This window comes from Ekhidna sp. ABH4_415, assembly GCF_056161305.1.
Window position 1 is genome coordinate 230,686 of record NZ_JBSWYW010000004.1, and the last position, 57,671, is coordinate 288,356.

At 40.8% G+C, this 57,671-nt stretch carries 59 protein-coding genes and 1 pseudogene (2 of these 60 only partly in view); 34 read left to right on the plus strand and 26 right to left on the minus strand.

Annotated features, from left to right (window positions below):
* Together ACXAH9_RS08330 and ACXAH9_RS08335 are read left to right on the plus strand one after the other, a co-directional pair.
* Window positions 1–436 carry the 3' portion of an ATP-binding cassette domain-containing protein gene (locus tag ACXAH9_RS08330; protein ID WP_474894403.1) on the plus strand. Its footprint begins 2,756 nt before the window's first position, so the window shows 436 of its 3,192 coding nt (coding positions 2,757–3,192); its start codon lies beyond the left edge, outside the window; its stop codon occupies window positions 434–436.
* A complete protein-coding gene (locus tag ACXAH9_RS08335; protein ID WP_474894404.1) occupies window positions 433–813 on the plus strand; it encodes a DoxX family protein in 381 nt (126 codons plus the stop codon). The genes ACXAH9_RS08330 and ACXAH9_RS08335 overlap by 4 nt, the downstream gene beginning before the upstream one ends.
* On the opposite strand, the gene ACXAH9_RS08340 is transcribed toward ACXAH9_RS08335, so the two are convergent.
* Genes ACXAH9_RS08340 through ACXAH9_RS08350 form a run of 3 tightly spaced genes read right to left on the minus strand, consistent with a single transcriptional unit; the run spans window position 799 to window position 2,481 of the window.
* On the minus strand, window positions 799–1,392 hold the full coding sequence (locus ACXAH9_RS08340; RefSeq protein ID WP_474894405.1) for a pseudouridine synthase: 594 nt from the start codon (window positions 1,390–1,392) through the stop codon (window positions 799–801). The two genes, ACXAH9_RS08335 and ACXAH9_RS08340, sit on opposite strands and share 15 nt — an antisense overlap.
* Window positions 1,385–1,747 (minus strand): VanZ family protein, encoded by a 363-nt coding sequence (locus ACXAH9_RS08345; protein WP_474894406.1) that lies wholly within the window; start codon window positions 1,745–1,747, stop codon window positions 1,385–1,387. Before ACXAH9_RS08345 ends, ACXAH9_RS08340 begins: the two co-directional genes overlap by 8 nt.
* Window positions 1,748–1,749: 2 nt before the next feature.
* Window positions 1,750–2,481, minus strand: a complete 732-nt coding sequence (locus ACXAH9_RS08350) for an MBL fold metallo-hydrolase (protein ID WP_474894407.1) — start codon at window positions 2,479–2,481, stop codon at window positions 1,750–1,752.
* Window positions 2,482–2,522: 41 nt separating this feature from the next.
* On the opposite strand from ACXAH9_RS08350, the gene ACXAH9_RS08355 reads away from it, so the two are divergent.
* Window positions 2,523–3,182, plus strand: a complete 660-nt coding sequence (locus ACXAH9_RS08355; RefSeq protein WP_474894408.1) for an alpha/beta hydrolase family protein — start codon at window positions 2,523–2,525, stop codon at window positions 3,180–3,182.
* Here ACXAH9_RS08355 and ACXAH9_RS08360 read toward each other — a convergent pair.
* The 6 genes from ACXAH9_RS08360 to rimK all read right to left on the minus strand — a co-directional run bounded on the left by ACXAH9_RS08360 (window position 3,179) and on the right by rimK (window position 8,207).
* A complete protein-coding gene (locus ACXAH9_RS08360; RefSeq protein WP_474894409.1) occupies window positions 3,179–4,543 on the minus strand; it encodes a hypothetical protein in 1,365 nt (454 codons plus the stop codon). The two genes, ACXAH9_RS08355 and ACXAH9_RS08360, sit on opposite strands and share 4 nt — an antisense overlap.
* A complete protein-coding gene (locus tag ACXAH9_RS08365) occupies window positions 4,536–5,279 on the minus strand; it encodes a TIGR04283 family arsenosugar biosynthesis glycosyltransferase (protein ID WP_474894410.1) in 744 nt (247 codons plus the stop codon). The genes ACXAH9_RS08360 and ACXAH9_RS08365 overlap by 8 nt, the downstream gene beginning before the upstream one ends.
* A gap of 61 nt (window positions 5,280–5,340) precedes the next feature.
* Window positions 5,341–5,709, minus strand: coding sequence for a hypothetical protein (locus tag ACXAH9_RS08370; protein ID WP_474894411.1), 369 nt, complete (start codon window positions 5,707–5,709; stop codon window positions 5,341–5,343).
* Window positions 5,706–6,314 (minus strand): tetratricopeptide repeat protein, encoded by a 609-nt coding sequence (locus ACXAH9_RS08375; RefSeq protein WP_474894412.1) that lies wholly within the window; start codon window positions 6,312–6,314, stop codon window positions 5,706–5,708. Before ACXAH9_RS08375 ends, ACXAH9_RS08370 begins: the two co-directional genes overlap by 4 nt.
* Before the next feature lie 2 nt (window positions 6,315–6,316).
* Window positions 6,317–7,162, minus strand: a complete 846-nt coding sequence (ku, locus tag ACXAH9_RS08380) for a non-homologous end joining protein Ku (protein ID WP_474894413.1) — start codon at window positions 7,160–7,162, stop codon at window positions 6,317–6,319.
* Window positions 7,163–7,322: 160 nt separating this feature from the next.
* On the minus strand, window positions 7,323–8,207 hold the full coding sequence (rimK, locus tag ACXAH9_RS08385) for a 30S ribosomal protein S6--L-glutamate ligase (protein WP_474894572.1): 885 nt from the start codon (window positions 8,205–8,207) through the stop codon (window positions 7,323–7,325).
* Window positions 8,208–8,384: 177 nt separating this feature from the next.
* On the opposite strand from rimK, the gene tyrS reads away from it, so the two are divergent.
* The 4 genes from tyrS (at window position 8,385) to ACXAH9_RS08405 (ending at window position 12,506) form a co-directional block, all read left to right on the plus strand.
* A complete protein-coding gene (tyrS, locus tag ACXAH9_RS08390; protein WP_474894414.1) occupies window positions 8,385–9,662 on the plus strand; it encodes a tyrosine--tRNA ligase in 1,278 nt (425 codons plus the stop codon).
* Window positions 9,663–9,837: 175 nt separating this feature from the next.
* Window positions 9,838–10,200, plus strand: coding sequence for a hypothetical protein (locus ACXAH9_RS08395; RefSeq protein ID WP_474894415.1), 363 nt, complete (start codon window positions 9,838–9,840; stop codon window positions 10,198–10,200).
* Window positions 10,201–10,499: 299 nt separating this feature from the next.
* A complete protein-coding gene (locus ACXAH9_RS08400) occupies window positions 10,500–11,708 on the plus strand; it encodes a PKD domain-containing protein (protein ID WP_474894416.1) in 1,209 nt (402 codons plus the stop codon).
* A 234-nt stretch (window positions 11,709–11,942) separates the two neighbouring features.
* Complete coding sequence (locus ACXAH9_RS08405) at window positions 11,943–12,506, plus strand: hypothetical protein (protein WP_474894417.1); 564 nt, start codon at window positions 11,943–11,945, stop codon at window positions 12,504–12,506.
* Window positions 12,507–12,667: 161 nt separating this feature from the next.
* Here ACXAH9_RS08405 and ACXAH9_RS08410 read toward each other — a convergent pair whose 3' ends face one another.
* Window positions 12,668–13,747, minus strand: coding sequence for an AI-2E family transporter (locus ACXAH9_RS08410; RefSeq protein ID WP_474894418.1), 1,080 nt, complete (start codon window positions 13,745–13,747; stop codon window positions 12,668–12,670).
* A gap of 65 nt (window positions 13,748–13,812) precedes the next feature.
* Between ACXAH9_RS08410 and ACXAH9_RS08415 the strand changes: the two genes are divergently transcribed.
* On the plus strand, window positions 13,813–14,388 hold the full coding sequence (locus tag ACXAH9_RS08415) for a hypothetical protein (RefSeq protein ID WP_474894419.1): 576 nt from the start codon (window positions 13,813–13,815) through the stop codon (window positions 14,386–14,388).
* Here ACXAH9_RS08415 and ACXAH9_RS08420 read toward each other — a convergent pair whose 3' ends face one another.
* A complete protein-coding gene (locus tag ACXAH9_RS08420) occupies window positions 14,389–14,802 on the minus strand; it encodes an OmpA family protein (protein WP_474894420.1) in 414 nt (137 codons plus the stop codon).
* 141 nt (window positions 14,803–14,943) lie between these two features.
* On the opposite strand from ACXAH9_RS08420, the gene ACXAH9_RS08425 reads away from it, so the two are divergent.
* The 4 genes from ACXAH9_RS08425 (at window position 14,944) to ACXAH9_RS08440 (ending at window position 22,843) form a co-directional block, all read left to right on the plus strand.
* The gene (locus tag ACXAH9_RS08425; protein WP_474894421.1) at window positions 14,944–18,177 is read left to right on the plus strand and encodes a WD40/YVTN/BNR-like repeat-containing protein; all 3,234 of its coding nucleotides are present in this window, start codon (window positions 14,944–14,946) and stop codon (window positions 18,175–18,177) included.
* 57 nt (window positions 18,178–18,234) lie between these two features.
* Window positions 18,235–20,595 (plus strand): penicillin acylase family protein, encoded by a 2,361-nt coding sequence (locus ACXAH9_RS08430; protein ID WP_474894422.1) that lies wholly within the window; start codon window positions 18,235–18,237, stop codon window positions 20,593–20,595.
* Window positions 20,596–20,661: 66 nt separating this feature from the next.
* Complete coding sequence (locus tag ACXAH9_RS08435; protein WP_474894423.1) at window positions 20,662–21,486, plus strand: prohibitin family protein; 825 nt, start codon at window positions 20,662–20,664, stop codon at window positions 21,484–21,486.
* 70 nt (window positions 21,487–21,556) lie between these two features.
* Entirely contained in the window at window positions 21,557–22,843 is a 1,287-nt protein-coding gene (locus ACXAH9_RS08440; protein ID WP_474894424.1) for a citrate synthase, read from the plus strand.
* A 330-nt stretch (window positions 22,844–23,173) separates the two neighbouring features.
* On the opposite strand, the gene ACXAH9_RS08445 is transcribed toward ACXAH9_RS08440, so the two are convergent.
* Window positions 23,174–23,674 carry a nuclear transport factor 2 family protein gene (locus tag ACXAH9_RS08445; protein WP_474894425.1) on the minus strand — a complete coding sequence of 167 codons (501 nt, stop codon included), beginning with the start codon at window positions 23,672–23,674 and terminating at the stop codon, window positions 23,174–23,176.
* Between the two features lie 91 nt (window positions 23,675–23,765).
* Here ACXAH9_RS08445 and ACXAH9_RS08450 point away from each other — a divergent pair, with 91 nt between their 5' ends.
* Complete coding sequence (locus tag ACXAH9_RS08450) at window positions 23,766–24,155, plus strand: cytidine deaminase (protein ID WP_474894426.1); 390 nt, start codon at window positions 23,766–23,768, stop codon at window positions 24,153–24,155.
* On the opposite strand, the gene ACXAH9_RS08455 is transcribed toward ACXAH9_RS08450, so the two are convergent.
* Entirely contained in the window at window positions 24,152–24,661 is a 510-nt protein-coding gene (locus ACXAH9_RS08455; protein WP_474894427.1) for a hypothetical protein, read from the minus strand. The genes ACXAH9_RS08450 and ACXAH9_RS08455 overlap by 4 nt on opposite strands.
* Before the next feature lie 48 nt (window positions 24,662–24,709).
* Window positions 24,710–25,078, minus strand: coding sequence for a response regulator (locus ACXAH9_RS08460; protein WP_474894428.1), 369 nt, complete (start codon window positions 25,076–25,078; stop codon window positions 24,710–24,712).
* 298 nt (window positions 25,079–25,376) lie between these two features.
* Between ACXAH9_RS08460 and smc the strand changes: the two genes are divergently transcribed.
* The 3 genes from smc to ACXAH9_RS08475 all read left to right on the plus strand — a co-directional run bounded on the left by smc (window position 25,377) and on the right by ACXAH9_RS08475 (window position 30,505).
* The gene (gene smc / locus ACXAH9_RS08465; RefSeq protein WP_474894429.1) at window positions 25,377–28,898 is read left to right on the plus strand and encodes a chromosome segregation protein SMC; all 3,522 of its coding nucleotides are present in this window, start codon (window positions 25,377–25,379) and stop codon (window positions 28,896–28,898) included.
* A 12-nt stretch (window positions 28,899–28,910) separates the two neighbouring features.
* On the plus strand, window positions 28,911–29,837 hold the full coding sequence (locus ACXAH9_RS08470) for a hypothetical protein (protein WP_474894430.1): 927 nt from the start codon (window positions 28,911–28,913) through the stop codon (window positions 29,835–29,837).
* A gap of 68 nt (window positions 29,838–29,905) precedes the next feature.
* Complete coding sequence (locus ACXAH9_RS08475) at window positions 29,906–30,505, plus strand: DinB family protein (RefSeq protein WP_474894431.1); 600 nt, start codon at window positions 29,906–29,908, stop codon at window positions 30,503–30,505.
* Between the two features lie 125 nt (window positions 30,506–30,630).
* On the opposite strand, the gene ACXAH9_RS08480 is transcribed toward ACXAH9_RS08475, so the two are convergent.
* From ACXAH9_RS08480 to ACXAH9_RS08505, 6 genes are all read right to left on the minus strand, one after another.
* Window positions 30,631–30,774 (minus strand): hypothetical protein, encoded by a 144-nt coding sequence (locus tag ACXAH9_RS08480; RefSeq protein WP_474894432.1) that lies wholly within the window; start codon window positions 30,772–30,774, stop codon window positions 30,631–30,633.
* A 16-nt stretch (window positions 30,775–30,790) separates the two neighbouring features.
* On the minus strand, window positions 30,791–31,360 hold the full coding sequence (locus ACXAH9_RS08485; protein WP_474894433.1) for a uracil-DNA glycosylase family protein: 570 nt from the start codon (window positions 31,358–31,360) through the stop codon (window positions 30,791–30,793).
* Between the two features lie 3 nt (window positions 31,361–31,363).
* Complete coding sequence (locus tag ACXAH9_RS08490) at window positions 31,364–32,467, minus strand: fatty acid desaturase family protein (RefSeq protein WP_474894434.1); 1,104 nt, start codon at window positions 32,465–32,467, stop codon at window positions 31,364–31,366.
* Window positions 32,468–32,545: 78 nt separating this feature from the next.
* Entirely contained in the window at window positions 32,546–33,304 is a 759-nt protein-coding gene (locus ACXAH9_RS08495; protein ID WP_474894435.1) for a LytR/AlgR family response regulator transcription factor, read from the minus strand.
* Window positions 33,301–34,347: a sensor histidine kinase gene (locus ACXAH9_RS08500; RefSeq protein ID WP_474894436.1), complete on the minus strand. Its 1,047-nt coding sequence runs from the start codon at window positions 34,345–34,347 to the stop codon at window positions 33,301–33,303. Before ACXAH9_RS08500 ends, ACXAH9_RS08495 begins: the two co-directional genes overlap by 4 nt.
* On the minus strand, window positions 34,344–34,760 hold the full coding sequence (locus tag ACXAH9_RS08505; protein WP_474894437.1) for a DUF2141 domain-containing protein: 417 nt from the start codon (window positions 34,758–34,760) through the stop codon (window positions 34,344–34,346). Before ACXAH9_RS08505 ends, ACXAH9_RS08500 begins: the two co-directional genes overlap by 4 nt.
* A gap of 228 nt (window positions 34,761–34,988) precedes the next feature.
* Between ACXAH9_RS08505 and ACXAH9_RS08510 the strand changes: the two genes are divergently transcribed.
* The 3 genes from ACXAH9_RS08510 to ACXAH9_RS08520 all read left to right on the plus strand — a co-directional run bounded on the left by ACXAH9_RS08510 (window position 34,989) and on the right by ACXAH9_RS08520 (window position 39,814).
* Complete coding sequence (locus ACXAH9_RS08510; RefSeq protein ID WP_474894438.1) at window positions 34,989–36,797, plus strand: acyl-CoA dehydrogenase family protein; 1,809 nt, start codon at window positions 34,989–34,991, stop codon at window positions 36,795–36,797.
* Window positions 36,798–36,910: 113 nt separating this feature from the next.
* A complete protein-coding gene (locus ACXAH9_RS08515; protein ID WP_474894439.1) occupies window positions 36,911–38,344 on the plus strand; it encodes a TonB-dependent receptor in 1,434 nt (477 codons plus the stop codon).
* Window positions 38,345–38,422: 78 nt separating this feature from the next.
* Window positions 38,423–39,814 (plus strand): sodium-dependent transporter, encoded by a 1,392-nt coding sequence (locus ACXAH9_RS08520; RefSeq protein ID WP_474894440.1) that lies wholly within the window; start codon window positions 38,423–38,425, stop codon window positions 39,812–39,814.
* 2 nt (window positions 39,815–39,816) lie between these two features.
* Here ACXAH9_RS08520 and ACXAH9_RS08525 read toward each other — a convergent pair whose 3' ends face one another.
* Complete coding sequence (locus tag ACXAH9_RS08525; RefSeq protein ID WP_474894441.1) at window positions 39,817–40,626, minus strand: hypothetical protein; 810 nt, start codon at window positions 40,624–40,626, stop codon at window positions 39,817–39,819.
* Between the two features lie 170 nt (window positions 40,627–40,796).
* Between ACXAH9_RS08525 and ACXAH9_RS08530 the strand changes: the two genes are divergently transcribed.
* Genes ACXAH9_RS08530 through ACXAH9_RS08540 form a run of 3 tightly spaced genes read left to right on the plus strand, consistent with a single transcriptional unit; the run spans window position 40,797 to window position 43,017 of the window.
* Window positions 40,797–41,009 (plus strand): hypothetical protein, encoded by a 213-nt coding sequence (locus tag ACXAH9_RS08530; RefSeq protein WP_474894442.1) that lies wholly within the window; start codon window positions 40,797–40,799, stop codon window positions 41,007–41,009.
* Window positions 41,010–41,037: 28 nt separating this feature from the next.
* Complete coding sequence (locus ACXAH9_RS08535) at window positions 41,038–41,580, plus strand: DUF4136 domain-containing protein (protein WP_474894443.1); 543 nt, start codon at window positions 41,038–41,040, stop codon at window positions 41,578–41,580.
* An 18-nt stretch (window positions 41,581–41,598) separates the two neighbouring features.
* Window positions 41,599–43,017 carry a Na+/H+ antiporter NhaC family protein gene (locus ACXAH9_RS08540; RefSeq protein WP_474894444.1) on the plus strand — a complete coding sequence of 473 codons (1,419 nt, stop codon included), beginning with the start codon at window positions 41,599–41,601 and terminating at the stop codon, window positions 43,015–43,017.
* 8 nt (window positions 43,018–43,025) lie between these two features.
* Here the strand turns inward: ACXAH9_RS08540 and ACXAH9_RS08545 are convergent, their stop codons facing one another.
* From ACXAH9_RS08545 to ACXAH9_RS08555, 3 genes are read right to left on the minus strand one after another with little or no spacing between them, the layout of a single operon-like run.
* Complete coding sequence (locus tag ACXAH9_RS08545) at window positions 43,026–43,616, minus strand: tetratricopeptide repeat protein (protein ID WP_474894445.1); 591 nt, start codon at window positions 43,614–43,616, stop codon at window positions 43,026–43,028.
* 33 nt (window positions 43,617–43,649) lie between these two features.
* Window positions 43,650–44,438 carry a DUF3108 domain-containing protein gene (locus ACXAH9_RS08550; RefSeq protein ID WP_474894446.1) on the minus strand — a complete coding sequence of 263 codons (789 nt, stop codon included), beginning with the start codon at window positions 44,436–44,438 and terminating at the stop codon, window positions 43,650–43,652.
* Between the two features lie 49 nt (window positions 44,439–44,487).
* Window positions 44,488–45,300: a 2,3,4,5-tetrahydropyridine-2,6-dicarboxylate N-succinyltransferase gene (locus ACXAH9_RS08555; protein ID WP_474894447.1), complete on the minus strand. Its 813-nt coding sequence runs from the start codon at window positions 45,298–45,300 to the stop codon at window positions 44,488–44,490.
* A 24-nt stretch (window positions 45,301–45,324) separates the two neighbouring features.
* On the opposite strand from ACXAH9_RS08555, the gene ACXAH9_RS08560 reads away from it, so the two are divergent.
* The 8 genes and pseudogenes from ACXAH9_RS08560 (at window position 45,325) to ACXAH9_RS08595 (ending at window position 51,791) form a co-directional block, all read left to right on the plus strand.
* Window positions 45,325–46,428, plus strand: coding sequence for a glycosyltransferase (locus ACXAH9_RS08560; protein WP_474894448.1), 1,104 nt, complete (start codon window positions 45,325–45,327; stop codon window positions 46,426–46,428).
* 91 nt (window positions 46,429–46,519) lie between these two features.
* Entirely contained in the window at window positions 46,520–47,197 is a 678-nt protein-coding gene (locus ACXAH9_RS08565; RefSeq protein ID WP_349567275.1) for a metal-dependent transcriptional regulator, read from the plus strand.
* Entirely contained in the window at window positions 47,194–48,108 is a 915-nt protein-coding gene (locus tag ACXAH9_RS08570; protein ID WP_474894449.1) for a metal ABC transporter solute-binding protein, Zn/Mn family, read from the plus strand. Before ACXAH9_RS08565 ends, ACXAH9_RS08570 begins: the two co-directional genes overlap by 4 nt.
* Complete coding sequence (locus ACXAH9_RS08575; RefSeq protein WP_474894450.1) at window positions 48,105–48,896, plus strand: metal ABC transporter ATP-binding protein; 792 nt, start codon at window positions 48,105–48,107, stop codon at window positions 48,894–48,896. The genes ACXAH9_RS08570 and ACXAH9_RS08575 overlap by 4 nt, the downstream gene beginning before the upstream one ends.
* The gene (locus ACXAH9_RS08580; RefSeq protein ID WP_474894451.1) at window positions 48,896–50,188 is read left to right on the plus strand and encodes a metal ABC transporter permease; all 1,293 of its coding nucleotides are present in this window, start codon (window positions 48,896–48,898) and stop codon (window positions 50,186–50,188) included. Before ACXAH9_RS08575 ends, ACXAH9_RS08580 begins: the two co-directional genes overlap by 1 nt.
* 23 nt (window positions 50,189–50,211) lie before the next feature.
* Window positions 50,212–50,540, plus strand: a pseudogene (locus ACXAH9_RS08585) (four helix bundle protein).
* Between the two features lie 43 nt (window positions 50,541–50,583).
* Window positions 50,584–51,423 carry a metal ABC transporter permease gene (locus ACXAH9_RS08590; RefSeq protein WP_474894452.1) on the plus strand — a complete coding sequence of 280 codons (840 nt, stop codon included), beginning with the start codon at window positions 50,584–50,586 and terminating at the stop codon, window positions 51,421–51,423.
* Window positions 51,420–51,791 carry a hypothetical protein gene (locus tag ACXAH9_RS08595; protein WP_474894453.1) on the plus strand — a complete coding sequence of 124 codons (372 nt, stop codon included), beginning with the start codon at window positions 51,420–51,422 and terminating at the stop codon, window positions 51,789–51,791. The genes ACXAH9_RS08590 and ACXAH9_RS08595 overlap by 4 nt, the downstream gene beginning before the upstream one ends.
* On the opposite strand, the gene ACXAH9_RS08600 is transcribed toward ACXAH9_RS08595, so the two are convergent.
* Window positions 51,785–52,315: an adenine phosphoribosyltransferase gene (locus ACXAH9_RS08600; protein WP_474894454.1), complete on the minus strand. Its 531-nt coding sequence runs from the start codon at window positions 52,313–52,315 to the stop codon at window positions 51,785–51,787. The two genes, ACXAH9_RS08595 and ACXAH9_RS08600, sit on opposite strands and share 7 nt — an antisense overlap.
* A gap of 73 nt (window positions 52,316–52,388) precedes the next feature.
* On the opposite strand from ACXAH9_RS08600, the gene ACXAH9_RS08605 reads away from it, so the two are divergent.
* From ACXAH9_RS08605 to ACXAH9_RS08615, 3 genes are all read left to right on the plus strand, one after another.
* Window positions 52,389–52,772, plus strand: coding sequence for a hypothetical protein (locus ACXAH9_RS08605; RefSeq protein ID WP_474894455.1), 384 nt, complete (start codon window positions 52,389–52,391; stop codon window positions 52,770–52,772).
* A gap of 48 nt (window positions 52,773–52,820) precedes the next feature.
* The gene (locus ACXAH9_RS08610; protein WP_474894456.1) at window positions 52,821–54,470 is read left to right on the plus strand and encodes a hypothetical protein; all 1,650 of its coding nucleotides are present in this window, start codon (window positions 52,821–52,823) and stop codon (window positions 54,468–54,470) included.
* 95 nt (window positions 54,471–54,565) lie between these two features.
* Window positions 54,566–55,798 (plus strand): pyridoxal phosphate-dependent decarboxylase family protein, encoded by a 1,233-nt coding sequence (locus tag ACXAH9_RS08615; protein ID WP_474894457.1) that lies wholly within the window; start codon window positions 54,566–54,568, stop codon window positions 55,796–55,798.
* 1 nt (window position 55,799) lies between these two features.
* On the opposite strand, the gene ACXAH9_RS08620 is transcribed toward ACXAH9_RS08615, so the two are convergent.
* The gene (locus ACXAH9_RS08620) at window positions 55,800–57,038 is read right to left on the minus strand and encodes an ABC transporter permease (RefSeq protein WP_474894458.1); all 1,239 of its coding nucleotides are present in this window, start codon (window positions 57,036–57,038) and stop codon (window positions 55,800–55,802) included.
* 60 nt (window positions 57,039–57,098) lie between these two features.
* Between ACXAH9_RS08620 and ACXAH9_RS08625 the strand changes: the two genes are divergently transcribed.
* Window positions 57,099–57,671 carry the beginning of an asparagine synthetase B gene (locus ACXAH9_RS08625; RefSeq protein ID WP_474894459.1) on the plus strand. 684 nt of this gene lie beyond the right edge of the window, so the window shows 573 of its 1,257 coding nt (coding positions 1–573); its start codon is at window positions 57,099–57,101; the stop codon falls past the right edge of the window.

The window sequence follows — 57,671 nt, forward strand, 5'->3', positions numbered from 1 at the left end:
TAAGGATGGATTCATTGAACTGGAAGAAAAATATCACAATGAATTTTTAGCAGCCTTATTAATGAATAGGACTCATTTTGATAAAGTTTATATCGGTGAGGATCAGCTAATTCAAAAAAAGGATCCAATATACATGCGTCCATACTCCAACATTGGTCGGGCTCATTTTTATGCACCTATGAAGGTCTTGGCAGGGTATGATATACCTACCTTCTATTTCAATATATGCTTCATCTGGTTTATGACTATCTTACTCTATTTGAGTCTGTTGGATAATACTTTGAAGAAAATTATCAAATTTTTCGAGTCGAAAGAGAAAGATGAAAGCAAACCCAGTAACTGGGTACGATTTTGGGATACATTTTTAATTATTATTAGCTCTCCAAAAGTCTATCACAGAGCTAGAAAAATCAAAAAAGCTGCAGATACAACATGATATACACGAATTTCGCATCTCTGATTTTAAGATTAAGTTTTAGTGGAATGCTACTTACCCATGGCTGGGGCAAGTTCAACCGGTTAATTTCCGGGAATCTTTCATTTAGTGATCCTATTGGAATCGGTGAAGCTCCAAGCTTAGTGCTGGCAGTTATCGGTGAATTCGTTTGTCCCATCCTATTGATCGTTGGGTTTAAATCCAGAATCAATGCAATTCCACCTGCAATCACCATGCTGGTTGCAGCCCTAATTGTTCATGCCGATGATCCGTGGAGAAAAATGGAATTCCCACTACTCTATTTTTTCGGATTTCTCGTAATATTTCTACTAGGAAGTGGGAAATACTCGCTGGATTGGAAATTAAAGAAGGTTTAGTTTCTTATAGATTACCTTCTCGCTTATCTGTGTTATTTCCCCAGACTGTAAAGGTTCTAGTCGGAGATCTTCGATTCCTACTCTGATTAATCGAAGTGTGGGATGTCCCACTTTAGCGGTCATTCGACGTACCTGTCTGTTTTTGCCTTCAGTCAATTGGATTTCCAACCAGCTTCTCTCTGGATGTTTTTGATAGTTAACCGGAGGATTTCTTTCAGCTATCTCGGGGTTTATAAGTTTGATTCGTGCCGGTTTCGTTCGATGTGTTTTCCCGCTCACATTAATATCCACTCCTTTTCTAAGATTGTTCAAGGCGTTGTTATCCGGCACCCCTTCCACTTCAACCCAATAGGTTCTTGAGTGACCATGTTTGGGATTTAGCAGTCTGTTGTTTAAGGACTTGTCATTCGTGAGAATAAGTAACCCCTCACTATCCAGATCTAATCTCCCTACCGGGTATACGTCTTTTGGTAGATCTTTGTAAACCTCACCAAGGCCAATGTTATTTCCTTCATTGGAAAACTGACTAAGCACCTTGAATGGCTTATGAATGATGAAATAAAGCTTCTTCTTAGCCACGATCAAATAGTTTGAAAACGACAAATCCAATAAGAACACCCAGCACATTAGCTGCAGCATCGACCCACTCAAAAAAGCGTTGCGAAAAGAAGATATATTGAACCAACTCCAGCACTAAACCATACAGTGACGCAAGAAACAAAAGCCAGTATGACCATTTTTTTGAGAGTTTTTCAGCCTTCTTGAAGGCAATTAAAAAACTGAGAACTAGAACAAAGTAGGCGAAACAGTGCTCAATCTTATCTACATAACTCACTCCTTCGATCTGGATAGGAATGGCCAGGAAAGTGGAGAGTAGGAAAATCCCAAATGCAACAGCAATTGCAGGAATAAACCATATGGTTGTTTTATTCAAAATCAAATAGTGATTTTTAAGCCGTCAGAGAGTTTGTTAAAAGACGTATCTGAGTATTCAATCACCTCATCAGCCATGTGGGTCAGCCACATCTGTTTGGTATTGAAAAGAGTTTGCTTATCTAAAAGTTCAGAATACCCTAAATGACCAAAACTTACCTTGTCAAGAAAATTGCACTCACATATAAACAAATCTGAACCGTCAGCCAATGGAATGAGATTATCTGTCCAGGAAGTATCTCCTGAAAAAGCGACAACCTTGCCATTCCACTCCATTCTGACACAATGAGGAATAGATGGAGGGCTGTGCTCAGATTTCCACGTATTGATCGTTTTGTCACCAAGTATCAAAGGTTCACCTTCTTTGTATTCATGGTAGGTTAGATCCATCTCCAGTGTCTTAGCAGCTGTACCTGCATACATGGCTTCCTGAAGATCATACACGCGTTTTGCCACTCCCTCCGGTCCTACAATTGTTAGTGGTTTTTTTCGTGGATTTTCAAACATGCTGCTTATAAGAAAAAACGGAATGCCACCGAAATGGTCGCCATGAAAATGAGTTATGATAATCGTGGAGATCGATTCCAGGTCGATCTTCTCATGTTTCAATCGAATCAGTGTAGTCGTTCCACAATCAAGTAACACTCGCTCATCTCCCTCTGAAATTAGGAATGAAGTATTATTTCTTCCCCCGTTACCAAAGGCATCACCGCAACCTAAGACAGTCAATTCCATAAAAATTCGATTCTTTTTTATGTGCCTTGTAAATTTACCCTATGGAGTTATTCTTGAATGATAAACTAGGAAAAATCACAGCTGAAGTAGATGAGGCAGCCAGACCACAGGCTGTACTAATCATAGCCCATGGAGCCGGAGCAGGCATGCACCATCCGTTTATGAGCACGTTAGCAAGAGGAGTTGCTGATGAAGACATTCATGCGGTTCGTTTCAATTTTCCTTACATGGAACAAGGAAGAAAGTCTCCCGGATCTCCCAAAGTAAATATTGAAACATGGCGGTTGATTGTAGAGCACATTGCCACCATATATGAAGGGTTGGACATCTTCATTTCCGGTAAGTCATATGGCGGACGTATGGCCTCTCACCTAATGGCAGAAGATCCAAGAGAAGATGTGAAAGGAATAATCTATTACGGATTTCCGCTTCATGCACCTGGCAGGGATTCAAAAGATCGCGCTGATCACCTTTCTGATGTTAAAGTGCCACAACTCTTTTTACAGGGGTCAAATGACAAGCTGGCCAATCTTGTGTTAATCAAAGAGGTGATAAATGAGTTATCGGAAGTAACACTGGACGTGATTGATGATGGAGATCACTCATTCAACGTTCCTAAGAAAAGTGGTAAGACAAAAGAGGAAGTAATGGAATTTTTGATCAAGAAATCAGCCGATTGGATCAAGTCTCAATTGGGTTAGTTTGGATTATACCAAAAGGGTACACTTACAAAGGGCGTCACGTCATCGACACCTGTAGAATCAATTCTCACCTTTTTAACATCCAGTTTGTTCTCTCCTATCACAAAATTATCAGTGGGAATAGTCGCTAATATTCCTTTCTGTTGTTTAGACGGATGAATATAAAAATGATAGCTTGGAGCGTCGTATACTGAATCATTGATACTGATTTGATAGATGGACTTTTGGCAGTCAAGAAGTCTCTCAAAATCTTCAGATGAATAATCCTGACCTGTAATTACAAAGTTTCCTCCAGTTCGTTCAATTCTCAACTTCCAGTTTAATCCATCATCTTTAATCGGCTCGAAATCGGGACAATTATTCCTCAGTAATTCATTATCCGCAGTGTTGTATCTTATGAAAATCTGAAAATGAGGTTTATCAATGAAGTTGGATGGAATGCTAATGGTATTAATGTTCTCGCCGATTGGACGTTTATCATCATAAGCATTAGTAGGCGCGAAATATTCGTTTTTCTCATCTTCCGGAAAAAATTGATATTGATCAAATGAAAAGAGAATTGTACCAAGAATAATAATCCCCACCAGGGAATATACAATCCTAATTCGCTTTTTGGAGAACTTACTAATCAAATAATAATAGATACTTCTACTCAAGCCGGAAAGCGTGATGACGTTGTAAAACTGATAGAATGGATAGTAGACTTTTGAAAACCACTTGATCTTTTTGAAAAAACCCAGAGTGAAATAATCGATCATGTAGATTAAGCCGGAGATTACAAGAACGAAGAAAATAATCGCCGCAAAAATCACCATTATCGTAACCCAGGTACCTGACAGGACTTTGATTACAGCACTTAGCCCCACCCCTGTTACTCCAAGTACAATCAAATACATTCCGAAAGCGATGAGGATCGAAATAACCAAAAAGGAGAAGGCGAAGATGACACTGCAAATTTCATCAAGCCGGATAACCAGTTTATCTAAACTAACTACCCGTTTTTTGAGCTTTTCAGTAAAAAAAGAGTTGTAATTAAGCTTTGCAAAATCAATGGTTGATTGTACTGATCTTAAGCCTATGGTTCCAATCCAAAAGCCCCTGAGCGTCAGGTGAATAATGAGACTGATAGTAAGTGCCATTATTGACCGCTGTATAAGCACAAGAAAGACATAAATGATTGAAATTGCAGAGTTGTTGAAGTTGTACTGATACAACAAATCCTTCAAGAAAATTTTGAACTCGGCATTTGCACCGATCAACAAAAAAATCGTGAAAGCGGAAACAAGCAATTCCAATTGCCAGCTTTCTCGCTCAAGTTTCTTAAGCCAGCCTTCTACTTGATCTTCCGGAATGTCACTCATGAGGTTTTAGGTTGCCTAAAAATAACTGATCCTGCTTATACTTTCCATTGAGCGCATTGCAATAATAATCCCTGATAACTATTGGATCATAACCTCTTTTATACATTTTCATGGCTTTTAGATTAACCAACTGCACTTTGAGGTAAGAATTCTCGTCGTATTTTCGGGAAGAGACTTTGATGCTTTTAGGAATGACTTTGAAAGAAATATTTTGCTTCGCCAACCGATCAAGGATGTTATAATCTTCCATGATGACAAATCGCTCATCAAATCCACCGACCTTATCAAAGACATCTTTGACTATGAATAGGGTTTGGTCTCCACCCCTACACCATTTGAAGGGAAATCGAGTAAAAAAACCATTGATATATAAAAGTGGATTACTGGGTTTGTGAAATTTATAGCGGTAGCATCCGCTTTGAATTCCATCACTGACTTGAGACTGAATATCGCTGTAAAAGGAATCAACCAGGATGGTGTCGGCATGAACAAAGTAAAGTACTTCACCTTTTGCTTTGCTTGCTCCGGCGTTCATCTGATGGGCTCTGGAGACCTTTTCTGATTTTAATACAAGGACCTCATATGAATTAGCAATCCGCAATGTATGGTCAATGCTTCCACCATCTACTAAAATGACCTCAAACATTTCCTTTTCCGGATGTTCGTAAAGCTGCTGAAGCAATCGACCCAGATATTCTTCCTCATTAAGTGTTGGTATAATAATGCTGATAAACACGGATCAGGTTTTCAGCTAGTTACGAAAAAAATCGGGAAGGTGTATTTCGAAAGAATGAAAATTACATCGCCTGACGATCCTGATTGTCTTGCTTCTTGCCTCCTTTTGCTTTTTCCATCGGTTTTTTGGCTTTCATGATCATGAACTTAGCTGCCAGATTCAAAAGTTCAGGCTGTCCGGAATAGCTATATCCAAGCTGCTGTAGTTCCTCAATGATTTTACTATATTCTTCTGCTTTGGATAAGGAGAAATTGTCTCCGTTTTGTAAGTAAACTGCCTCTATAACCCCAAGTGAATGTTTCAACATCCGAAATAGTTTTTGGTTTTTCGTCTCACGTTCTTCCCTGAAGTGCTTGGCATACACATCTGGCATGAGTTCCTTCAACCGTTCGAAATGCTCGCTGAGTACTGGATGTTTGTCTTTGGTCATTTGGCTATGGCGTTTAAGGTTTTAATTATTTCATTAGCTGTCTGATGCTCCGAGCTCGGAGCTAATTCTACGAATTTATTGATGCTTTGGATGGCTTCTTTGTATTTTTTTAGAGAAATCAATACCAATCCAAGGTTATAATAACTGTTTGGATACTCTGGTTCAATCTGGGCAGAGAGCTCATAATGCACTTTAGCTAGTTCCAGATTACCCAGATCAGAATAAACATTCCCCAGGTTATAATGAGCTTCAAAGTGCCTTGGATTCCTTTTCAGGCATTGCGTGAGATAATCAATCGCTTTGCTCAAATCTCCCTGGCCTGATTTAAGAATACCTAGATTACAGTAAGCGTCTTCAACTGACTGATCATTTTCGATCGCCAACAAATAATACTTCTCCGCTTCTTCCTTTCCCTCCTCATCCAGAGTCAATGCTTCTTCAAAGAAAGACCCTGCTTTTGGTAGTGAAACGATCGGTGCATCAGGTAACTGGTCAAAAATGTTAAGCTGCCCATAATCCTCCAGGTTAGGCCGCCTTCTTCTGCGAGCCTTCTTAGGCCCCAGTTTCTGCGGGGGATTAACCGGAAATTGAACAACTTTTGCCATTACTAGCTAGCTTTTCTCTTAACCTTTTTCTCTTCTTCTTGTGCTTTCTTATCCGCCTTTTTCATCGGCTTCTTGGTCTCTTTGGCCTGCTCAATGCTTGCTTTTAAAGCGGTCATAATATCTACCACTTCTGGTTCTTCCTCTACATAAGAGACAACCTCGTTTCCTTTGATCTTGTTATCGATCATATCACGCAAAGCATCATTGTATTTGTCTTCAAGCTCAATCTTTTTGAACTTCTTTGTCATCGACTTGATCAACATATTGGCAAGCTTCAATTGTTCCTCATCTGCTTCCTCTTCTATTCGAACGTTAGGAACATCTTTGATGCTTCTCACTTCGTTCGGATAACGAAGCTTGTGGATCATGATGCCACGCTCATGAGGTGTAAGTAGCACCGCACTTTCACGATCTCTCAACACCACTTTCCCAACGCCCACCTTGCCTGACTCTCTCAGTGCCTGACTCAACAAAGCATACGTCTTACTAGCTACATCTCCGTCAGGGCCAGCAAAATAGGGAGAATCATAAAGCATCTCGTGCACTTCGCCCGCATCTACAAATCCTTCGATTTCGATGACTTTCGTGCTTTTGAGCTTCACCTTTTCAAAGTCCTCCGGTTCAACGATGACAAACTGACCGGGCTCATACTGGTAGCCTTTGACAATATCTTCCTGACGAAGTACATCACCCGTAACCTTGTCCCGCTTCTCATACTTGACCGGATTATTGGTATCTTTTGAAAGGAGATTGAATTGTACCTTCTGTGCCGTATCAATGGCGTTGTAAATCCTGATTGGGATGGTGACCATTGAGAATCGAATATGTCCTTTCCAGATTGCCCGCATAAGTATGAATTTACTGATTTAGGCAGAAAATTAAAAATCTTTAACTTTTAATCAAAGTAAAGTATCTTAACTTATTGATAATTAATTATTTATATTAAATAGAATGAACTTAATGTAAAGTTTACATATCCATACAACTAATTAAATATCAAACACTTAACTAATCTTCATAATCTGCATTCCGTTCAATATATTTAATGATCTCGCCTGCAATGTCCTTTTCAGTAGCTGCTTCTATACCTTCTAAGCCCGGAGAGGAATTGACTTCCAGGATCAATGGACCTCTGCTGGATTGAAGCATATCCACTCCTGCTACTCCTAATCCCATGGCTTTTGCGGCTTTTAAAGCTGCTCGTTCTTCAGCATCAGTTAGCTTGATAATCTCCGCTGACCCACCTCGATGTAGGTTAGACCTAAACTCACCTTCTTTGCCCTGACGTTTCATTGCTCCTACTACCTGGTCTCCAATGACAAATACACGAATATCAGCACCGCCAGCTTCCTTAATAAATTCCTGCACAATCACACGCGCTTTCAACCCATTAAATGCCTCAAGCACCGATTCGGCTGCCTTCGTCGTTTCGGCCAAAACCACTCCCAGGCCCTGAGTGCCTTCCAGCAATTTGATAACACAAGGCGCACCTCCAACTGCGCTAATGGGCATTTCTACATCCTTTGAATAATTGGTAAAGACTGTCTTTGGAAGTCCAAGACCTGCTCGAGATAGAATCTGCAAACTTCTAAGTTTATCCCGCGAACGCACAAGGGCGACTGACTCTGTGGTGGAAAAAACACCCATCATTTCGAACTGACGAACAACAGCTGTTCCAAAAAATGTCACTGAGGCGCCAATCCGTGGAATGATCGCGTGAACATCTTGTATTTGTTCTCCTTTGAAATATACCTTCGGTTTTTTCTTCTCAATCTCAATGTTGCATCTTGAATGATCGACAACAAGCATTTCGTGACCTTTTTGTTCACCTGCTTCTACGAGTCTCTTTGTAGAGTATAGATTAGGATTTCGAGATAATACTGCAATTCGCATACTGTCGTTTTTTAGGGTTCTTAATTGGTCCATGACAAATATATGGGGTCATACAAATCAAACCCCTATGATTGATGTCAACTTTAAGTTAAAGCATTTAAAATGGATATAAAGGACCATTTAGTTGATGCAAACAAACAAGCCTCCTATTTTTGCGCCCTTATTTAAACCAAATCAATGAAGGACTTTGTAGAAGAGCTAAAATGGAGAGGCATGGTACACGATATCATGCCAGGTACACAGGAAGAACTGAATAAGGGCATGACTGCAGCTTATATCGGTTTTGATCCAACTGCCGATTCACTTCATATTGGTAACATGGTGCAAATCATGACCCTTGTGCATTTTCAAAAGTGCGGTCATAAACCCATTGCATTAGTCGGTGGAGCTACAGGCATGGTGGGTGATCCTTCAGGAAAATCATCGGAGCGTAACTTACTTGATGAAGACACACTTAATCACAACCTATCCTGCGTTAAACAACAGCTTGAGAACTTCCTTGATTTCGAAGGCGAGAATGCCGCAGAGGTTGTAAATAACTACGATTGGTTTAAAGACTTTAACTTCCTTGACTTCATTCGTGATGTAGGTAAACACATCACGGTCAACTATATGATGGCCAAGGATTCTGTTAAGTCACGACTGGAAACGGGACTTTCCTTCACAGAATTCTCCTATCAATTGGTACAGGGCTATGATTTCTACTATTTGTGGAAGAACAAAAACGCGAAACTTCAACTTGGCGGTTCGGATCAATGGGGAAACATTGTTACGGGTACCGAGCTTATTCGAAGGAAAGAACAAGGTGAGGCATTTGCCATGACTACTCCACTAATCACCAAGGCAGATGGATCCAAATTTGGTAAATCTGAAGGTGGCAATATTTGGTTGGACGCTGAAAAGACGTCACCTTACCAATTCTACCAATACTGGATCAATTCTTCCGATGCAGATGTCGAGAACTACATCAAGATTTTTAGTTTGAAAGGTCGAGAGGAAATTGAATCATTGATTGCTGAACATAGAGAAGCTCCGCACCAACGTTTGCTTCAGCGGACACTGGCTGAAGAGCTCACAGAAAGAGTCCACTCGAAAGAAGACCTGGATACCGCCATCAAAGCCAGCTCAATCTTGTTTGGAAAGTCTACTACTGAAGACCTGGAAAGCTTGAATGAAAGGACATTACTTCAGGTGTTTGAAGGCGTGCCGCAAACAGAAGTCAGTAAAGGTGAGCTGGCAGGAAATGATGTGACAACATTCTTGAGTGAAACAACTCAGAATATCATTTTCAAATCCAAAGGGGAAGCAAGAAAGATGATCCAGGGTGGTGGTGTCAGCATCAACAAAATAAAAATCACTGCTCCTGATCAGTCAGTAGATTTTAGTTTGCTGCAGGATAAGTATTTACTGGCTCAGCGAGGGAAGAAAAATTATTACCTGATCAAGGTGGTGTAAAAGGAAACTCATACCCATGCTCATCTTATAGAAAACATGAATCGTTAAAGCGATTAGAAGATTCCTGTTAGCATCCCTATTTGGAAATAACCGCGCACTTTGCGTTATTTGAAAGGTTAATAACAGGAATATTCCTGTTATTAAGATGTTACCCACAATACTCTTCTGATCGCATATGAACGTTGAACATCGAGATTATTCATTTGCCGAATGGAACGGGCTAACTTTCGAACAACAGCGTGACATTGCCAACAACTACTGGAATCCATACGAACCGGAACTAGGAAGACCAACTCGTGAAGCAATTTTGAGCGCATTTCGTAACTCTCTGATCGCAGAACTTGAATACTGTGAACATAGATATTTCGGATTTTATGCTGAAGCTATCTTCGCTATTCCGCACGAACCAACTACCAGACTGCCAACAAAATTTGCCGGACTAACTGTCAACAGAGGACGCAAACTCGAACGCCTTGAAAATGGTGAATGGAAAATCAAGTGGGAACTCTCTGGAACTGAAAATCTGAAACTAGATTAAACTGTGGGTAACAAGCGCTAGCCCGCAGATGTCAAAGTGCTGCTAGCACCTTTCCTGCGGTTGTCCCGCTCCCTGTCCCTTCTGTACTTTTCATCTCACTGCTGAACGTCTCAGCTTCTGGCGAATGTCTTGTGTAACGCAGTGTTTCATAGCTAGCGTTGTGGGTGTGGGTCAGGTTCGCTACTTTTAATCTCAAAGAGCTAGATGTGGACATCCGCACGCTAGCTGAACGTTGTGCTTCATTTGGTGCCGTAAATATCTAGATTTCTTATCTTTAGATTAACCAAAACTTCAAGCCCATGAAAAAGATCAAGATAATATCACTAACCCTAATTCTCATTGGCTGTGGAATAATAGGAGATGATAGTGATGATGGAGGATTTGAAGCTATTGATATTGGAGCTCAATTCAGAATTTCTGAGAATCTAATTGTTGTTGGAGACACGGTTTACTTTGAAAATAACACCGATGAAGGTGAAACATTTCTTTGGGACTTTGGAGATGGTTCCACATCCTCAGAAATATCACCAACTCATCAATATAATGAGCGAGGTAGATTTAAAGTACTTCTTACAGCAATGAAGGATGGGTTGTCTGACACCTCAAGTAACTTTGTAGAAGTATTTGATTTTGTTCACATTAGTTTAGAACAATCAATACAAAAGGATTTCGGCGATCCAGGAGAGGTTCTAGGACCCGTGGTAGTTAAGGTAGCCAACCTTAGTGGCATTGGTGTTTCAGGAATTCTTGTCAATTTTGGCATTCCGGAAGATGTGGACGCAGATTATGGTACTATTTCAGAAAATCAAGTACTAACTGACGACCAGGGATTAGCTAAAGCAAGTTGGACTCTTGGATCTCATTACGACATTCAACGAATTTATGTGTCTATAGACCCTATTGATGAATTAAATCAAGATTTTTACTTTTTGACCGACTCAAGTTTAACAAATTTCGAGTTCGAGTCACAATTGCGTTTCTTTATGAGTGCTCAAATTAACGACGAAGAAGTTCTTTATGACAATTCCACACAAGATGTTTCCGAATTAATTTTTAGAGCTTTTCAAGATGAGTTGACATCTCAGATCACCATATCTGCAAGTTTTCCATGCCCTGAAATTCCCACATACAATGCAATAACATGGACTTTTGAATCAATGGATGTAGGTTGTGATCAATATTCGCTCGTAGAGGGTGAATATACATTTGTCGACGATGATCCGGATGCATGTGCTTTTAATCAAGTTATTGAAGGATTACGTTCTACTGTAAGCCTTCGAACAGATTGCATGGTAAGTACTGGATCTCGACCGCCCGGACCTGAGGGTTCAGTAATCATAACAAAAGTTCACTCTAGGTATTTAGAAGGTACTTTCGTATATCGGGATATACAATGTGTTGGGAATTTCGCTGGCCAAACGTGTCTGGAAGATCAGATTACCTATGAATTAAATAATGGAACCTTTAGAATACCCTTCTGTGATGATTGGTTTGGCAATTGTTATTAACGAAGCACAACAGGCGATATAGCGAATGGCCAACTGAGTCATTTGCTGACTTTGGAGCTAGCTTCACCGTTTCATCCCGTCCCCTGAATCTGCTGAGTTATCTGCTGGCCATTCTGCTGGGTTGAAGCAGAGACTTTCTAAGTGTAGGTACTTGCAAGCCTTGTGAGATATGACGGGATTTCACTACCTTTCTGCTTTTAGATAGGATATGGCCACTCGCCATATCTGATCGTTATGGACAATACCAGCATGCTAGCAAGGATACTTATTCTAACTCTTTTGACTTTTATTCAACTCAATTTGTACGCATGCCATTGCGGTTTTATTGAGAACTTACAACAAGCGCAACAAGAGGATTTTGAGAACTCAGAATTAGTCTTTGTTGCAGAAGTTATCAAGGTTTACGAAAGCGAAGAATATTCCAATGAAGGCTGGTTTAACAATGTAGTATATGAGCTTAAGGTCACGGAGAATTTTAAAGGAACCAAGGTTGATAAAATCATTAAGGGGAACGCACTAACAAGCTGTGATATTTATCCTAACGAGAACGAAACTTGGCTCGTTTACGCTAACACGGGAAAGAAAGGAATTATTTCTATTTCAGAGTGCGGTTTGTCAAGGTCTGTTCATGAACCTCAACGAATTATGTATCCGAAATATACACCCGAACCACCTCCAAAAGATTATGAACAGGATTCGGATTTCATGTTCAACATTGGAATTAGACTTGCTGAAATAAGACTTCAAGCGGCGAAGGATTTGAAGGAAGAAATTCAATGGCTAAGAACTAAAAAATAAAGTCCATAACAGTTGCTAGCACGAATGCGCCAGAGTGCTTTCTGCCAGTTTCAGTGCAACTCGACCGCTTCACTGCCCATTCTGCTACATTCATTTCCCCAAATCATCCTCGTTTGCAACGAGGACAACTAAACTGTAGCATTTTCAATGCATAGAAGATTTTAACCGCCCCCATTCAGCTTCTTTTTCTCCATTAGTCTCACTACTACTCCAGCATCTGACATATTTTCCAGGATGACTTTGAAGAGGAAGGTTAATGGTACCGCCAGCAGCATCCCGGCTGTCCCCCACAGGAAAGCCCAGAAGACAAAACCAAAGAGTACAGACACGGTATTCATCGAGAAGGAATCTCCCATGAGTTTTGGCTCAATTACATTTCCCATGATTAGCTGTACCCCCTCCAGACACACAAAAATCACCAGCACCTGAGAGACAGAGCTGGAATCGATGATACCCAAAACCAGCGGAGGAATAATGGCAATAAGCGATCCGATATACGGAATGTAGTTCAAAACGAAAGCCAGGAACCCCCAAAGCAATGCATAGTCAATCCCAAAAAACCAGCAAATTAGCCCAATTGCTATTCCGGTTAGAATACTTACTAACGTCTTTACCTTGATATAAGACCCAACTGAGTCTTTGATCCTTTTGAAGACTTGGAGTGACTTTTCTTTATTCTTGTTGTCGCTTCCTACAATGTAGGATACCGTCTGATCATATTGAGTAATTGCGCCTAGTAGCCCGGCAAAATAAAGGATGGTCATGAGCAATTCGGCTGCCATTCCACTTATGCTATTAATAAAAGAACCCGAAGCAGACCAGAACTGACCGGTTTGGATCATTTCCACTACCAAATCTCTCAGCTCTCCCTTCTTAAATGTAATCCCAAGATAAACCGTGTAATCATTAATGAATGGCCTCAGGTCATTGGAAATACTGTCAAGAATTACCTCACTATTATCAATCAAGGCTTGAATGACATTGAAAATCCCAAATCCTATGAAAAAGAATATGGTCATTGTGAAAAGAGTGGTCAATCCAATACTGACCGAAACCGGGAAAAACCTCTCCAGAAATTGCACCAACGGTTGAAACAGAACGGCAAAGAACAAAGCAAAGAACAAAGGCACCAGGAGATTGGATAATTCTCGCATCAGATAAAGGGTAGCTATACCCAAAAAAATCATTAGTATAACTTTGATATGCCTTAAAGAACGTTCCATTTCCGTTTGTGAACTCATAGCTGCAAAATAATTGAATTCAATCAGGAAACTTTTATCTTTAATCAGATTCAAACATATCAGTCATGAAAAACCTCACTTCACTAACCTCACTTTTTTTCATTTTACTTAGTTGCACCGGTCAGGAAATTCCTGATAAAGACTACCAGCTAGAAACGGCTGTGCTGGCTGCCCCTGAACATCAGCGAGCAGAGGCCACTGTAATGGGATTTAATAAGGATGGTGAGCTGGTCAAGCTAAAAGAAGGAACAAACGAATTCATTTGCATTGCTGATGATCCAAACAAGGAAGGGTTCAGTGTGGCAGCCTATCACAAAAGTCTGGAGCCCTTTATGGCCAGAGGAAGACAGTTAAAAGCTGAAGGACTTAGTTTCAAAGAAGTATTTGATAAGAGAGAAGAAGAAGTGAAAGCGGGAACACTGGAGATGCCAGATAAGGCTACTCTTTACGTAACAACAGGTGATCCCAATGAAGATACAGGTGATATAGACAATCTATATACCCGTTATGTAATCTATATTCCATACGCGACAGAAGAAACCACTGGCATGCCGCTTAGTCCTCCTGCTCCGGGTGCACCATGGATCATGGATCCGGGTACGCATCGTGCTCATATCATGATCAATCCACCGAAGAAATAGCTACATCACAACCGGCCAGAAAATGATATCTACCCTCCTGTTTTTACGTCTACCCTCCCAGGTATTGTTGTCGTAGACAGGATTGAACTGACCAAAATCTCGTTTCTCTATCTGGTTGGATTTAAACTCCAGGTTTAGCAGCTTCTGTATCACTGCATCGCCACGCATTTGCGATAACCATTCATTGTAGGCAGCACCTCCGATATTATCTGTATGGCTATGAATAGTAATGGTATAATCACGAATATCTTTAACCGAATCAACCAGGTGCATTAATTCTTCATACTGATATTCTTCTACGTAGTAGCTTCCTCCGCCAAAATAGATGCTCTTTAGAATATAAGCTTCTGGTTCATCCTGAGAGAAAGAAAACAGCGTTGATAACGCAAACAATATATAGGCTAAAGCGCGCACGATATTAAGTAAACGATCATCGCCATTCCTTGTTTCGTGGTTTTATATGACAAATCTGCCATTCATCATTTTAGCTCTTTGCTTCTCCCTGATCCTTTTTAAATTACTCTTAAACTCTTTTAACAGAAACCTAATAAAGATATGAAGTACAAATTACTCACAATGCTTCTGGCATTCAGTACGGTGGCACTCGCTCAGAAGCTGGATATGGAAGCTTTCAAAAACATGGCACCAAGAAACATTGGCCCTGCGGGAATGTCTGGTCGAGTTACAGCCATTGACGTAGTGACTGACGAACCTGACGTAATGTACGTGGGATCAGCCTCTGGTGGTGTCTGGAAATCAACCAGTGGCGGCATTGACTGGGAGCCAATCTTCAATGATCAAACGACAGCATCTATTGGAGCAGTCGCCATTCAACAGTCCAACCCATCAGTAGTATGGGTGGGTACCGGTGAAGGAAACCCAAGAAATTCTCTGAATGGCGGTGATGGTATTTACCGAACCCTTGACGGTGGTAAGACCTGGAAAAAAATGGGTCTTGAAAAAACGCGTCACATACACCGAATCATTATACACCCGGATGATCCGAATACCGTTTATGTTGGCGCAATTGGTTCGCCATGGGGTGAGCATGAAGAACGAGGGGTTTATAAAACCACCGATGGAGGCAAAACCTGGGATCGAATCCTGTTTACCAATATCCGGTCAGGTGCAGCAGAGCTGGTCATGGATCCCTCAAACCCAAACAAGCTCATTGCTGCCATGTGGGAGCACAAAAGAGATCCGTGGTTTTTCAAATCAGGAGGTCCGGGCTCAGGCATCTATGTAACTCATGATGGTGGAGAGACCTGGGAGCAGCGAACTGATGAGGACGGTCTTCCAAAAGGAGAGTTAGGAAGAATTGGACTGGCCATCGCTCCTTCCCGACCGAATGTCGTGTATGCCTTGGTGGAATCTAAAAAGAATGCACTTTACCGATCAGATGATGGAGGATTCAAGTGGAAAAAGATCAATGACAATAGTGATATTGGCAACAGACCTTTCTATTATCATGAAATCTATGTTGACCCAATTAATGAGAATCGCGTCTACAGCATTTTCACCTACGTAAATGTGTCAGTAGATGGAGGTAAGTCCTTTACTCAATTAATGGGCGCTTACGGGGTTGATAATGGCGTTCACCCGGATCACCACGCCTGGTACATCCACCCGAAAGATCCAAATTTTATGATGGATGGAAATGATGGTGGACTAAACATCACCAGAGACAGAGGAGAGACCTGGCGGTTTGTTGAAAATCTTCCAGTAGGTCAATTCTACCACATTGCCGTGGATAATGAAACTCCATACAATGTGTATGGCGGTATGCAAGACAATGGCTCATGGGCCGGACCTGCTTACGTATGGAAAGCGCAAGGAATTAGAAACCACTATTGGCAGGAAGTTTCATTCGGTGATGGATTTGATGTATTACCTGACCCAAGGAATAGCAGATATGGAATTTCTACGGCGCAGCAAGGTTACGCTGCAATCTATGATCGAAAAACCGGTTATAATGAGACCGTAAGACCTACGTATCCGGATGGTGATGTTGAATTAAGGTTCAACTGGAACGTAGGGATGGCAAGAGATCCTCAGAACCCATCCACTGTCTATTTCGGAAGCCAGTTTGTACATAAAAGCACAGACAATGGTCAAAACTGGGAGATCATCTCCCCTGACCTGACCACCAATGACCCTGAAAAACAAAAGCAGGGAGAAAGTGGTGGATTGACCATGGATGCAACGGGTGCTGAAAACTACTGTACCGTAATAGTTATTGAGCCATCTCCTCTTAACTCTGAACTGCTCTGGGTGGGCACGGATGATGGCAATGTGCAGATCACCCGAAATGGTGGTGACACCTGGACAAACGTGGGAGATCGTCTCCCCGGTTTACCAAAAGGAACATGGGTTACTCAGATCAAAGCATCCAACAAAAACGAAGGAGAAGCACTTCTTGTCGCCAATGATTACCGAAGGTTCAATTATACCCCTTACGCTTACCGTACGAGAGACTATGGTCAGACCTGGGAGCGAATCGTGGACAGTAACGACGTAGTAAGCTACACGCTTTCCATTGTTGAAGATCCTGAAGAATCCAGATTGCTTTTCCTCGGTTCAGACGATGGACTTTACGTTTCAATAGACGCAGGTGCCAACTGGACCAAGTGGGATTCTGAAGGTTTCCCAACAACCAATGCCTACGATATGGTAATTCACCCTGAAGAACATGATTTGGTTATCGGTACATTCGGAAGAGCTATATGGGTGATGGATGACATTCGCCCACTGCGGGAGATCGCTAAAAGTGGAAAATCCACTCTGGACAAAACACTGAATGTATACGATCCACCAGTAGCCTACGTGGCTTCCAATCAGCAACCTAAAGGATCTCGTTTTGGTGGTGATGCACTCTACAATGGAGAAAACAGACCTTATGGTGCTATGCTGACTTATTCCATCAATCGCCCGGAAGCAGAGAAAGAGGAGCCGAAAGAGGATAAGAAAGGAAAGAGTAAAAAGAAGAAAAACGAGCCAGAAGCAGAGGAAAAGAATGAGGAAGAAAAAGTCTCTTATGACTCACTTACAATTGAGATTTTTAACGGAGATGAGGTGATTAGAACGTTGAAATCTAAAGCGCCTGAGGAGAATGGCATCCACAGAACATTCTGGTACATGGATGAAAAAGGTGAAGGATTTATGAGTCGAAGAGAAAGAAGAGGAAATCGTGAGCCAGGAGGTGTCACAGTTCTTCCTGGATCCTACAAGGTACGATTCACATATGGTGATCAAATGGACTCTACCATTGTAGAGGTTCGTTACGATCCTCGAATTGAAATGTCCGATGCGGCAATCAGGGCACAATACAATGCATTAAAAGATTTAGAAAGCAAATATGCATTGGGCATCAAAGCGGTAGATCGCCTGAAAGAAAGCATTGACATTGCCAAAAGTATCCAGAGCGACCTGAAGGAGAAAGACAAAGAGGGGTACAAAGAGCAAGTTGAACTTTGCAAAACGACGATTGATACATTGAATAGCATGCTTGATGTATTCCTTGGTGAAGAAGACGATCGTCAGGGTATTACCCGAGGCACACCAAACAGTGTCAACAATTCATACTTCTCAGCAAGAAGGTACACTTCGAATGCCCTGCATGCCCCTGGTGAAACAGAGCAAAAGCTGATTGATAAATTCGAGAAGGATCTGGCGGAAGCGATAGATATGGTCAACGGCTATTACAATGAAAAATGGCCGGAGTTCAGGTCCCAGGTTGAGGGACTGGATACCTCACCCTTCAAAGACTATGAAGAAATAAAAGAAGAGTAACAACAAAAGCCGTCTCAAATTGGGACGGCTTTTTTATTTTGCTTCAAATTGACTCAAATGAAATTATTAAAGATCCTTGGCCTGCTTTTACTCCTGATCGTTCTGGGTGTGGCTGGTTATATTTTTTATCTCAAATCAACACTTACCCCCTCCTACTCAGGTACACGAGAGGTCTCAGGATTATCAGCAGATGTTGATATCTACTTCACTGATCATGGCATTCCGCACATTTATGGAGCGACGGAGGAGGATACATACAAGGCATTGGGATATATACACGCGATGGAGCGGTTGTGGCAAATGGATTTGCTCAGACATGTGGGAAGCGGAAGATTATCAGAACTGTTTGGTCCTGATATGATCAAAAATGATATGTTCCTTCGAACGATGGGCATCAGCGAGTATGCCCGTGAATCAGCTGCTGCATATGAGCAAAGAAAACATAAAAGTTTACCGTTAGTCAGGGCCTACATTGACGGTATCAACGAATACATCAATAATAATCCAAAGCCTCTGGAACATACCCTGCTTGGGTTGGAAGTGGAACCATTCGAACTTCAAAATGCATTTGAGATTCTTACCTACATGGCGTTCAGTTTCTCCAACGCCCACATCACAGACCCGGTGCTGACTGAGCTCTCAGATAAGCTTGATTCCACCTATTTAGAAGACCTCAATATTTATCAATATAAAGGTGAATCTATGCTTCGTTCATTCGATGATCGATATAGCGTGCAGGCAAAAGAAACAATAGCTGTTTTAGCGTCGCTAGGCGTTCCGGAATTCATCGGGAGTAATAGTTGGGTTCTCTCACCTGAAAAAACAGCCACTGGTCAAGTATTACTTTCTAACGACCCCCACATTGCCTTTTCACAACCTGCCGTATGGTATGAATCACATCTTTTTTCACCCACGCGTGAATATTACGGCTATCATGTTCCGGGAGCCCCATTCCCATTATTAATGCATTCTGAAGCCTATGCCACTGGCATTACCATGTTTGAGAACGATGACATGGACTTTTATGTCGAAGAGATTCATCCGGAAGACTCAAACAAATACATGCACCGTGGTGAGTGGAAAGACATTTCAACTTACGAAGAGATGATCAATGTTAAAGGAGAAAAGCCGGTAATGTTCAATATTCGAAAGACCGTTCACGGCCCAATCGTCTCAGACATTTTAAAAGAAGAACCACTTGAAGATATCGTGAGCATGTATTGGGTCACGACCAGTTTCCCAAGCTTCATGATGGAGGCAGTTTATGGCCTCTCCTATGCTGAAAATATGGAGGAAGTTGAGCGAGCAGCTTCGCTCATACATGGACCAGGACTGAACATTATGTACGGAGATTCTTCAGGAAATGTGGCCTGGTGGGCAGTCGGTAAACTCATCAAGCGTAGAGATGAGCGAACCAGCAAAACGTTTTATGATGGTTCCACAGGTCTTGATGATCCTGACAGCACGTATGCCTTCAGCAAAAATCCACATGCCATCAATCCACCCTGGGGTTATGTACACAGCGCAAATAATCAACCAGATACCGTGAATGGAGTATTGTACTCTGGATATTACCTGCCGGATGACCGGGGCGAACGGATCACTCAATTGCTGGACCCTGCCTCTTCATTAAAGGTAGACGATATGAAATCCATGCTTTTAGATGATAATTCTCTTATGATGAAAGCGGTAAAAGACATCATGCTAATCGCTATTGAAGAACCTGAAAGCAGTGATTTATTACAAGACCTGAGTCAATGGAATGGCGATTTCGATAGATCAGACTTTAAGCCACTGATATTCCAAAAATGGATCCACGAAACATTGAAAGCTGCTCAGCAAGACGAGATTGGCGAGGAGCTTTGGCCGATGTATAAGCGTTCACACACGTATAAGGTGGCCACCGAGCACTTGTTAAAAAACGAGAACTCCGCATGGTGGGATAATAACACTACCGAGGCTATTGAAACGAGAGATGATATCATCAGACAAGCCTTTGAAACTTCCATCTCAGATTTGAAAAACCACTGGGGAGATGATTACACCCTCTGGAGCTGGGGAGATGCACATGCATTAAGACACAATCATGCCATGGGTGAAGTAATCAGCTTTTTGAATGTGGGTGATTTTCCGGTTTCCGGAGGAAATGAGGTGCTCAATAATATTGGCTACACGTACAGTGAAGGCAAGAATCAAACGATCAGGTTTGGGCCTTCCACAAGAAGAATCGTTGATTTCTCCGATATCAGGAATAACAGCTGGAGTATCCTCCCTACCGGACAATCAGGAAATTACTTTAGTCCTTTTTATGCTGATCAGGCAGAAATGTTTGTGGAAGGAGAATTTCGGAAAATGATCATGGATCATGATTTGATTAAGCAATCAAATAATAAAATCACATTGACCACCAAAGACTGAACCGGAGGTATCAATGACATGTTACCTTTGTGTCACAACTAAATGTGACAATCTTAATCTAAACATATGGACAACAGAAAGTATTTACCGTTTGTAATTATTCTATTGGTAGGAATAATCATTTTGTTCTCAGCCGCGAGTAGCATCTTTTATAGAATTGAAGCTTCAGAACGAGCAGTCATCTTCAAGACCTTAAGTGGAAAGCTTGAAAAAGAAAATATTATTGGCCCAGGGTGGCATATTAAAGCTCCATGGAATGAGAAATATGTATACAATGTAGCAGAACAAAGTATAGATGAAACGATGAACGTTCTAGATAAGAACGGACTAAAAATTGACGTGGATGTTACAGTGAGATTTCATCCTAGGTATGATAAAATTGGAATAATACAAGAAAAATTTCAAGGTCAATACATTCCAATTTTGGTAATTCCAGAGGTAAGATCCACTGTTAGAAGAGTAATGGGAAGGTATACAGCAGAGGAAATATATTCTACTAAAAGAAACGAGGTTGAAGCAGCAATTAAGGATGAAACTGCTGATATTTTAGGTGCCCCAGGAAATGAAGTTGAAATGATTAGTATGCCAATTCGATCAATTAACCTACCAGAGCAAATCAAAACATCAATCGAAAACAAGCAAAAACAGGAACAAGAAGCACAAGCATATCAATATCGGCTGGAGAAAGAAAAAAGTGAGGCAGAGAGAAAGCGAATTGCCGCAGAAGGTGAAGCTGCCGCTAATAAAATTATAAACAGTAGTTTGACTCCTGAGTTATTAAGAATGCGGGGAATTGAAGCAACCATGGATATTGCCAATTCTCCTAACTCGAAAGTGATTGTAATTGGAGGTGGTGACGATGGATTGCCGCTGATATTGAATGGGAACTAACCCTTCAAAATCTGGATTAAAATCGTTAATTTCGTGGAAATTTTTAAATCAGCAAATAAGAGTAAATAATATGTCAAAAACCGCCCAAATAACCATTGATGGACAAACATATGAACTCCCAGTGACAGTTGGGAGTGAAAATGAACATGCCATTGATATTAGCTCATTCAGAGGTCAGTCTGGTGTAATCACACTGGACAGAGGATTTAAAAATACAGGCTCTTGTGAAAGTGCCATCACCTTTCTGGATGGAGAAAAAGGAATTCTTCGTTACAGAGGCTATCCGATTGAGCAGCTGGCGGATCAATCAACATTCCTGGAAGTTGCCTACTTGCTGATCCATGGTGAGCTTCCAAATAAGCAAACCTTTGACAAATTTGCTGGTGATATCACGCACCACACATTAGTGAATGAAGATATCAAAAAGATATTGGATGGATTTCCATCTGCGGCACACCCAATGGGCGTGTTGTCTTCTTTGATCACAGCACAAACGGCCTTCTACCCTAGCAGTCTGGATCCAAACAGATCTAAGGAAGAAACAGAGCTAAGCATCATCCGACTGCTTGCTAAAATGCCAACGTTTGCTGCATGGGCATACAAAAAGAAAGTAGGTCATCCGGTGATCTATCCAAACAACAAAATGGATTACTGTGGCAACTTCCTCAATATGATGTTTGCCCTTCCTGCAGAGGAGTATGAAGTAGATCCGGTTGTTGCGAAAGCACTTGACAAGTTACTTATTCTTCATGCTGACCATGAGCAAAACTGCTCAGCTTCAACTGTGAGAATCGTAGGTTCTTCTCAAGCTAGTCTTTGGGCTTCTATCTCTGCCGGTATCAATGCGCTTTGGGGTCCGCTGCATGGTGGTGCTAACCAGGCTGTAATTGAAATGTTGGAGAATATCAAAGCAGATGGTGGAGACACTAAGAAGTGGATGGCGAAAGCGAAAGACAAGGATGATCCGTTTAGACTGATGGGCTTTGGTCACAGAGTATATAAAAACTTTGATCCTAGAGCGAAGATCATTAAGAAAGCTGCTGATGACGTGCTTGAAAAATTAGGCGTTCATGATCCGGTATTGGATATTGCCAAAGGTCTTGAGGAAGAGGCTTTAAAAGATCAATACTTCGTTGATAGAAAGCTTTATCCTAACGTAGACTTCTATTCAGGAATTATCTACCGAGCTCTTGGAATCCCTACTGATATGTTCACAGTAATGTTCGCATTAGGCAGACTTCCGGGGTGGATCGCTCAGTGGAAAGAAATGAGAGAGATGGGTGAGCCAATTGGACGACCAAGACAAGTTTACACAGGAGAAAACGAGCGTGATTACGTCGATCTTTCTAAAAGATAAGCGGTAACATTCACACAAAAGTGATAAAAAACCCTGGCCATTTCCGGTCAGGGTTTTTTCGTTCATTCAATGGATCATACCATTCGTCCTCTCAAACATACTGCTCATTCATTGAGTGAGGATTTCTATCGTTTGCTCCCAATTTGCACGTATCATTGTACTGCTATTAAGGAAAGTGAAGATGTTTCTCACTTAATCACTCTGGTCTTCTCATTATTCTTTACATAGCTCGCTTGCTCTGACATAGCTGTGTCAGAGCTTTTTTAATCCCCTTGCGCGACGAAAGAGCGAGACTCGGAGATCTCAAAACCTATCTAAAGGATTCTGATACTAGTTACTTTGTTCTTCTTCGGCTCCTGCCATAGGAAAGGTCTCTTCTTTCACACCACTCACATGGCTGTTGATTGCCTTCCATGCTCCTCCCACTTTTATAAGGACATTGCTTGATTGGTATTTTGTGATGTAAGCTTCAGATCCATTCACTCCTTTCATGGTCCCGGTTCCAGATACCACGGCAGTTCCATTGTCAAATATGTCAAGCCTCGTGATTTCGAAATTAAACTCATCGTAACTCGTTCCATATTCCGTTATATAAGCCAGTTCGTCTTCTTTGGAGTATTTATCTCCATTATCATCTATTAGCTGAAAATCTTCATGCAATAGCTGATTCAGCAGGGCTGTATCTTGTTCGGCGTAAGCTTTTGGCCAAAGCACCTTTTTAAATTCTCTTAGCGTCTCTTCGTCTTCATCGGTAATAACCACCGGGTTTGTTGCCGGAGTAGTACACCCAATTAATAGTGTTGTAATGATTAAGGTCAGTAAGTATTTCATAATTGTAAATTAGTATTCGTTGTAAACTACAAAAAATACCTCGCTCATTATAAATTGAACATATTAATTAAGATTTCATTAACATTGACGTATGTCTGAACATGAACTCAAAGAAAAGGCTATCGAGGCAGCCTCTAAGGCATATGCACCATACAGCAACTTCAAAGTAGGCTCAGCCCTTCTCACCAAATCTGGCAATGTCTACACTGGGTGCAACGTGGAAAATGCCTCTTATGGCCTTACCGTATGTGCAGAAAGAAATGCAATCGCTAATGCAATCATAGCAGAAGGAACAATAGAAATCGAGAAGCTAGTGGTTTACACCCCAACTCCTAAACCAACCCCTCCTTGTGGGGCATGTCGCCAGGTCATTCATGAATTTGGAAATCCGGAAGTTAAAAGTTTCTGTGAAGGAGAAGAATCAAACACCCATCAGTCAGATGACTTACTTCCCTATGCTTTTGAATTGAAGAAAGACTAATACTTTCGATTAAGTATTTCGCTATAGATGATCGCTTTTTTTGCCTCTGAAGAATTGAGCCCGTCTCGTATTTCATCAGCTATCGTCCATTCCTCTTCCTCTGCAGCAGATCCTCCTTTAAACAGTCTTGGCTGTCGGTAATGCTCATCCGGATTAAACTCCAGGTCAGCACCTTCTGCCATCTTGATGGATTCTTCGTACACACGTTTACTTTCATCATCTGCAAACGCTCTTCGCTCACCCTCCAAACGAGCAGTGTCCTCCATTTCCTGCCTTTCATTCTTCTTCTCCTGAACCAAAACAGGCTCTTGCTCGATGGTTGGTTCTTCTTCCTGCCTCCCTTCGGTAATTTCTCTTAATAGATCTTCAAATGATTTGGGTTGATTTTGAGGTGGTCTGTTTTCTGAACCCGGACGTGAGTTTGGCTGCTCCTTTTTCTTCTTACCCCTGGTAAGAAAATATATAACTGCTGCTATGATATACCACCAAAAACTAAAATCGTCCATGAAGCTAAGTTAGAGAAAGTATGGAGAATTGGAGCTTAAAAGCTACAGTTAATCGTTGATGGTAGACTTGAGCGTTGTAATAATATTTTCCTTGTCGAAAGGCTTACTAAAATATCCTACGATCAGGTTCTGATCGATGGCATCAACCACCTCCTGCGCTCCCCCATATCCTGTAAGTAAGAAGCAAGGTAAATCAGATTTTGTTTCCTTTACCTTACCGATAAATTCGATACCGTCCATTTCAGGCATTCTAACATCGCTCACTATAGCCTTGATTTCATCGTGCTGCTTTATCAACTGAAGCGCCTCTGAACCAGAAGTAGCATTTAGAATTTCAAACTCATTTTTAAAGTTAAATTCGAACAGGGTGATGTTAAACTGATCATCATCTACATACAGAATGGTCGGTTTCTCCATATTTTGCTTTTCCTTGCTGTCTGGTCAAATAAAAATAAGTGACTTTTATCAAAAAGTTAAGTTAATAGCTGATTTGCTTTTCAGATGTTACAATAATGCAACTAAGATTTTAATTTCCCTCCTATCATTCGATTAAACTTTCAAATAATTACATGAATAATTCATCTATAGGATGATAATACGAAACTGGGGAAAAATGGTGGATAAATCACACAAACAATTTAACATTCCTTTCCACTACTTGCAGTTGAATCTTATATTTTTGTCCGCTTCACCTTTTTAGCCTATTGATTATTACATGCAGTTAACCAAGTTAGAGATAAAGGGTTTTAAGAGTTTTGCTGACCGGGTGGTTATCAATTTTGATGATGGAATCACAGGTATTGTGGGACCTAATGGTTGTGGTAAGTCCAACGTGGTTGATTCTATCAGGTGGGTTCTTGGCGAGCAAAAGTCGCGTGTGCTTCGATCAGATAAGATGGAGAATGTAATTTTCAATGGCACAAAAGCACGAAAACCAACACAGCTTGCAGAGGTCTCTCTTACTTTCAACAATACCAAAAACCTTATTCCTACTGAGTACTCGCAGGTTACAATTACTCGACGATATTATCGGTCAGGCGAAAGTGAGTATTTGCTTAATGGAGTGACATGCAGACTAAAGGACATTACCAACCTCTTTTTGGACACAGGAATAGCCTCCAATAGCTATGCGATCATCGAACTTAAAATGGTCGATGATATCCTAAATGATAAGGATAACTCCCGTAGAGCACTTTTTGAAGAAGCTGCCGGCATTTCCAAGTTCAAGATCAGAAAGAAAGAAACGCTTAAAAAGCTGAGTGATACAGATGCAGATCTGGAACGTGTGGAGGACTTGCTTTTCGAGATTGAAAAGAATCTCAAGTCTTTGGAGCGGCAGGCAACTCAGGCAAAAAAGTACTATGAGCTAAAAGATGAGTATAAAAACTCAAGCATTGCATTGGCTAAAAAGGCAATGAACAATCAGCAAGAGCACTTTGACAGCATTCAGCAATCCATTCAGGAGGAGAATGACAAGAAGCTTGCACTAAATTCCCTGGTAAATGAAAAAGAAGCTGCCATTGAAAAAGCAAAGGCTGACCTGATTAATAAAGAAAAATTGCTTTCCTCAAGACAGAAAACACTCAACGAACATGTGAGTAAGATCCGTCAATATGAAAGCGACAAAAAAATTAAGAATGAGCGTCAGAAGTTCTTAAATGACAAAATAGAGACGCTTAAAGAACAAATCAGTCATGATAAGCAAAGCAGTGAACGTGCTGCTGTATCTCTGGAGGGATTGAGAAATGAGGCGCGAGAAGTAGAAAAAGATGTGACGGCTATCCTATCCAGGGTAGAGAGCCTGAAAAGTGAGTATGAATCTCAAAAGACCCTTACCACTGAAGCACAGGAAAAGCTCAATTCATTAAACACTTATTATTCTGAAAAGAAGGATCGACAGTTTCAGATAAACAAGGAAATCGAAATCAAGGACATTCAGTTGAAGTCCATGATGAGTGAGCTCAGCAAAACCAGTGAAGATACCAGTGAGAAAAGTGCCAATATCGAAGAATTCAAGAATCGGCTGAATGAAATTGTGCAGGAGAAAAGCACTAAGCAGAAAGTTTATGATGAACTGAAGCTGAGTGAAGAAACACTGAAAGAGCAGATCGCTGACACTGAAGAAAAGATTGCTAAGCACAAGGAAGAACTCACTAAAATCAACCGTACGCTTGATGCCAGACAAAACGAATTTAGTCTGACAAAGTCTCTGGTGGATAATCTGGAAGGTTTCCCAGAGGCAATAAAGTTTCTGAAAAAGAATCCACAATGGAAAGATGCCCCTCTCCTCTCCGATGTATTGAGTTGTCCGGAGGAATATCGAGTGGCAATTGAAAACTTCCTTGAGCCTTTCATGAACTATTACATCGTAGAGACCAGGGATGATGCATTGAAGGCTGTTAACTTACTTAGTGAGTCAACACAAGGAAAAGCCAATTTTTTCATTCTGGAAAACCTGGCTGAGTACACCTCGGAAAAAGTAGAAGCTCCTACAGGAAGTAAATCAGCATTAGAACTGATCGATTTTGATAAGAAGTACGAGAACCTTATCAAACATCTTCTATGGAACGTGTACATCACTTCCAATCCTAAACATCCTGGAAATGACAATGTAGTGCTTCTTGACAAAGAGGGTAAGGTCACCTTCCGCCGATTCAGTATCTCAGGAGGATCAATCGGCCTGTTTGAAGGAAAACGTATTGGTAGAGCTAAAAACCTCGAGAAGCTTGAAGTTGAAATCAAAGACCTCAGAAAAAAGCAAACGGAGGTTGAAGGCGCTGTTACCAAGCAGCAGGCCATACTCGATGAACTACGACAGTCTTCCAAAGCTTCGCAACTGGAGGAAGTAAAAGAAGAGCTTGCACAGATCAAAGAGGTAGAGGTATCTGTCCAAACCAAGCAGGAACAGTTTCTCGAATTACTAACCTCTAATAAGAATCGAAGAGAGGATATCCAGCAGCAAATTGTAGACCTGGAGAAATCGCTGGAAGCCCTGAGACCACAGGCAGAGAAAGAACAGCAGGAACTTGAGGAACTTGAAAAGAGTGTTGAAGCTAAAAAAGAAGAAGCATTAACTCTTCAGGAAGCGTTAGACTTGAAATCCTCTGCGTTTAATGAGGAAAATGTAATATTCCATCAGCGACAAAACAAACTAAACAGCATTCTGCAGGAGATTTCATTCAAAGAGGAATCTTATGAAGCTTCACTGGAAAGAATAGAAAAGAACCGTGAAGAGTTGGAAAGTGCAACAGCCAATCTGAATGAGCTTGTAAAAAAGAGTACAGCCAGTGATGACGAGCTTGTATCGATGTATGATGAAAAAGAAGCATTAGAGACAGGCGTAAACGAAGCAGAAAAGGAATACTACGAAGCTCGCAGCATCATTGATGAGGAGGAAAAAAATCTCAGAGAAACCCAGAGAAAGCGTGAAGGAATCGATCATGCACTTATGGAATGGCAAAACAAGCTCAATGATGCCAAGATGGGACTTAACTCCGTCAAGGATCGGCTATCTGTTGAGTTTAATATTGATTTGGAGAAAATCAAGGATGAGGATATCACAGACTATAAAAAATTCACAGAAGAAGATCTTAGAAACAAAGTAGATAAGCTAAGAAACAGGTTGGACAATATGGGGCCAATCAACCCGATGGCAATGGAGGCGTTTGAGGAGATCCAGGAGCGTCACACCTTCATCATTGAGCAAAAAGAGGATCTGATTAACGCCAAAGAGACACTTTTAAAAACAATCAGTGAGATCGATGAAGTAGCCAAAGAAACATTCATGGAAGCTTTCCATCAGATCAAGGACAATTTCATTAAGGTCTTTAGAACGCTCTTCACTGAAGAAGATGATTGCGATCTCACATTAACAGACCCTGACTCGCCATTAGACAGCTCCATCGACATCATTGCGAAACCAAAAGGCAAACGTCCGCTAACTATCAATCAGCTTTCTGGAGGAGAAAAAACGCTTACAGCAACCTCACTTCTCTTTTCAATCTATTTACTAAAACCTGCACCATTTTGTATCTTTGATGAGGTAGATGCACCATTGGATGATGCCAACATTGACAAATTCAATGAGATCATCCGAAAGTTTTCTAAGGAGTCACAATTTATAATTGTTACTCATAATAAACGAACAATGGCAAGCACTGATGTTATTTACGGTGTAACTATGCAGGAACAGGGAGTTTCTAAAGTAGTTCCTGTAGATTTACGAGAGTTAGCTTAACCCAACTAAAAAATGAAGCTATTCATAAAAGTTTGTTTCATCTTTTTGATCCTTCTGATCTCTTGTGGTGTGAAAAAATCTTCGAAAGAAGAGACGAAACCCAGACCACCCAAAGAGCAACCTGTACTTCAAAGGCATTCCTTTGATTATCAACCTCGGATACCAGAAAATGGAGAACTGAAAGCCGTTATTGAGCTTGGATCCCTTGGTCTAAATTACTTCGTCATTGAAATTGATGATGATAGGTGCTGGCAATTAGAAAGATCTTCGTTTAGACGAAGTAATTTTATATATGGAGTCAATACCAACGCAGAGATCATTGACAATATCAAGGAGTTCAAAAATGAAATTTTGAACTATGGGGTTAAACCTCAAAATATTCATTTAATCGCAAGCTCCAGCGTTGTTAAGTCTGAAGACATTTCATCTTTGAATAGCCAATTGGCAGACGCCTCTCTTAAAATAAAAAGCATCGATGCTGCAGATGAAGCTCGATATGCGTTACTTGCTACTATTCCTAAGGAATTCATTAATGAATCGTTTATAGTGGATATCGGATCAGGCAACACGAAATTGGCTTGGGTGGAGCAAGATGACACATTAAGTATAGAAATTCATGGATCTAAATATTTTCTGAGCGAAGTTCAGGATACCACTGTTTTCAGAGAAGTCAGAGATGCATTATTACAAGTGCCAGAAAAAAACAGAAATCTGTGTTTTATGTTAGGAGGAATGATCTTTGAGTTCGTTAAGGAAGAAGTTGAAGGAAGTGATAAACGGTACTTTATTCTTGATCCTCCAAGTGAATACCCCATTGATAATGAAAAGCTAAAAGCTGCGAATGTTATTTATAATGCGCTTTATCTCGAACCTACCTTTTCATACATATTTGATTCCGATTCCAATTTTTCCATAGGATTTCTAGTCAGTCAGCAATAATTAATTAAGGCTGTCCATAATGTCATTCTTTTTTCGTCATAGATCTGGTATTAAAAACAACTACAACTATGAAAAAAGTATTATCTATTTCAGTATTTACACTACTCCTCTTTACTGTGTGCGCTCAGGCCATTTCAGATCAGGAGAGAAAAAGAGCATTGAGTCATCTAAAGCAAACAAATGACGAGCTCTCAGAACTGGTGAAAGGATTAAGTGATGAGCAGGTTAGTTACAGACCTGGTGATGGCCAATGGTCAATCGCTGAATGCCTGGAACATATTGCAATTTCCGAGCAAAACTTGATGGGAATGATCCAAAATAGTCTTCAAACTGATCCTAATCCATCTAAAAGATCTGAAGTAGCAATGGATGATGATCAATTACTTGGTCTGATCACTAGCCGTGAACAAAAGGTAAAAACCAGAAAGGAGTTTGAGCCTACAAACAGTTTTGGAGATTTTACAGCCACTTTGAAAACATTCAAGCAGCGAAGGAAATCGACCATGAAGTTCGTAAAGTCTACTGATCTCAACCTTAGAAACTACTACATGCAATTTCCATTCGGTCTCATCGATTCTTATCAGGGTGTCTTGTTTTTATCCGGGCACACTAAGCGTCATACAGATCAAATTAAGGAGATTATGCAAAGTGCATCCTACCCTCAGTAAATAACAAAGGCCTGAAATTCGGGCCTTTTTTTTATTATGATGCGAGTTTTCTTTTCAGTTTTTCAACTCCCTCTCGGGAGATCAAATGGCTCGTTTCCGGTGAGTTTAAATGGTTCTCCGCAAGCTCAAGCAGGGTTTTTCTGATCTTTGTAAGACCAGTTGCTTTTCTGTTTTCCATCCTTCCGTATGTAGATATTATTGATACGTTCATATTCATTGAAATTAGATATGCTAATCTCCGTGCTTCGATCACAAAAATCAATACCCATTTTATGGTAATTTTTCCTATATGATTTTACGTACTCTCCTCTTAAGTTCAGGCATCAGGTCGCTTTCGAACCATGAGTTTTTCTTCATCCAAATACGATTTCTGGGAGATGGATGAGGTAGTGGGAAATAATGAGGAAGATAGTCGGTGTATGACTTTACTGTTTCTGTGAGGTTGGATTTTACATTTCTCTTTAAATAATATTTCTGTGCATACTGACCAATCAATAGCGTAAGCTGAACAGATTCACAGGCTTGTAATAGTCTCTCATGCCACAAAGGTGCACATTCCGGTCTGGGAGGCAGATCACCCGACTTTCCGGACCCGGGATAGCAAAACCCCATTGGAACCAGTGCTACCCGTTCTTCATCATAAAAGACATCATCTGAAAGCCCCAGCCAGTCTCGTAGATTTTTTCCGCTTGCATCGTCCCACGGGATTCCGGATTCATGTACCCTCCTGCCAGGTGCCTGCCCAATGATTAGCAACTTCGCTGATCTGGACGCTTTAACAACAGGCCTGGGACTATGAACAAAAAAGGAGCTACACACCGTGCAGCTCCCAATTTCATTCAAAAGTTCTTTCATTGTTTACCGACCCAGCGAGTAAAGCATTTTTCCGTGGGAAACCAATGCTGACATGAAGGTAGGGTAAGATCGATATGGCACGTTGTATTCCTCTGCCGTCTTCCTGACGATCTTTGCTATTTTTCTGTAATGCACATGACAAATATTAGGGAAAAGATGATGCTCAATTTGATAGTTGAGCCCGCCAACAAACCATGATAATGCCCAATTCTTCTGTGCGAAATTACAAGTCGTTTTCAATTGATGTACGGCCCAATTCTCCTCTACTACATCTGTATTTTCTACATTTTCGAACGTATGATCCTCCATTACATGTGCAGGCTGGAAAATGATTGCCAGGGTGAAACCGGCAACATAGTGCATTAGGAAGAACCCTAAAACAATGTGATACCAGGCAATGGAAGTTAATAGTATTGGTAAAGCAAGGATGTACGTATAGTAAAACACCTTGGTAATAACCAACCAAACCCATGCTCTGGAAATACTCTTAGTTTGCTTTTTTAGCATTCCGTCCCTGGTGTACTGAGCAAGCTGAACAATATCTTTTACAATAATCCAGCTCATTGTCATGAGTCCATACAGGAACCATGCGTAAATATGTTGCCACTTATGATGCTTCTTTATTGGAGTATTTGGGTCAAATCGAAGAATTCCCCCTTTTGGAGCAATGTCTTCATCCATTCCAGTGACATTGGTGTATGTGTGGTGTTTCACATTGTGCTGAATTTTCCAATTTGTAGCATTTCCACCTACGATATTTAAAGAATAACCTACCAGATTATTCACCCATTTCTTTCTTGAATATGCACCATGATTGGCATCATGCATAACAGATAGTCCAATTCCTGCCTTTCCTAATCCCATTAAAAACATCATCAGGTAATACACCCAGACACTTTGAACGAAACCAAGTAAGAATAAGAAATACGGTACGAAATAAAGTAAAAACATGAATATGGTCTTGGTTACCATTTCCATATTGGCATACCTGCCATATTTAGAGTTTTTGAAATAGTGATTCACCCTCTGGTTAAGGGTTTTGTTAAACTCCTCGTGTAAATTGTTTTTAAATCTTACAACTCTTTGACTCATAGTTGTTACTGACATATAATATAATTATGGTATTATTCCAAAGTTAAGTAACAAACGTTGGAATTACGGAAATAATTTGACCAATGGCCATATTTATCTGTCGAGCCAGGATTTGAAGTCACCAACACGTTCCCTGGCCACTATGATTTGATCTTCATCAAAATGATCAATCATGATTTCCAGTCTGGAATTGGTGAATGCGATGATATCTTTGATGTAGTTGATATTCACAATAAATTTTCGGGATATCCTAAAAAACTGGTCTGTATTGACCAGTTCCTCCACTTTGTCCAGAGTATAATCAACTAAGAATCGTTTGCCCGCATTGGTAAAAAGATAGGTCCCCTTGTCTTGACTGTAAATCAACTGAACGTACGGGGTTTCTACAGTTTTCAGGTGCTCCCCTACCTTCACCACAAACCGTTCTTTTCCACTGGGTTGAAGTGCTTTCATCAGCTTCTCCAGATCTGTATCAGCAACAGGAGCAGGTTTCTGCTTATCAAAATTTTGTTCGAACTTCTTAATAGCATTAGCAAGTTCCTCATCTGCAATGGGTTTTAGCAGGTAATCAACACTATTGGTTTTGAAAGCTTTAAGAGCGAATTCATCATAGGCCGTGGTAAAGATGATGGGCTTCTGAATTTGAATCTGGTCGAAAATATCAAATGACAACCCATCTGCTAGCTGAATATCCATGAATAAAAGGTCATAACTCAACGCAGGCAATGAAATCGAGGCAGACTCCACAGAGTCAAACTTGGCTACAAACTCATAGTCAGGCCGAATGCTCTCTATCAATGACCTCAGCCTTTTGGCTGCCAGTTGCTCATCTTCGATAATTATATATCTCATTTATCAAGTGTTAATAAAGGTAATTTCACTTCGAAATAATCCTCACCTTTGTTTACTTCTACTTTCTTATCCGTCAGGTATTGATACCGTTCAACTAGATTGTTCAGCCCGATTCCGGTAGAATCTTTGACTTTCTTCTCTTTGAGATTATTCCAAATCGTACAGGTTTCTTCTTCAAAATCAACCTTTACTGTAAGAGGATCTTTTTCACTAACTACATTGTGTTTAATCGCATTTTCAACCAGAACCTGAATCGCTAACGGAGGGACATATCTGCTACTTTTCACATCATCTATTTCCATCCGAAGGTTTTCACCAAATCGGATTTTCTGAAGAAAAGCAAAATTCCTTACGAATTCCATTTCCTCTTGAACAGGCACAACCTCTTCATCTTTGCTTTCCAGTACATATCGGTACACCTGAGATAGTTTTCGAATGAATTCAACTGCCTTATCTTGATCGTCATAGACCAGCGAACTAAGTACATTTAGAGAATTGAAAAGGAAATGGGGGTTAACCTGATTCTTTAAACTATTGTATTGGGAGGCTACCTGCTCTGTTTTCAGTCGCTCATTATCGATGGCAGCCTGACGCCATGCAATCAGGAATCCTCTGCCATGCATAAAAACGTTGATTCCTAAAGTAATCCATAAAGTATCCCAATAAGGAGCCCCCGTTTCTACAATTGTCTCTGTCCATGTTTTTCCTAAAACAATCAGATCGAAAAACAGATCAAGGCCCCAGACTATTAGGTAAACCAATATTACGATAGAAATAAGGCTAGCCAAAAATCGTTTGATAGGTGCTTTGACCCACGGAATGTAAAAATCCCAAAAATCAACCAGCAGTTCACTGCCTTTCCAGAAAAAAGCCCAGGCTAATCCACTGTATGAAAAACTAAGCCAAAAGTTGAACGAAAAAAGGAAAGGCTCTTCCAAACAGTTGTTACAGAAAACAACCATATTCATAGCACCTCCAAAAGGAAAGATCAAAATAGCTCCTACAAGATGCTTTTTCCAGTGTTTCTTCCAGTATGCTCTCACAGTGATATGACTATTTCCTGAGCTCCTACTTTTACTTCAAATTGACAGTCTTGGAAAGATGGTGGACCAAACATACCTCTGGCATTGTTGGAAAAGGCATAGGGTTCAGAAGGGATCCCCATGAAATTAGCGTCCAATTCACCATTATCATTTTCGTCCTGGTAAATAGAGACAGCATATACTCCCTGACCTAATCCCTTAAATGAAAACTCCATCGAATGAGCATCGATGGGTCTACCATCACTCATCACCTCTTTGGATAAAAAATGATCTTCATGATTGTAGATGGCTACCTTCAGTGAGCCTTTTACTTCTTTGATGTTTTCAACTTTCACAATCAGTTCGCACTGTTCCTGAGAAAAAGCTGAAAGGGATCCTAAAAAAAATACGGAGATCAAGAATAGTTTTTTCATTTTTCTTTTTTCTTCAAAGCTGCCACTCACCCATCCCAACATCAATTTATTATTACTCAATTGTCAAATAATGAAGTTGAATTGTAATCTCGTTTCAGAAAGGCAATATTAGCAAAAGCAGACCGCAAATATTTTGATAAAAATGTTATGCATGCAGAGTAAATTATTTATATTTGTTATGCATGCAGAGTATTTTAACTCAACAATGAAAATAGATATTAGAATAAAATGGAAGCAGCAGTAGAAAAAACCGCATTAAAAGGTGGTGAATTCCTTATCAAAGAGACACAAGCACAGGATGTCTTTATTCCAGAGGAGTTTTCCGAAGAACAAAAAATGATGGCAGCAGCCACATTGGATTTCATAGACAAAGAGATCAATCCCAATACAGAAAGAATTGAAAACATGGAAGAAGGACTTATGCCTTCTTTGATGGATAAAGCCGGTGAGCTTGGATTATTAGGAGTTACCATCCCGGAAGATTACGGTGGATTGGGCATGAGCTTCAATACGGGTATGTTAATTGCCGACATGATGGCATCTGCAGGATCATTCTCTACAGCATATGGCGCTCATACAGGAATTGGTACACTTCCCATTCTATACTACGGCACGGAAGATCAAAAAAAGAAATATCTACCGAAATTGGCTTCTGGCGAGTGGAAAGCTTGCTATTGTCTAACAGAGCCGGATGCAGGATCAGATGCTAATTCAGGTAAAACAAAAGCAGTGCTTTCTGATGATGGTAAGCACTATGTGATCAACGGACAGAAAATGTGGATCTCGAACGCTGGGTTCGCTGATCTGCTTATCATCTTCGCTAAAATCGATGACGATAAAAAATTATCTGCTTTCATCGCTGAAAGAACATGGGATGGCATTACCATGAATGATGAGGAGAAAAAATTAGGCATCAAAGGGTCTTCGACTCGCCAGGTTTTTTTCAATGACCTAAAAGTACCTGTTGAGAATTTGCTTTCAGAAAGGGAAAACGGTTTCAAAATAGCTGTTAATGTTCTCAATGTTGGACGTATAAAATTAGGAGCAGGATGTATAAATGGCTGCAAAGATGTAGCTACCAAATCCACGCAATATGCCAATGAAAGAAAGCAGTTTGGTGTATCCATTTCCAGCTTTGGAGCCATAAAGCAAAAGTTGGCAAAAATGGCAACCAAAACTTATGCTACAGAATCCGCTTCTTATCGTGCTGGACAGAATATTGAAGACTTAATAGCGAAATTGGAATCGGACGGACTCTCTCCAACAGAAGCTAAACTTAAAGGTGTGGAACAATATGCTATTGAATGTGCCATGATCAAAATTCACGGTTCAGAAGTTCTGGATTATTGTGTAGACGAAGGTGTTCAGGTATATGGTGGTATGGGATTCTCAGAAGAAGCGCCTATGGCCAGAGCTTACCGAGACGCCAGAATTACACGTATTTATGAAGGCACCAATGAAATCAACCGCATGTTGATTGTGGGAATGATGCTGAAAAAAGCCATGAAAGGTGAGATAGACCTACTTGGACCTGCCATGGAAGTAGGCAAAGAATTGACCGGTGTTCCTTCATTTGAAACACCTGACCTTTCGGTTCCATTGGCCAAAGAGAAGGAAGTAGTTAAGAATTTGAAGAAAGCGGTATTGATGGCGGCTGGTAAAGCTGCAGAAAAATTTGGGCCGAAGCTGGATCAGGAGCAGGAAGTATTAATGGGTCTTGCTGACATGCTGATCGAGGTTTACGTGGCTGAGTCTACCCTGCTAAGAACAGAGAAGCTTATGGAGAAATATGGTGAAGAGGGAAGTACATTATACCAAAACATGGCCAGGCTTTACCTACACGAAGCAGTTACTAAGATCAAAAACTCAGGTGATGAAACTGTAGCGTGCTTTGCAGAAGGTGATGAGCTTCGCGTAATGCTCATGGGAATGAAACGATTTACAAAGATGGATCCGATCAATACCAAAGTGCTGAGACATGCTGTTGCGGATGTAATGATTAAGGATAATAAATACCCTTATTCTTTATATAACTAAGAAGACTCAATTACGTAACTAAGAAAACCGGCCGTTGGTCGGTTTTTTTGTTTACAGGTTTGTTTTAGACACATTTCAAAATAGCTTTGTGTCAAAGGCAACAGCACCCCGGAATGATGGAAGAGTTTGATAAGAAGTTAACCACGAAAGAAAAAGCTTTACAGCTAAATCTAGACACAAGGATTTATGGAACTGTAGCCGAAATTGGGGGCGGTCAGGAAGTAGCTGCATATTTTTTCAAAGCTGGTGCTGCATCAGGTACCATCGCCAAAACCATGTCTGCCTATGACATGACCTTTAGTGATGCGATTTATGGAAAATGTGATAGATATGTTTCCAAGGAAAAATTGCTTCGAATGCTCGATCGAGAGTACTCGCTACTTGATCAGCGTTTGACTCAAAGAGCCAAGAAAAGTACATTCTTTGCATTTGCTAATACCGTTGAAACAATCAACTACAATCGAAGCAACGTTGGCCATGGATGGCTGGGCATCCGATTTCAAAAGCACTCCGGAACCAAACCCAATGAATGCATCATTCACGTCACACTAAAAGACCGTGACGCAGAATGGCAGCAGCAAGTGCTTGGTATTGTGGGCGTAAACCTGATCCACTCTTGCTACACTTTTAATACTCCTGAGGAGATCATTGATTCACTTGTGGATAATGTTAGAAAGGATCGTTTGGAAATTGACATGTTCAGTATTTCCGGACCGGACTTTCATCATGTGGATAATCGCCTCATGACATTAAAGCTCGTCAAAAATGGATTGACTGAAGTAGCGATGTTTGGTCCAGACAAAAATGTCATCCTTCCATCTGACATTATCTATAGAAAAAATGCCATTGTTCTTCGTGGTAGATTCCGCCCGGTGACTCACGTAAATGTAGACATGATGATAACAGGCATGCGAGCTTTCAAGAAAGAGCTTGGTCATGCAAAAGATATTGTGTCTGTGGTAGAGATAACGCTCAAAGACCTAACGCTTGCTGGAGAACTGGATGAGCAGGATTATCTGGATAGAGTGGACTTGCTTTGTTCACTGGGACAAAATGTAATGATCTCAAACTATCAGGAGCACTACAAGCTGGCAGGATACTTATCACAGTTTATCAAAGACAAAACTTTAGGTATCATCATCGGTATGAACAACCTGACGCAGATCTTTGATGAGAAGTACTACAAAAACCTGGATGGCGGAATACTGGAATCCTTTGCCAGACTTTTCGGTAGCAACGTAAAGCTCTTCGTCTACCCTATCATTGATTCCAAAACCGGAGATATCAAGACCGGAAATGATTTTGAACCGGAGCGACACCTTCAGAGCCTGTTCTATTACTTCATTGAAAATCATAAAATCCTCAGCATTCCTGATGCTAAAACGGAAAACCTCCACATCATCTCAGATCAGGTATTGGATATGATCGAAAATGATGAAAAAGGCTGGGAAGAAATGGTGCCAAACAGAGTGGCTGAGGCTATCAAAGCCAACCACCTCTTCAACTACCCTTATGAAATTGAGGTGGACGAGGAGGACGTGATTTAACCGACTTTAAAATTGCCCTTTGTGGGTATTTACCTTTTGCTATATTTGGCGCTTTAATTAACCCCTAAAAGTCAATATATGAGCACGCGCGGAAACTTTTCCAGCAAACTTGGTTTCATCTTAGCAGCAGCTGGGTCAGCTGTGGGTCTGGGTAATATTTGGAAATTTCCTTTCGAGGTTGCTGATGGTGGTGGTGCCGCATTTGTCCTCATTTATTTGGCATTCGCGTTCATTCTATGCTTTCCTGTAATGGTTACTGAAATTGCGATTGGTAGGAAGACGCAAAAAAATCCTGTTGGAGCTTACGCAGCATTAGGGTTTAAAAACTGGAAGTTCCTTGGTCTAATGGGAATTTTGAGTGGTGTCCTGATCCTTTCATTCTACAATGTAGTAGCTGGCTGGGCATTTGGATACTTCCTGGAGATGATAAGAGGAAACTTCGGGATTGGAGAGAATTTCTCTCAATTCACCAATGATGTGATCAATGTGGGCCTTTATGGGCTTGTATTTATGGGTGTCACAGCCTTTATCGTGTCAAAGGGTATTTCCGGAGGAATTGAAAAGGCAGCTAAGTTTCTAATGCCTTCTCTGGTCATCATGATCCTTTTACTGACTTTCTACGCCTCTTCGCTACCCAATGCGATGAAAGGCATCTCTTACTACTTGATTCCTGAATTTAGTGAGGTCACTCCAGAGGTTATTTACAATGCGCTAGGCCAGGCCTTCTTCTCCCTTTCATTGGGCATGGGTGCTTTGATCACTTACGGCAGTTATATATCTAAAAACGACAACATTGTTTCATCAGCAGCATACATTACCCTTACAGATGTGGGGATAGCTTTTTTAGCCGGTTTGATGATGTTTCCTTTTGTAGCCTATCTAACAGATGGAACAATGGAGGGATTCACCGGTGGACCAGGGCTAATCTTCGTTACGCTTCCTGGCGTTTTTGAATCATTAGGCTCAACACTCGGAATGGTTGTGGGTTCGCTATTTTTTCTTCTTTTATCTTTTGCAGCACTTACTTCAACCGTATCACTGCTTGAAGTTCCTGTAACCTACGTGGTGGATGAATTTAAGGCCAACAGAAAAACTTCTGTATGGTTAATTGCAACCTTGATATTCTTACTGGGAGTACCATCTTTGATTTCAAATGGGTACTCAGACTTATTTACCAACTTCATTACTTATATAGGAGCATCGGCCCCAGCAAGCTTCATGACATTTGTCGAGCATGTAGGATCAGACACTTTGTTACCGCTAGGTGGAGTGTTAATCACCATTTTTGCAGCATATGTTTGGAAAAAACACAATCTAATCGAGGAACTTAGACAGGGGAACCCCAAATTAGAAGGTACCTGGAAAGAAAAGTATATTGATTTTGCAGTGAGTTATCTCTGCCCTGTTCTATTGACACTGGTATTCATTTTCACTTTCCTTGGAAGATTCTTTGGAGTGAACTTCTTCTAGAGCTATTCTTTAATAAAGGTACCCGGATCTCTACCATTGAAATAGATGACGTATCGTCCCCGACGAAGAACAGTGACATCAATTTCTTTGCCCTGTCCTTCCAGGACTAGTTTTTGCCCGTCATTATATATTTCATAATGAGTGACTCGGGAGAGGAATAGCCTGGTTTTGGCTGATTTTGGTTGAAACTCAACAGGTTCCGGGTAGTGATCATATTCAACCTCTCTCGAATACAAATAATCATTTCTGCGACCTGCAGGAAAGTTGTATTTGATTCGATATTTGTTTGCTCCTTCATCCAAATTAGGATAATACGAGTATTGAGCGCCCTCATATCGGCCAAGTGCTTCTCTAATTTCCTGATCCACCCAGACGCCATTCATTAGTTTCTCTATTTCAAATTCACCCACTCCAGACTCTCCTTTCGTGTTCCACACAAGGGCGCTATCAGTGAGCGAAACATCCACAAATCGAAAAATTGTATGGAAGAGAATTGCCTCAGGGTTAATGATTGTAGGTGAACAAACAGAGTCTTTATGAACTAACCGAATCTTCACTGGGGTATATAAATCAAACCCCTTAAAGTCTATTTTTAGTGCACTAAGATTATAATTGATATCTACTTCACGTTCATTGATGAATATTCTGTCTATGCAAAACGATCTGTCGTTTCTATCGAATGGGTTTTGTATAAAAAGTGTTTTTCCCTGAAAGACTCCTGCAAGGTTGGTCTCCATCTTAGGGGTTACCTGAGAGAAAATGGTCCCTGAGCATAATACAACAAGTGCGGAGAAATACGCTACTTTACTCATTTTAGATTTTTCTCTTTTTCACTCCAAACATGATGCTATCGATATGAAAAGTATCAATTATTTCGATGAGTACACGTAATAACCCCCCTAAAAAATTCCTCATTTGAATTAAATCAAGATTATTTATTCATATTTTTACATTTCAACCAGGTGTATAAGAACATAATATCATGAGTGATACGCTTCTTATATGGTTCAATCCTGATGCTCAAATATATGAGTCGGGCCCTTATGTTGACTATCAATCGAAAGCAACTCAGAGTCCTAATCAAGATCGTTATGAGGTACTTTATGAATTCAGCCGGGAAACTATTTCTGTTTCAGGTAAGATTCTAAACACGTTAAATATCGCCAGGACAAATTCGCTGTTCCTCAATTATTGATCTGGTAAATTCATAAATTAGCCTCCTTATGAAAAGGTGGCTTTTACTTCTTTATCTTGTTGTGACTGGCTGTAGTCCCAAGATTGTTTCCTATGTGAATGAAAGAGCAAAATTTGGTCAATTTGAAACCTATAGACTGGTTTCAGCCAAGTCCGAATCAAAAAATGTAACTCCGGAGAATACTACCATCTTTGACCTTATCAAAGAAAATATCCATCAGCAAATGACCCGTCGTGGTTATCAAACTTCCAATGTAACCCCTGACCTGACGCTGCGATATGAGGTAAACTCCAACACTCAAGTGGAAATCAATAACAATCAGGTAAACCCCTACTTCTATCAACCTTTTCCAGTGACCACCCGAACGATCTACCAGTCCATCCTACTTCTTGAACTGATTGACTCTAATAACAAACTGGTTTGGCAAGGGAGCTATGACTTAAAACAAGAGAAGAAAGAAAAAAAAGTTTCAAAGGCTATCAATAGAGCAGTAGGATATATCTTCACAACTTATCCTTACCGAGCCTTGTCAGGCCAAGAGGATGAATCACTAAAAACCATTGAGAAGTAACGAGAAAGAAATCACGGAATGACAGATTACGGATTTTGGTCGCTGGTACCACCCCTACTCGCAATTGGACTTGCTATAAAAACAAAACAGGTTGTATTCTCTCTTTCACTAGGGATATTCATAGGTTACCTGATCATCCAGGGAGGTGATATTTTTGAGGGTTTTCTATCCACTATCACCGCTTTTGTAGATGTTTTCCAAAGCAAGGGAAATACACGAACGATTATTCTTACGCTCATCATTGGTGCATTAATACAATTAATCAAGTTCTCAGGTGGCATCAATGGGTTTATCAACTGGGTACAAAAACGATTATCTGGAAAGAAGAATTTCAAGGGTAAAATACAGGCCACCTCTGCACTCACCGGGTTTCTGATATTCGTAGAGTCAAACATTTCCATCCTAACAGTTGGAACGATTTTCAGGCCTTTATTCGATAAGCACAAAATTCCACGAGAAAAGCTGGCTTATCTGGCAGATTCCAGTTCCGCTCCATCTTGTGTCCTTTTTCCGCTTAATGCGTGGGGAGCGTACGTAATGGGACTGCTTGTTGCATTTCCTAATGTGGATCCTTTCACAACACTGATTTACTCCATCCCTTTTAACTTCTATGCCATCCTCACCTTAGCATTTGTGTTTTGGTTATCGCTATCAGGGAAAGAATTCGGAGAAATGAAAAAAGTAGCTGAACAGCAACCTAAAGAAGAAACAAATGAAACTGATCTTACAGCGGGTAAAACATCTTCTCCCCTAAACATGGTTATACCGATTGCAGCAATGGTGCTTACTATGCCACTTTTCTTAATCTATGGAGGCTGGGATCCGTCAGTCACAGGTGGGCTTACAGATAAAATATGGCATAGCATTGGTAATGGATCTGGTTCTGAAGCAGTGCTTAACGCCTGTTTCACAGGTTTTTTGACTGCTGCATTCATGTATGCTTTCCAAAAGATGCTTACTATAAAAACATTTATTGATCAGTCATTTAAGGGAATGAGCGACATGCTGGTGATGGCCATACTCATGGTGTTGGCTTTTGCCATCGGCAATCTATGTAATGAGCTTGGCACGGGTATTTACGTTTCCAGAGTGACATCTTCCTGGTTGATACCGGAGGTAGCACCAGCATTGATTTTTATTATAAGCAGTTTTATCGCATTTGCTACAGGGACCTCCTGGGGTACATTTGCGATTATGATTTCCATTGGGGTTCCACTCAGTTTTGCAGTGGATGCAAACCTTTATTTGGTAATTGCCGCAGTGCTAGGTGGTGGTGTCTTTGGAGATCATTGCTCACCCATATCAGACACTACACTTATTGCCTCTGTAGCATCAGGGTGTGACCACATCGATCATGTACGTACGCAATTGCCATACGCACTGTTTACCGGCGGATTAGCAGTGATTTGCTATCTGATCACCGGCTTTATTGTATAACAAACTGATTATTTGCAATAGTCTTTGATTGCCTTATCAGCTTCGGGCACATCCAATGATTTGGCAAATCTAAAATCCTCACATGCAGAGCGAAATTGTTCCTTACCAACTTTTACTGCGCCCCTATAGAGATATGCTTCTCCAAAATTACGATTGATAGCAATGGCATTATTGTATGATTCCATTGCCTGATCAAAGTAACCCAGCTGATGTTCAGCTCTTCCAGCCAAAAAATGAGCCTGAGCCATATTTTCGTTCAAGTCAATTGCAGCACCAGAATAGACCAATACTTTGCTGTACTCTTTCGTGTTGTATGAAATTTTAGCAAGGCTCAAATAAGCATTGATATTCTTAGGGTCCAGATCAATGATCGCTTCAAAGTCCTTGATCGCTTCGTCTGTTTTTCCAACTTCTTCGTAAGATCTTCCCCTGTTATAAAGGCTTTTTACATGATCCGGATGAGTCGCCAGGTATGAGGTGTACGCTTCAATTGCTTGTGCATATTCTCCCTCATCAAAATAATCATCACCACTGACAGAGTCTTGGGTATTACAAGCTACTGCTAACAAAAGGAAAAGCGTATAAACTATGTTTTTCATCATCATCGTATAAAGTCGGCAAAAGTAGACCGATTAATCAAAATCAATGCCGCTTTTTACGTTTTTATATCCGGTAAGTTCACAATATGCCGTTCCAAACTTCATATTGGCCGAAACTTTTAGGGGTAAACGGTTGCCATCAGCTGATACCCAGAATTTAACCGCATCTTTTCCTACAAAAACGCTATTCTTTTCCATGATTGGAACAACCTTGTGACAATAGATATCCCCTACTTTGGTGTCTACCATCTCAATGCCATGGTAGATCATTTCAAAATCATAGAATTTCTTATCAAAGAAAGCATCCATACGCACGGTATCCCCCTTCTTCAACTTTCTGTAATCAATACTTCTGGCATACATCAACCCTCCCATCATATCAAAAACATTGCCTTCTTCAATATCAAAATAGCGTGTTGGTCTGGGTTGTTTATCATTCTTGGATGACTGTTCAAACCTGATTTTCATGGAATCATAATTGAAAAATACTTCTTCCTGAAGGTCATAATCTCCTTCTGAAAGATCTCTGTAGGAATAATAAGGCAGAAACGAATTCTTATCTATGATTGCTCCCCATTTATCATCCACTTTAGAGAAAACCCCAGCCAGGCCGGCCGTTCGGCCCTCCACATCAATTTTCAAACATTCTGTTCCATCGCGGACGACATATTCATCCGATACTTTGAAAGTTCCTCTTCCAATAGTGAACCATCCATATGAAAGTTTGAATTTTAAAACCTCTCCTTTGCTGACAGGTTTGTTTTCCATGATTGGCTGAGCCTGACTATAGGCCCCCAACAATAATAAGAGTGCTAGTTTCATGACTTTTAACGTTGGTACACTTTCCATCGCTACAACATGAATGCCATGATTAAACAGAAACGTTATTTTCTCTTAATGCTTCGTTCAATGAGGTCTTTTTATCGGTGCTTTCTTTTCTTTGCCCGATGATCAGTGCACATGGGACCTGAAACTCTCCGGCAGGGAACTTTTTAGGTATTGTACCAGGAATAACTACCGATCTTGGAGGAACATATCCTTTATATTCCTTCGGTTCTGATCCGGTCACATCAATGATTTTAGAACTGGCAGTTAGAACAACATTTGCACCAAGTACCGCCTCCTTACCAATTCGAACTCCTTCTACCACGATACATCTTGATCCAATAAATGCATTATCCTCTATTATTACCGGAGCAGCCTGTACTGGTTCCAATACACCCCCAATACCAACACCCCCACTTAAATGGACATTTTTTCCAATTTGAGCACAGCTCCCCACAGTAGCCCAGGTATCCACCATTGTTCCTTCATCTACATACGCACCGATATTTACATAGCTGGGCATCAATACTGTATTCTTTTGTATGAATGCACCATATCGTGCGATTGCGTGAGGCACCACACGTACTCCCAGCTGATCATATCCTGATTTAAGCTTAATCTTGTCATGAAACTGGAAAGGACCGACTTCAATGAGCTGCATCTTCATCAGAGGGAAATATAAAATCACGGATTTTTTTAGCCACTCATTTACTACCCAATCATCACCTGATGGCTCAGCGATTCGTCTTTTTCCATTATCAAGCTCCTCGATGACTGTCTTAATCGCCACAGATACATCCTTCTTGTTAACAAGGGATCGATCTTGCCATGCCGCCTCTATGAGGTTTTTTAATTCCATCTAATAATCAATATTTACAGTGAAATGAAGAAAAAGATTGTGATTGCTTCGGTCCTCAAACCCATCGATGATGTGCGCGCTTACTGGAAGCTTTCTCAATCAATAGCGAAAACAAATAAATATGAAGTTAATATCATAGGAAATGTCTCGAAAAAAGAACCATGTTATGAGAACATAAAATTTAATCCTCATTCAATTCGCAGGAGTCAATGGATAAAAAGATGGTTCCTTCGACTGAAAATCATGTTCAAAATTCTGAGAATCAAACCAGATATTCTCATCATTACCACACATGAATTGATCACCGTCTCTTTCATCTCAAAACTCCTTATCAGCTGTAAAGTTGTTTACGACGTACAGGAAAATTATTACCTGAACTTTATCGGCATTAACCCGAATACACTTAAAAAAATTTATGCAAACCTAGTTCGATTCAAAGAGAAGTTAAGCAGATCTTTTATCTCAGAATATTGGCTTGCTGAGAAGTGCTACAGCAAGCAACTTTCATTCGTAAGAAGTAAAAACGAGGTGATTGAAAACAAAGCATTTGAAGTCGCAATCAAGCGAAATGAAAACAAGGAAATTCAGGTACTTTATTCGGGTACCATTTCCCACTATGGAGGGATAGATAGAGCGATTAATTTTTACAAAGAATTGCTGAAAACTGAACCAAATTCTACTCTTAAAATCATTGGTCAGGTGCATAATCAGAAGTTAAAAGAGATGCTAGAAAATGAAGCAAAAAAGTTGCCGAATCTGATCATTCATATTTCATATGATCCGATCCCACATCCTAAAATTGTTCAAGCTATTTCGAATGCCTCGATTGGTGTAATAGGATACACAGCAAACAGGATCAACGGTAAAAAAATCCCAACTAAGCTTTACGAATATTCCCGGTATCGGCTTCCATACTTAGTGGAACAAAACACTCCATGGAGTACTATTGGAGAATCCCTTGGCGGTGTAATTCCAGTAGATTTCAATCATATTTCTATGGAAAAAACGCTCAAAAAACTCAGGAATTCTGATAGATTATTCAAAAAGGAATACCCAAAGAATGCCACCTGGGAGTATGAATCGTCCAAGATATTAGCATCATTAAATAGATTAACTAATAATAATTAACTATTCTGATATACAGCTAATTATAATATTAATAAATAATAATTCTAAATATTTTTTTAGATTAATCTAAAAATAAATTAACTTTGAAGTCATGATTTCAGAGCTGAGTTTTACAGAGGAGAATTACTTGAAGGCTATTTATCATCTTTCTGCCGAAGGAAAAGAAAACGTGAATACCAATTCACTGGCAGAGAGCATGAGTACCACACCCGCTTCAGCCAATGACATGGTCAAGCGATTGGCTCAAAAAAATCTGATTGGGTATCAAAAATATAAAGGAGCTACTCTCCTATCCAAAGGGAAAAAAGTCGCATTAACAATTGTACGAAAGCACAGGTTGTGGGAAGTCTTTTTAGTTGAAAAGTTGGGCTTTAAATGGGACGAAGTTCATGAGATCGCTGAGCAATTGGAACACATCAAATCACCTAGCCTCATCAAACGTTTGGATAAGTTTTTAGGCTACCCAACCATGGACCCTCACGGGGACCCAATTCCTAACGAAGACGGGGTTATGAAGGAGACCGTCCGCGCATCAATTTCTGACGTAAAAGTAGGATCGAATGGAATAGTGGTAGCAGTGAATAACGACGACACCCTCCTACTTCAGCACCTCGATTCAATGGGGATCAAACTGGGGTCCAGAATTCATGTAGCTGATCGAATGGATTTCGATGGCTCAGTTTCAGTTACCATCGACGAAGGTCCGAAGCAATTTATTTCAAAAGCAGTAGCTGAAAACTTAATGATCACCTTAACAGAGAAGAAATGAGACAAATACTTTTTCTAAGCATACTACTCTTCATCATCAGCTGCTCTTCTAAAAAAAATGAATCAGCTGAAAACAGTAAACCTCATGTGGCAGCAACTACGGGTATGCTTTATGATGCTGTGATCAATATCGCTGGGGATAAGGTGACCGCTGAAGCAATTATGGGGCCCGGAGTGGACCCGCATCTGTATAAAGCTACCCAGGGCGATCTGGCAAAATTTAATAAAGCGGACCTGATTGTCTACAATGGTATTTTACTGGAAGGTAAAATGAGTGAAATCCTCAAAAAGCTTGGCAGACAAAAACCGACGGTTGCAGCAGCTGAATCTGTCCCAAAAGAAATGCTGAAATCAGCCATTGGGTACCAAGATGCTTACGATCCACATATCTGGTTCGATGTGAAACGATGGCGATATGCTGTTAAGGCCATTAGTCATGCACTCATCAAACTGGATTCTGCCAACCAGAAATACTATGAGGCAAATACTCAATCCTACTTCTCAAGACTAGACAGTCTGGATGCCTATGTGAGGGAGCAAATCAACGAAATCCCTGAAAGCCAACGTATACTCGTGACTGCACATGATGCATTTGTATACTTCGGAGATGCTTATGGTATTCGCGTTGAAGCGCTACAGGGTATCTCAACAGTTGCAGATTTTGGCCTGAAGGATATCGCTGAAATCATTGACCTAATAATAGAAAATGATATCAAAGCCATTTTCGTGGAAACCAGTGTTTCTGAAAAATCCATCAATGCGGTGGTACAGGGGTGTAAGGAAAAAGGTCATGAAGTGAAGATCGGTGGCTACCTCTACTCTGATGCTATGGGTGAACTTGGTACTGAAGAAGGAACGTACATTGGAATGTTCCGAAGTAATGTAGAAACGATTGTAAACGCTCTGAAATGATACAACAGGTAGAAAACCCGGCATTAGAAATCCATGACTTAACAGTCAGCTACGACAAAAAGCCTGTTTTATGGGGTATTGATCTCTCAGTCCCTCGTGGGTCATTGTGCGGAATCATAGGGCCAAATGGTGCTGGAAAATCGACGCTCATCAAAGCGATAATGGATTTGGTTGATATGAACTCTGGATATGTCAAACTGTTTGATCGGCAGTTGGACGATGTTCGAAAAAAAGTGAGCTACGTCCCCCAGCGAGAGTCAGTAGACTGGGACTTCCCTGCTTCCGTATTGGATGTGGTGCTTATGGGAAGGTATGCCAGCCTGGGGCTTTTTAAAAATCCAAGGAAAGCAGACAGAGATGCGGCTATGAAGGCATTGGAAATGGTGGGAATGGATAAATTCTACAAGCGTCAGATATCACAGCTTTCGGGTGGACAGCAGCAACGGGTATTTCTGGCAAGGGCTTTGACCCAGAACGCAGACATCTACTTTTTGGATGAGCCATTTGCCGGTGTGGATGCTGCCACGGAGAAAGCCATCTTTAAAATTCTGCAAAACCTCTCCAAAGAGGGAAAAACCATTATTGTTGTTCATCACGATTTGCAATCCGTGGAAACGTATTTTGAATGGGTCATTCTGCTAAATCTGCGACTGGTTGCTTCGGGCCCAACTAATGATGTATTCACCCCTCAATTGCTGGAAGAGACCTATGGCGGCAAGCTTACATTGCTTACTGAGGTTGGAGAATTGGTACAAAAAGGCGAATTCAAAGCACGGGAAAAACAATAATGGAGACCTTGATCGAATTCTTTTCTTTCAAATACCCAAACATCAAATACGTGGTGTTTGGCACCATATTGCTTTCCATTAGCTCAGCAGTGGTGGGCTGCTTCACCTTTATCAAAAAGAAATCACTGGTTGGGGATGTCATCTCTCATGCGGTTTTACCGGGGATCTGCGTTTCCTTCCTCGCATCAGGTAGTAAAGATCCTTTTTATCTCATCATAGGTGCATTCGTCTCCGGGTGGATATCCATCCTCGTCATGGATGCAATTACCCAAAACACCAAAATCAAAGAAGATGCAGCCACCGGGCTTTCTCTTTCAGTATTCTTTGGTATCGGCATTTTATTGATGACCTACATTCAACACTCAGGAAATGCATCTCAAAGTGGTCTGGATACCTTTCTTTTCGGAAAGGCCGCAGCTCTTGTTGGAAAGGATTTGATGGCATTCAGTCTGATTGCTGTAATTGTACTGATTACTGTTTTCTTGTTTTATAAAGAATTTAAGCTGATCAGTTTTGACCCTCAGTTTGCGCGCGTTATAGGACTACCCATCAAACGACTCGAAACGATTCTAACCTCTATTACTGTACTGGCGGTGGTTACGGGCATTCAGGCTGTAGGTGTCGTTTTAATGGCAGCCATGCTGATAACGCCAGCTGCCGCAGCTAGATTCTGGACCAACAGGCTATCAAGAATGATCCTTCTGGCCTCCATTTTTGGTGCCTTCTCTGGAATTAGCGGTGCATACATCTCTTACAGTGCACCCTCTATGCCCACAGGCCCATGGATGGTGATGATACTTTCGATAATCGCACTCATTTCTTTCTTTTTTGCGCCAGGAAAAGGAATTGTGATCAGGCAGTGGAGACGATTTTCTATTCAGCGTCAGCTTTTGGAGGAAAACCTTCTAAAAGCCTTTTACCGCATTGGTGAAAACAGCGGTGATCACTTTAGCCATGTAGCTATCGACGACATCCAACTAATTAGAAACTTCTCTCCTGCCCAGCTAGCCAAAGGATTGCGTAAGCTACGAGTAAATGGCTATGTGCAACGTGACAATGGTACCTGGCACCTCACGAATGAGGGATTTGAAAAAGGGAAACGTATTACCAGGCTTCACCGTCTTTGGGAGCTTTATCTGACCAAATATTTGCGCATTGCACCTGATCATGTCCATGAAGATGCAGACACCATCGAACATGTGATTACACCTGAGCTGGAAGCACGACTTGAAAAGCTGCTTGAATATCCAACCTCTGACCCACACTCCTCTGAAATTCCTAGAAACAATTAACAATGATCAATTAATAATTTACGATGGAGTCAAAGAAAGAAAATATAATACTTGATAAATCTTACTCATTCGCTATCGAAATAATTGAGTGTTACAAAACATTAACCTCAGAAGCCAAAGAATTTATTCTTTCTAAACAATTACTGAGAAGTGGCACATCGATTGGTACCAATGTGGAAGAGGCGAATGGTGGATATACAAAAAAGGATTTAAATATAAGATGAGTATTGCATATAAAGAGGCAAGAGAAACTAAATATTGGCTTAGACTATTGATGGATACTAACTACATAGAAGTAAGCAAAGCTGAGTTGCTGTTGGAGGATTGTGAACAAATACTTAAAAAATCATGAAGTCATCTGGGTAACTGTCAATTACTCATTGCCAATTGAATAAATGGATGCATTTTGGATCATATTGACCGGATCGTTAGTGGCAGTAAGTTGTGCCATATTGGGCTCATTCCTTGTCCTCAGAAAAATGTCGATGGTGGGTGATGCAATATCTCATTCAGTGCTACCAGGAATCGTGATTGCTTTTTTTATTGCCGGAAGCATGCAGTCTGTTTGGATGCTGGTAGGCGCTGGTATTCTGGGTGTGTTGACCACATTTCTCATTGAATTCTTCCATCAGAAAGGAAAGCTCCAAACCGATGCTTCCATTGGTGTGACCTTCACGTGGCTTTTTGCACTTGGGGTGATCCTTGTAACCTACTATGCCGGAAACGCACACATTGATCAGGATTGCATTCTCCATGGCGAGATCGCATATGTTCCGATAGATCTGATGTACACCTCTGACGGTGACCCTATCGGACCTAAGGCTGTGATCATACTATCGTTCGTTCTGATCACGATACTTCTCTTCGTGGTATTATTTTATAAAGAGCTTTTCATCACCACGTTTGACACCTCTTTTGCTCAGGCTATTGGCATCTCTACATCAAAGTGGCATTATGCACTCATGGGTTTGGTTTCGCTAACTACTGTGGCATCCTTTGAATCAGTTGGTGCTATCCTGGTGGTGGCGCTGTTGATAGCTCCGGCTGCATCTGCATACCTGATAACAAATAAGCTTAGCATGATGTTATTATTAAGCTCTGCATTTGGTGTTTTGAGCTCATTTTTCGGATACTGGCTCAGCTATTTGCTAGATGGTTCGATCGCAGGTGCCATGGTGACTGTTTCAGGTGTTATTTTCGCCATCTGCTACACAATTGTACGATTAAAGAAATGAATAAATTTTTAAGTCTGCTTATTTTTCTCACGTTATCCTCATGTTACAAAACCCTCAATATCGATGGTTTCGATAAAGAGAAATGGGTGAATGCAGACGAGGATTGTAATACCTATCGATTGGAAATCATTGATCTGATTATTGAAAATCAGGATGTTATCCTGGAAGGCACCCAAAATGAAGTTGAAAGCCTACTTGGTAAAGCCAAGGAGCACGAGCTGTACGATCGCAACCAGAAGTTTTTTCACTATCGTCTTACTCCTCCGGACAATTGTGGAAACTATGAGACCATTGAATTTCTATCCATTCGATTCAATGCAATAGGCCGGGCCAATCTGGTTCAGGTAATGCTGAGAGAACCTCAATAAGATACAATAGAGTGAATGTGGTTCGTGTATTTATCAAGTGGAGCTCTCCCTTTCAAAAACCCTAATTCCACCAGGAACGAGAATCCTGCTACCTCCCCTCCTGCCATCTTCACCAACTCTGCTGCTGCAACAGCTGTTCCTCCCGTAGCTAGCAAATCATCATGAATAAGTGCTCGATGACCTTTAAGAATACCATCTTTATGTATTTCCACCTCAGCAGAGCCGTATTCCAGATCATAGGCAAATGAATGAGTCTCAGCCGGGAGTTTACCTTTTTTCCTGACCGGTACAAATGGGATATTTAGCTTTTGTGCCAACGAATTACCCCAAATAAACCCCCTGGATTCAATCCCCACAATCACGTCCAATTGATGATTCTTCCAGAAATCAGCTAATTCTTCTGTAATCGCTGCACTCAACGCTACATCCTTAAGAAGTGGAGTAATATCCTTAAATACGATACCGGGCTTAGGAAAATCAGGCACATCTCGAATGGAGTCAATAATTCTTTGGCGGAGATTCATACTTTAGAAATAAATAGGTTTTAAAATTGAGGCACAATATTTGAAAACACAACAGCTAAAAAACTCAATGACTATGAGAAATGCATACATAACGCTATTTATTATTTGCCTTGGGTTCTCCACTCAAGCACAAAAGTTGTCAAAAATGGAGGAACTGCTTCAGTCAAAACAGAAGTGGTCGGTGATTGATGTGAAGTCTAAGAGGCCTTATTTTGAAATCGGAGAAACTTTTACCATCAGAATTGACCGGAAGTTTTACCACGACAGAAACAATTACGCTAAACTGGGTGGTGAGTGGACACTGGACGGAAAAAAACTTATCTTGACTTATGACTCTTTTACCGAGGAAAGAAGACGAATCCCCTATGTATATAAAATAAAAAAATGGGGCAAAGACGGTATTCGTCTCACCTACAGAAACAAATACAACAAAAAAGAGAAAGTTTATCTCAAATAATTTCTGCCCCTTTTAGGGGCTTTTTTTATATCTGATGACTACCAAAGTATGAACATACGAGCAGCTATTCTATTTACTTTCTTTTTTGCAGGCTTTGCCTTTTCTGGGTTTACCCAAGATACAGGTGACGACTACTCAGATTATTCTTACCTATGGGAAGATGACGATGATAAAAAGAAAAAAAAGCGCAAAAAGAAGAAGGGATCAAAAAAGACACAAGTTGATACCCTTCAGGTCCCTTCCGATTCACTGCTTCTAGATAGTCTAAATCAGGCTTCTCTTTCGGTAGCAGACACCTTGCGCCCAGACACAACAAACATCGGTGCGGACTCACTTGAAACAGATGAAGCATTGGCTGAAGAACCAAAGCCTAAGCGAGAGCGAGTAGAGCGTCCACCAATTAGTGATTTTAGGGAACCGATGGTACTCCCAAATGAAGACGGAAGCATCAATGGCGGCATGACTTACACGCAAATTGATGGTAAAGATTATGTAGGATTGGTCCTATCACCGGAATTCAAGTTTGGTAAGGTGGGCGTTGGATTAAATGTACCAATCCTCTATGGACTGGACGATAAATCCATCAGAACTGAAATATTTGAGGATGGCGTGGGTGTAGCTCGACTGATAAGGTATGTAAGGTACGGTGTTCAAAAGAGTGATCCAGTGTATGTGAAAGCAGGGGAAATTTCTGGTCTGATGTTGGGGTACGGTGGTTTAATGAACAACTACACTAACACAACCAGCTATGAAAAACGAAAGGTAGGAATACATGCAGATTTCAACTACGACCGATTTATCGGACTGGAATTGATGTATAGTGATCTTAATCCTCAATCACTCAACCTATTTGCAGCACGACCTTATATACGTCCGCTTTCTTCTTTTCCACTTAAGGTTATCAACACACTTGAAGTAGGAACTTCATTTATCATAGATAAAGATCAAACCGATATTATAACGAGTGATTCTACAAGCACTGCCTATGCATTCACAAAGTCTGGAGCTAAGGGCTTTGGTGTGGATATGGGTTTGACACTTTTAAGTAGTCCATTTATTCAAATTGACCTATTTGCTTCATATTCTAAACTTAACATCGCTAGTGATACACTTACACAGTTGGCTAGTGCATTAGGAGAAACGGACTTTAAAACCGGATCTGGTATGTCTGTAGGAATGAATTTTAGAATGCACTTCATTGCTGATGTATTCAGTACCGATATCCGGATCGAACGTTTAAATAACTCTGACCATTATATTCCTCAGTTTTTTAATGCTACTTATGAGATAAACAAAGATGCCCGTATCGCTTCCTTGATCGGTACTGAGGGTAAGAGTGGGATTTATGGTTCCCTGAGAGGACATGTAATGAAGAAGGTATCTCTAGGAGGGAGCTTGATGATCCCGGATGATATCTCAGCAGCGTCTCCGGCATTTGTGGAATTATCTGCAGATATGGAAAGACTTGCGAATAAATTTTCATTCCATGGCAGCTATGTAAAAGGTGATTTGGATGATCTGGGCGATGCGTTTAGCTTCGATGAGCGCTCCCTGGCTAAAATGCGCTTCATTTATCACATGAATAAGTTCCTCGCAACCGGAGTTGATTACTACTGGCTATTTACACCTACTGCAGAAGGAGGTTATGAAGCTACGAAATATGTAATGCCGTATTTTGGAGTAAGTATTGCACTTTAAGTTTTTTAATTAGCCCGACACATGTTGGGCTTTTTTAATATCATTTTTATTTAGTTGCATTAACAACTAAATTTGCGTGACAATACTCATAGATTATGTTTTGGGAGTCATACAGTCATAGTAAGCTTAAAAAAATGGTATTTGATGCATTGGAACAAAACCTGGATTACCGGCACAAACCTGTAATTGGCCTTCCAGCCTCTTATCTGGATACAGAAGTATTCTATCAGGATGCTCCTTTCCTGAAAGATGCTCCATTCCTCTCAGCTATGATCGCTAATCCTAATCATATCGGATGTCATACACTCAATGAATCCGAAACGGCATTCGAAGGCACCCAAAAGATCGAAGCTGAACTTATCGACTTATGTGCCAAAGAGATTTTCAAGGGCGATGACACCCATTACGACGGGTATGTTGCATCAGGTGGAACGGAAGCAAACATCCAGGCCATTTGGATTCTGCAACGCTACTACGAAACGGAATTCAATGCCAATCGCGAAGACATTGCATTGATTTACACTGAAGATGCCCACTACTCCATGCCAAAGGCTGGCTCACTACTAAACCTGGATCGTTATGTACTTCCGGTTGACTCTGAGTCAAGAGAGCTTTCCGAGGATGCAATCAATGTATTGAAACAAGCGAAAGGAGCTGGTAAAAAGCACTTCATTGTGGTGCTCAATATGGGGACCACCATGTTTGGTTCGGTTGACAACATTGACGATGTAACTGCATGGATGGATGAACTGGAACTAAACTACAAAATTCATATTGATGCCGCATTTGGAGGGTTTATTTATCCATTTGCAAATGACAACAGTAAGCTTACCTTTCAAAACCCTAAGATCAATTCCTTTACGCTCGATGGACACAAAATGCTTCAATCTCCGTATGGAACGGGCATTTATATTACCAGGGAGGGATTCATGGAATATGCACTTACTGAAGAGGCAAACTATGTCAAGGGCAAGGACTATACATTAATAGGAAGTAGATCCGGAGCAAATGCCATAGCAGTATGGATGATCATGCGAACGTATGGTTCTGAAGGATGGAAAATGAAGATTCGGAAGTTGTTGGAGAAAACAGAACGATTGTGCGATAACCTAAAAGAAAGAGGAGTCGAATTTTATCGTCACCCTCACATGAACATTGTGACCATTAAGGCAAAATACATTGATCCGAAAGTCGCCAAAGATTTTCTTTTAGTGCCAGATACACATGATGGCAATCCTAACTGGTACAAAATCGTGGTGATGGATCATGTGACACAAGGGCTATTGGATCGATTTCTGATAGAGTTGGGTAATTCCGTTGAGGCCTAAACTACTCAAACCTCAAAGAGTCAATTGGATCCAACTTAGATGCCTTATGAGCAGGAATATAACCTGAAATCAACCCTACTGCAATTCCGATAAGTACGGAAACAAACATCCACAACCAGGGTACTATAAAGTCAGAGTCAAAAAGTACGGTAGAGGTTAGATTGCCGATTCCCATCCCCAGAAGGATACCTCCAATCCCTCCCATCTGGGTAATCACGATTGCCTCAATCAGAAACTGCTGCCGAATCTTTAAAGGTGTGGCCCCAAGTGCCTTCCTAACACCAATCTCTCGTGTTCGTTCTGTGACAGACACCATCATGATATTCATTAAACCAATAGAGGCGCCCAACAGTGTTAAAAATCCAACAACAAAACCACCGACTCTTAAATCTCCGGTAATTGAACCTATTCGTTGAGCTAAAGATTTACTGGCTGAGAGCTCAAACGAATCCTCCTGGCCGGGTCTGTCTTTTCTAATCCTTCGCATCAATCCTCTGGCAATTTCCATCGCATTTTCCATTTCCAATGGGTCTGGTACAGATACTGCGATTTCATAACCAAAGTTTCTTTCCGGCGCGATGATTCTGGCCGTTTGCATGGGAATGATAATGGTTCGATCAATATTTGATGTTCCGCTGGCCCCACCTTGCTCGGCGATGGTTCCAACAATACGAAATTTAGATCCCAGCAAACTAATCTTCTTTCCAATAGGGCTGGTGTTTTCATCAAACAGCTCATCAATCACATCGCTTCCCACTAATGCAACATAGCTCCCGTTTAAGCTTTCATTTGCAGAAAAAGGTCGTCCTTCTGCAACATCATATCCATCAACGGTTAAATAGTTTTCATCACCACCTCTTACAATTTGGTTAGGGTTCGTAACCTTTGATCCATATTTTACCTCAGCCTGTCCAGTTATAACTGTGTAAATGGAAGCCACTCCCGGACCTTCATATTTTTCTTTAAATGTCAGCAGCTGATCGTAGGTAACTTTCGGGTATGATTTTTCTTTTTTCCCATCCGACGAACCTCTTCCTCTCCTCCTATCTTCAATATCAAACGTATTGGCTCCCAAACTGGAGAAACTTTTATCAATTGAATTTTGAATCCCATCTATTGCCGTAAGAATACCTACCAAAGAAGTAATACCTATTGAGATGAGTGCAGCAGTCAGAAATGTTCTTAGCTTGTTTGCTTTAATGGACTTGATGCCCTCTTTTATGTTTTCGCGAATGTTCATGGATTGGCCTTAGTAAAACACACGGTTTTGATTAACGTTGTATATACAAAAGTGATGCATATGAGGGGAATATTGTTACTAATTGTCTTAAATGTAAGCATAGCCAGCCAGGCGGCATATATCCTTATCCCAATGGATGAGACACAAACGAATCACCTGAAGGCTTACGGAATTGCTTACTGGATTCTTACTAAAGAGGTTGAGGTCGATTGGATGCTTAATTATAAAGGCGGGAGTTTCATGGTCAAACACCTCCAGGCCTTTGAAAATGAGTGTATCATCCGAGGTGTTTCCTATCAGGTTATTTCTGATGCCGAGGCAAATGACATTCTGAACATGATCGCCAGTCCTTCTTCCAATATGGATGTAATGAAGCTGGAGAAGTACCCCGAAATTGCCGTTTACTCCCCAAAAAGCAAGCAACCCTGGGATGATGCCGTAACATTGGTGCTTACCTATGCGGAGATTCCTTATGATGTCATATTCGATGATGAGATTATGGGCAATGAGCTTGCCAAATATGACTGGCTGCATCTTCACCATGAAGATTTCACGGGTCAATATGGAAAATTCTATCGGGCATATCATCATTTCCCGTGGTATCAGCAGCAGCAGCGAGAATATGAAGCGTCT

Coding starts and splice junctions, on each gene's coding strand:
- ACXAH9_RS08335 (WP_474894404.1), top strand. CDS start 433: ATGATATACACGAATTTCGCATCTCTGATTTTAAGATTAAGTTTTAGT.
- ACXAH9_RS08350 (WP_474894407.1), bottom strand. CDS start 2,481: ATGGAATTGACTGTCTTAGGTTGCGGTGATGCCTTTGGTAACGGGGGA.
- ACXAH9_RS08355 (WP_474894408.1), top strand. CDS start 2,523: ATGGAGTTATTCTTGAATGATAAACTAGGAAAAATCACAGCTGAAGTA.
- ACXAH9_RS08360 (WP_474894409.1), bottom strand. CDS start 4,543: ATGAGTGACATTCCGGAAGATCAAGTAGAAGGCTGGCTTAAGAAACTT.
- ACXAH9_RS08370 (WP_474894411.1), bottom strand. CDS start 5,709: ATGACCAAAGACAAACATCCAGTACTCAGCGAGCATTTCGAACGGTTG.
- ACXAH9_RS08375 (WP_474894412.1), bottom strand. CDS start 6,314: ATGGCAAAAGTTGTTCAATTTCCGGTTAATCCCCCGCAGAAACTGGGG.
- ku (WP_474894413.1), bottom strand. CDS start 7,162: ATGCGGGCAATCTGGAAAGGACATATTCGATTCTCAATGGTCACCATC.
- rimK (WP_474894572.1), bottom strand. CDS start 8,207: ATGCGAATTGCAGTATTATCTCGAAATCCTAATCTATACTCTACAAAG.
- tyrS (WP_474894414.1), top strand. CDS start 8,385: ATGAAGGACTTTGTAGAAGAGCTAAAATGGAGAGGCATGGTACACGAT.
- ACXAH9_RS08395 (WP_474894415.1), top strand. CDS start 9,838: ATGAACGTTGAACATCGAGATTATTCATTTGCCGAATGGAACGGGCTA.
- ACXAH9_RS08400 (WP_474894416.1), top strand. CDS start 10,500: ATGAAAAAGATCAAGATAATATCACTAACCCTAATTCTCATTGGCTGT.
- ACXAH9_RS08405 (WP_474894417.1), top strand. CDS start 11,943: ATGGACAATACCAGCATGCTAGCAAGGATACTTATTCTAACTCTTTTG.
- ACXAH9_RS08410 (WP_474894418.1), bottom strand. CDS start 13,747: ATGAGTTCACAAACGGAAATGGAACGTTCTTTAAGGCATATCAAAGTT.
- ACXAH9_RS08415 (WP_474894419.1), top strand. CDS start 13,813: ATGAAAAACCTCACTTCACTAACCTCACTTTTTTTCATTTTACTTAGT.
- ACXAH9_RS08425 (WP_474894421.1), top strand. CDS start 14,944: ATGAAGTACAAATTACTCACAATGCTTCTGGCATTCAGTACGGTGGCA.
- ACXAH9_RS08430 (WP_474894422.1), top strand. CDS start 18,235: ATGAAATTATTAAAGATCCTTGGCCTGCTTTTACTCCTGATCGTTCTG.
- ACXAH9_RS08435 (WP_474894423.1), top strand. CDS start 20,662: ATGGACAACAGAAAGTATTTACCGTTTGTAATTATTCTATTGGTAGGA.
- ACXAH9_RS08440 (WP_474894424.1), top strand. CDS start 21,557: ATGTCAAAAACCGCCCAAATAACCATTGATGGACAAACATATGAACTC.
- ACXAH9_RS08445 (WP_474894425.1), bottom strand. CDS start 23,674: ATGAAATACTTACTGACCTTAATCATTACAACACTATTAATTGGGTGT.
- ACXAH9_RS08450 (WP_474894426.1), top strand. CDS start 23,766: ATGTCTGAACATGAACTCAAAGAAAAGGCTATCGAGGCAGCCTCTAAG.
- ACXAH9_RS08455 (WP_474894427.1), bottom strand. CDS start 24,661: ATGGACGATTTTAGTTTTTGGTGGTATATCATAGCAGCAGTTATATAT.
- ACXAH9_RS08460 (WP_474894428.1), bottom strand. CDS start 25,078: ATGGAGAAACCGACCATTCTGTATGTAGATGATGATCAGTTTAACATC.
- smc (WP_474894429.1), top strand. CDS start 25,377: ATGCAGTTAACCAAGTTAGAGATAAAGGGTTTTAAGAGTTTTGCTGAC.
- ACXAH9_RS08470 (WP_474894430.1), top strand. CDS start 28,911: ATGAAGCTATTCATAAAAGTTTGTTTCATCTTTTTGATCCTTCTGATC.
- ACXAH9_RS08475 (WP_474894431.1), top strand. CDS start 29,906: ATGAAAAAAGTATTATCTATTTCAGTATTTACACTACTCCTCTTTACT.
- ACXAH9_RS08480 (WP_474894432.1), bottom strand. CDS start 30,774: ATGGGTATTGATTTTTGTGATCGAAGCACGGAGATTAGCATATCTAAT.
- ACXAH9_RS08485 (WP_474894433.1), bottom strand. CDS start 31,360: ATGAAAGAACTTTTGAATGAAATTGGGAGCTGCACGGTGTGTAGCTCC.
- ACXAH9_RS08490 (WP_474894434.1), bottom strand. CDS start 32,467: ATGTCAGTAACAACTATGAGTCAAAGAGTTGTAAGATTTAAAAACAAT.
- ACXAH9_RS08495 (WP_474894435.1), bottom strand. CDS start 33,304: ATGAGATATATAATTATCGAAGATGAGCAACTGGCAGCCAAAAGGCTG.
- ACXAH9_RS08505 (WP_474894437.1), bottom strand. CDS start 34,760: ATGAAAAAACTATTCTTGATCTCCGTATTTTTTTTAGGATCCCTTTCA.
- ACXAH9_RS08510 (WP_474894438.1), top strand. CDS start 34,989: ATGGAAGCAGCAGTAGAAAAAACCGCATTAAAAGGTGGTGAATTCCTT.
- ACXAH9_RS08515 (WP_474894439.1), top strand. CDS start 36,911: ATGATGGAAGAGTTTGATAAGAAGTTAACCACGAAAGAAAAAGCTTTA.
- ACXAH9_RS08520 (WP_474894440.1), top strand. CDS start 38,423: ATGAGCACGCGCGGAAACTTTTCCAGCAAACTTGGTTTCATCTTAGCA.
- ACXAH9_RS08525 (WP_474894441.1), bottom strand. CDS start 40,626: ATGAGTAAAGTAGCGTATTTCTCCGCACTTGTTGTATTATGCTCAGGG.
- ACXAH9_RS08530 (WP_474894442.1), top strand. CDS start 40,797: ATGAGTGATACGCTTCTTATATGGTTCAATCCTGATGCTCAAATATAT.
- ACXAH9_RS08535 (WP_474894443.1), top strand. CDS start 41,038: ATGAAAAGGTGGCTTTTACTTCTTTATCTTGTTGTGACTGGCTGTAGT.
- ACXAH9_RS08540 (WP_474894444.1), top strand. CDS start 41,599: ATGACAGATTACGGATTTTGGTCGCTGGTACCACCCCTACTCGCAATT.
- ACXAH9_RS08545 (WP_474894445.1), bottom strand. CDS start 43,616: ATGAAAAACATAGTTTATACGCTTTTCCTTTTGTTAGCAGTAGCTTGT.
- ACXAH9_RS08550 (WP_474894446.1), bottom strand. CDS start 44,438: ATGAAACTAGCACTCTTATTATTGTTGGGGGCCTATAGTCAGGCTCAG.
- ACXAH9_RS08555 (WP_474894447.1), bottom strand. CDS start 45,300: ATGGAATTAAAAAACCTCATAGAGGCGGCATGGCAAGATCGATCCCTT.
- ACXAH9_RS08560 (WP_474894448.1), top strand. CDS start 45,325: ATGAAGAAAAAGATTGTGATTGCTTCGGTCCTCAAACCCATCGATGAT.
- ACXAH9_RS08565 (WP_349567275.1), top strand. CDS start 46,520: ATGATTTCAGAGCTGAGTTTTACAGAGGAGAATTACTTGAAGGCTATT.
- ACXAH9_RS08570 (WP_474894449.1), top strand. CDS start 47,194: ATGAGACAAATACTTTTTCTAAGCATACTACTCTTCATCATCAGCTGC.
- ACXAH9_RS08575 (WP_474894450.1), top strand. CDS start 48,105: ATGATACAACAGGTAGAAAACCCGGCATTAGAAATCCATGACTTAACA.
- ACXAH9_RS08580 (WP_474894451.1), top strand. CDS start 48,896: ATGGAGACCTTGATCGAATTCTTTTCTTTCAAATACCCAAACATCAAA.
- ACXAH9_RS08590 (WP_474894452.1), top strand. CDS start 50,584: ATGGATGCATTTTGGATCATATTGACCGGATCGTTAGTGGCAGTAAGT.
- ACXAH9_RS08595 (WP_474894453.1), top strand. CDS start 51,420: ATGAATAAATTTTTAAGTCTGCTTATTTTTCTCACGTTATCCTCATGT.
- ACXAH9_RS08600 (WP_474894454.1), bottom strand. CDS start 52,315: ATGAATCTCCGCCAAAGAATTATTGACTCCATTCGAGATGTGCCTGAT.
- ACXAH9_RS08605 (WP_474894455.1), top strand. CDS start 52,389: ATGAGAAATGCATACATAACGCTATTTATTATTTGCCTTGGGTTCTCC.
- ACXAH9_RS08610 (WP_474894456.1), top strand. CDS start 52,821: ATGAACATACGAGCAGCTATTCTATTTACTTTCTTTTTTGCAGGCTTT.
- ACXAH9_RS08615 (WP_474894457.1), top strand. CDS start 54,566: ATGTTTTGGGAGTCATACAGTCATAGTAAGCTTAAAAAAATGGTATTT.
- ACXAH9_RS08620 (WP_474894458.1), bottom strand. CDS start 57,038: ATGAACATTCGCGAAAACATAAAAGAGGGCATCAAGTCCATTAAAGCA.